At 41.6% G+C, this 57671-nt stretch carries 62 protein-coding genes and 1 riboswitch (1 of these 63 running past the window's edge); of the genes, 44 read left to right on the forward strand and 18 right to left on the reverse strand.

What is annotated here, in order from left to right; translation table 11 throughout:
* Positions 1-290: 290 nt before the first annotated feature.
* The gene (locus tag G3569_RS15820) at positions 291-1649 is read left to right on the forward strand and encodes a DNA recombination protein RmuC (RefSeq protein ID WP_165270974.1); all 1359 of its coding nucleotides are present in this window, start codon (positions 291-293) and stop codon (positions 1647-1649) included.
* Positions 1650-1776: 127 nt separating this feature from the next.
* On the forward strand, positions 1777-2379 hold the full coding sequence (locus G3569_RS15825) for a hypothetical protein (RefSeq protein ID WP_205720244.1): 603 nt from the start codon (positions 1777-1779) through the stop codon (positions 2377-2379).
* Between the two features lie 4 nt (positions 2380-2383).
* On the opposite strand, the gene G3569_RS15830 is transcribed toward G3569_RS15825, so the two are convergent.
* The 5 genes from G3569_RS15830 to G3569_RS18445 all read right to left on the reverse strand — a co-directional run bounded on the left by G3569_RS15830 (position 2384) and on the right by G3569_RS18445 (position 6765).
* On the reverse strand, positions 2384-3295 hold the full coding sequence (locus G3569_RS15830; RefSeq protein WP_165270978.1) for a hypothetical protein: 912 nt from the start codon (positions 3293-3295) through the stop codon (positions 2384-2386).
* Between the two features lie 139 nt (positions 3296-3434).
* On the reverse strand, positions 3435-4313 hold the full coding sequence (locus G3569_RS15835) for a class I SAM-dependent methyltransferase (protein ID WP_165270980.1): 879 nt from the start codon (positions 4311-4313) through the stop codon (positions 3435-3437).
* 69 nt (positions 4314-4382) lie between these two features.
* Positions 4383-5072: an RluA family pseudouridine synthase gene (locus G3569_RS15840; RefSeq protein ID WP_165270982.1), complete on the reverse strand. Its 690-nt coding sequence runs from the start codon at positions 5070-5072 to the stop codon at positions 4383-4385.
* The gene (locus G3569_RS15845; RefSeq protein ID WP_165270984.1) at positions 5072-6544 is read right to left on the reverse strand and encodes a sodium:solute symporter family protein; all 1473 of its coding nucleotides are present in this window, start codon (positions 6542-6544) and stop codon (positions 5072-5074) included. Before G3569_RS15845 ends, G3569_RS15840 begins: the two co-directional genes overlap by 1 nt.
* Entirely contained in the window at positions 6544-6765 is a 222-nt protein-coding gene (locus tag G3569_RS18445) for a hypothetical protein (protein WP_205720245.1), read from the reverse strand. Before G3569_RS18445 ends, G3569_RS15845 begins: the two co-directional genes overlap by 1 nt.
* A 278-nt stretch (positions 6766-7043) precedes the next feature.
* On the opposite strand from G3569_RS18445, the gene uvrC reads away from it, so the two are divergent.
* From uvrC to G3569_RS15880, 7 genes are all read left to right on the forward strand, one after another.
* Positions 7044-8903, forward strand: a complete 1860-nt coding sequence (gene uvrC, locus G3569_RS15850; RefSeq protein ID WP_165270986.1) for an excinuclease ABC subunit UvrC — start codon at positions 7044-7046, stop codon at positions 8901-8903.
* A gap of 380 nt (positions 8904-9283) precedes the next feature.
* Positions 9284-9931, forward strand: coding sequence for an RNA polymerase sigma factor (locus G3569_RS15855; RefSeq protein ID WP_165270988.1), 648 nt, complete (start codon positions 9284-9286; stop codon positions 9929-9931).
* A complete protein-coding gene (locus G3569_RS15860) occupies positions 9915-10565 on the forward strand; it encodes a hypothetical protein (protein ID WP_205720246.1) in 651 nt (216 codons plus the stop codon). The genes G3569_RS15855 and G3569_RS15860 overlap by 17 nt, the downstream gene beginning before the upstream one ends.
* A 157-nt stretch (positions 10566-10722) precedes the next feature.
* On the forward strand, positions 10723-11460 hold the full coding sequence (recO, locus tag G3569_RS15865; protein WP_165270992.1) for a DNA repair protein RecO: 738 nt from the start codon (positions 10723-10725) through the stop codon (positions 11458-11460).
* Positions 11461-11462: 2 nt separating this feature from the next.
* Positions 11463-13004 carry a trypsin-like peptidase domain-containing protein gene (locus G3569_RS15870; RefSeq protein ID WP_165270994.1) on the forward strand — a complete coding sequence of 514 codons (1542 nt, stop codon included), beginning with the start codon at positions 11463-11465 and terminating at the stop codon, positions 13002-13004.
* A 10-nt stretch (positions 13005-13014) separates the two neighbouring features.
* Positions 13015-13566 carry a hypothetical protein gene (locus G3569_RS15875; RefSeq protein WP_165270996.1) on the forward strand — a complete coding sequence of 184 codons (552 nt, stop codon included), beginning with the start codon at positions 13015-13017 and terminating at the stop codon, positions 13564-13566.
* 194 nt (positions 13567-13760) lie between these two features.
* On the forward strand, positions 13761-16937 hold the full coding sequence (locus tag G3569_RS15880; RefSeq protein ID WP_165270998.1) for a TonB-dependent receptor: 3177 nt from the start codon (positions 13761-13763) through the stop codon (positions 16935-16937).
* A gap of 96 nt (positions 16938-17033) precedes the next feature.
* Here the strand turns inward: G3569_RS15880 and icd are convergent, their stop codons facing one another.
* Entirely contained in the window at positions 17034-18281 is a 1248-nt protein-coding gene (icd, locus tag G3569_RS15885) for an NADP-dependent isocitrate dehydrogenase (protein ID WP_165271000.1), read from the reverse strand.
* Between the two features lie 200 nt (positions 18282-18481).
* Between icd and G3569_RS15890 the strand changes: the two genes are divergently transcribed.
* The 3 genes from G3569_RS15890 to G3569_RS15900 all read left to right on the forward strand — a co-directional run bounded on the left by G3569_RS15890 (position 18482) and on the right by G3569_RS15900 (position 21864).
* Positions 18482-18682: a hypothetical protein gene (locus G3569_RS15890; protein WP_240894749.1), complete on the forward strand. Its 201-nt coding sequence runs from the start codon at positions 18482-18484 to the stop codon at positions 18680-18682.
* A gap of 85 nt (positions 18683-18767) precedes the next feature.
* Positions 18768-20633, forward strand: coding sequence for a DNA mismatch repair endonuclease MutL (mutL, locus tag G3569_RS15895; RefSeq protein ID WP_165271002.1), 1866 nt, complete (start codon positions 18768-18770; stop codon positions 20631-20633).
* Between the two features lie 97 nt (positions 20634-20730).
* On the forward strand, positions 20731-21864 hold the full coding sequence (locus G3569_RS15900; protein WP_165271004.1) for a tRNA-queuosine alpha-mannosyltransferase domain-containing protein: 1134 nt from the start codon (positions 20731-20733) through the stop codon (positions 21862-21864).
* Between the two features lie 1178 nt (positions 21865-23042).
* Here G3569_RS15900 and G3569_RS15905 read toward each other — a convergent pair.
* A complete protein-coding gene (locus G3569_RS15905) occupies positions 23043-24269 on the reverse strand; it encodes an ABC transporter permease (RefSeq protein ID WP_165271006.1) in 1227 nt (408 codons plus the stop codon).
* 85 nt (positions 24270-24354) lie between these two features.
* A complete protein-coding gene (gene lysS, locus G3569_RS15910; protein ID WP_165271008.1) occupies positions 24355-25887 on the reverse strand; it encodes a lysine--tRNA ligase in 1533 nt (510 codons plus the stop codon).
* Positions 25888-26053: 166 nt separating this feature from the next.
* Between lysS and G3569_RS15915 the strand changes: the two genes are divergently transcribed.
* From G3569_RS15915 to G3569_RS18450, 10 genes are all read left to right on the forward strand, one after another.
* Positions 26054-26689: a 4'-phosphopantetheinyl transferase family protein gene (locus G3569_RS15915; RefSeq protein WP_165271010.1), complete on the forward strand. Its 636-nt coding sequence runs from the start codon at positions 26054-26056 to the stop codon at positions 26687-26689.
* Positions 26690-26705: 16 nt separating this feature from the next.
* The gene (gene amrB, locus G3569_RS15920) at positions 26706-27467 is read left to right on the forward strand and encodes an AmmeMemoRadiSam system protein B (protein ID WP_165271012.1); all 762 of its coding nucleotides are present in this window, start codon (positions 26706-26708) and stop codon (positions 27465-27467) included.
* A gap of 15 nt (positions 27468-27482) precedes the next feature.
* Positions 27483-28343, forward strand: coding sequence for a Rossmann-like and DUF2520 domain-containing protein (locus G3569_RS15925; protein WP_165271014.1), 861 nt, complete (start codon positions 27483-27485; stop codon positions 28341-28343).
* Positions 28344-28439: 96 nt separating this feature from the next.
* Entirely contained in the window at positions 28440-28757 is a 318-nt protein-coding gene (locus G3569_RS15930) for an MGMT family protein (protein WP_165271016.1), read from the forward strand.
* 10 nt (positions 28758-28767) lie between these two features.
* Entirely contained in the window at positions 28768-29283 is a 516-nt protein-coding gene (locus G3569_RS15935) for a TlpA family protein disulfide reductase (RefSeq protein ID WP_165271018.1), read from the forward strand.
* A 4-nt stretch (positions 29284-29287) separates the two neighbouring features.
* Positions 29288-29905: a redoxin domain-containing protein gene (locus G3569_RS15940; RefSeq protein ID WP_165271020.1), complete on the forward strand. Its 618-nt coding sequence runs from the start codon at positions 29288-29290 to the stop codon at positions 29903-29905.
* Positions 29906-30064: 159 nt separating this feature from the next.
* Positions 30065-30454, forward strand: a complete 390-nt coding sequence (locus tag G3569_RS15945; protein WP_165271022.1) for a 6-pyruvoyl trahydropterin synthase family protein — start codon at positions 30065-30067, stop codon at positions 30452-30454.
* Positions 30447-31103 (forward strand): 7-carboxy-7-deazaguanine synthase QueE, encoded by a 657-nt coding sequence (locus tag G3569_RS15950; protein WP_205720247.1) that lies wholly within the window; start codon positions 30447-30449, stop codon positions 31101-31103. The genes G3569_RS15945 and G3569_RS15950 overlap by 8 nt, the downstream gene beginning before the upstream one ends.
* Positions 31103-31825 (forward strand): SDR family NAD(P)-dependent oxidoreductase, encoded by a 723-nt coding sequence (locus tag G3569_RS15955; RefSeq protein WP_165271024.1) that lies wholly within the window; start codon positions 31103-31105, stop codon positions 31823-31825. The genes G3569_RS15950 and G3569_RS15955 overlap by 1 nt, the downstream gene beginning before the upstream one ends.
* A 301-nt stretch (positions 31826-32126) precedes the next feature.
* A complete protein-coding gene (locus G3569_RS18450; RefSeq protein ID WP_205720248.1) occupies positions 32127-32309 on the forward strand; it encodes a hypothetical protein in 183 nt (60 codons plus the stop codon).
* A gap of 368 nt (positions 32310-32677) precedes the next feature.
* On the opposite strand, the gene G3569_RS15960 is transcribed toward G3569_RS18450, so the two are convergent.
* Complete coding sequence (locus G3569_RS15960) at positions 32678-34096, reverse strand: NAD-dependent malic enzyme (RefSeq protein WP_165271026.1); 1419 nt, start codon at positions 34094-34096, stop codon at positions 32678-32680.
* Between the two features lie 371 nt (positions 34097-34467).
* Here G3569_RS15960 and G3569_RS15965 point away from each other — a divergent pair, with 371 nt between their 5' ends.
* Both G3569_RS15965 and G3569_RS15970 read left to right on the forward strand, forming a co-directional pair.
* Entirely contained in the window at positions 34468-35025 is a 558-nt protein-coding gene (locus G3569_RS15965; RefSeq protein WP_165271028.1) for a DUF2267 domain-containing protein, read from the forward strand.
* Between the two features lie 17 nt (positions 35026-35042).
* Positions 35043-35399, forward strand: coding sequence for a sll1863 family stress response protein (locus tag G3569_RS15970; RefSeq protein WP_165271030.1), 357 nt, complete (start codon positions 35043-35045; stop codon positions 35397-35399).
* A gap of 110 nt (positions 35400-35509) precedes the next feature.
* On the opposite strand, the gene G3569_RS15975 is transcribed toward G3569_RS15970, so the two are convergent.
* Positions 35510-35755, reverse strand: coding sequence for a hypothetical protein (locus G3569_RS15975; RefSeq protein WP_165271032.1), 246 nt, complete (start codon positions 35753-35755; stop codon positions 35510-35512).
* A gap of 423 nt (positions 35756-36178) precedes the next feature.
* On the opposite strand from G3569_RS15975, the gene G3569_RS15980 reads away from it, so the two are divergent.
* The gene (locus G3569_RS15980; RefSeq protein ID WP_165271034.1) at positions 36179-36631 is read left to right on the forward strand and encodes a MamS/MamX family magnetosome protein; all 453 of its coding nucleotides are present in this window, start codon (positions 36179-36181) and stop codon (positions 36629-36631) included.
* A gap of 98 nt (positions 36632-36729) precedes the next feature.
* Here the strand turns inward: G3569_RS15980 and G3569_RS15985 are convergent, their stop codons facing one another.
* A complete protein-coding gene (locus tag G3569_RS15985) occupies positions 36730-37296 on the reverse strand; it encodes a YciE/YciF ferroxidase family protein (protein WP_165271036.1) in 567 nt (188 codons plus the stop codon).
* Positions 37297-37524: 228 nt separating this feature from the next.
* Between G3569_RS15985 and G3569_RS15990 the strand changes: the two genes are divergently transcribed.
* The 17 genes from G3569_RS15990 to G3569_RS16070 all read left to right on the forward strand — a co-directional run bounded on the left by G3569_RS15990 (position 37525) and on the right by G3569_RS16070 (position 50974).
* The gene (locus G3569_RS15990; protein ID WP_165271038.1) at positions 37525-38196 is read left to right on the forward strand and encodes a response regulator; all 672 of its coding nucleotides are present in this window, start codon (positions 37525-37527) and stop codon (positions 38194-38196) included.
* Positions 38197-38498: 302 nt separating this feature from the next.
* The gene (locus G3569_RS15995; RefSeq protein WP_165271040.1) at positions 38499-38942 is read left to right on the forward strand and encodes an Hsp20/alpha crystallin family protein; all 444 of its coding nucleotides are present in this window, start codon (positions 38499-38501) and stop codon (positions 38940-38942) included.
* 77 nt (positions 38943-39019) lie between these two features.
* Positions 39020-39211, forward strand: coding sequence for a YgaP family membrane protein (locus G3569_RS16000; protein ID WP_240894750.1), 192 nt, complete (start codon positions 39020-39022; stop codon positions 39209-39211).
* Positions 39212-39251: 40 nt separating this feature from the next.
* The gene (locus G3569_RS16005; protein ID WP_165271042.1) at positions 39252-40004 is read left to right on the forward strand and encodes an SDR family NAD(P)-dependent oxidoreductase; all 753 of its coding nucleotides are present in this window, start codon (positions 39252-39254) and stop codon (positions 40002-40004) included.
* Positions 40005-40025: 21 nt separating this feature from the next.
* Positions 40026-42434: a phosphoenolpyruvate synthase gene (gene ppsA, locus G3569_RS16010; protein ID WP_165271044.1), complete on the forward strand. Its 2409-nt coding sequence runs from the start codon at positions 40026-40028 to the stop codon at positions 42432-42434.
* Between the two features lie 15 nt (positions 42435-42449).
* The gene (gene atpD, locus G3569_RS16015; protein WP_165271046.1) at positions 42450-43880 is read left to right on the forward strand and encodes a F0F1 ATP synthase subunit beta; all 1431 of its coding nucleotides are present in this window, start codon (positions 42450-42452) and stop codon (positions 43878-43880) included.
* Positions 43877-44287 carry a F0F1 ATP synthase subunit epsilon gene (locus G3569_RS16020; protein ID WP_165271048.1) on the forward strand — a complete coding sequence of 137 codons (411 nt, stop codon included), beginning with the start codon at positions 43877-43879 and terminating at the stop codon, positions 44285-44287. Before atpD ends, G3569_RS16020 begins: the two co-directional genes overlap by 4 nt.
* The gene (locus tag G3569_RS16025) at positions 44284-44577 is read left to right on the forward strand and encodes an AtpZ/AtpI family protein (protein ID WP_205720249.1); all 294 of its coding nucleotides are present in this window, start codon (positions 44284-44286) and stop codon (positions 44575-44577) included. The genes G3569_RS16020 and G3569_RS16025 overlap by 4 nt, the downstream gene beginning before the upstream one ends.
* A 10-nt stretch (positions 44578-44587) precedes the next feature.
* Entirely contained in the window at positions 44588-44872 is a 285-nt protein-coding gene (locus tag G3569_RS16030; protein ID WP_165271050.1) for an ATP synthase subunit I, read from the forward strand.
* A gap of 13 nt (positions 44873-44885) precedes the next feature.
* The gene (locus G3569_RS16035) at positions 44886-45578 is read left to right on the forward strand and encodes a F0F1 ATP synthase subunit A (protein WP_165271052.1); all 693 of its coding nucleotides are present in this window, start codon (positions 44886-44888) and stop codon (positions 45576-45578) included.
* Between the two features lie 27 nt (positions 45579-45605).
* Positions 45606-45878: a F0F1 ATP synthase subunit C gene (locus G3569_RS16040; protein ID WP_165271054.1), complete on the forward strand. Its 273-nt coding sequence runs from the start codon at positions 45606-45608 to the stop codon at positions 45876-45878.
* 3 nt (positions 45879-45881) lie between these two features.
* On the forward strand, positions 45882-46679 hold the full coding sequence (locus G3569_RS16045; RefSeq protein WP_350356573.1) for a F0F1 ATP synthase subunit B family protein: 798 nt from the start codon (positions 45882-45884) through the stop codon (positions 46677-46679).
* Positions 46680-46690: 11 nt separating this feature from the next.
* The gene (locus G3569_RS16050; RefSeq protein WP_165271094.1) at positions 46691-48202 is read left to right on the forward strand and encodes a F0F1 ATP synthase subunit alpha; all 1512 of its coding nucleotides are present in this window, start codon (positions 46691-46693) and stop codon (positions 48200-48202) included.
* 17 nt (positions 48203-48219) lie between these two features.
* The gene (locus G3569_RS16055; protein WP_165271058.1) at positions 48220-49107 is read left to right on the forward strand and encodes a F0F1 ATP synthase subunit gamma; all 888 of its coding nucleotides are present in this window, start codon (positions 48220-48222) and stop codon (positions 49105-49107) included.
* 296 nt (positions 49108-49403) lie between these two features.
* On the forward strand, positions 49404-49712 hold the full coding sequence (locus G3569_RS16060; RefSeq protein WP_165271060.1) for a sll1863 family stress response protein: 309 nt from the start codon (positions 49404-49406) through the stop codon (positions 49710-49712).
* 84 nt (positions 49713-49796) lie between these two features.
* Positions 49797-49997 carry a dodecin family protein gene (locus G3569_RS16065; protein ID WP_165271062.1) on the forward strand — a complete coding sequence of 67 codons (201 nt, stop codon included), beginning with the start codon at positions 49797-49799 and terminating at the stop codon, positions 49995-49997.
* Positions 49998-50188: 191 nt separating this feature from the next.
* A complete protein-coding gene (locus G3569_RS16070; protein ID WP_165271064.1) occupies positions 50189-50974 on the forward strand; it encodes a universal stress protein in 786 nt (261 codons plus the stop codon).
* Between the two features lie 74 nt (positions 50975-51048).
* Here the strand turns inward: G3569_RS16070 and G3569_RS16075 are convergent, their stop codons facing one another.
* The 5 genes from G3569_RS16075 to G3569_RS16095 form a co-directional block, all read right to left on the reverse strand.
* Positions 51049-51282: a hypothetical protein gene (locus G3569_RS16075; protein ID WP_165271066.1), complete on the reverse strand. Its 234-nt coding sequence runs from the start codon at positions 51280-51282 to the stop codon at positions 51049-51051.
* 8 nt (positions 51283-51290) lie between these two features.
* On the reverse strand, positions 51291-51695 hold the full coding sequence (locus G3569_RS18645) for a TraR/DksA family transcriptional regulator (RefSeq protein ID WP_165271068.1): 405 nt from the start codon (positions 51693-51695) through the stop codon (positions 51291-51293).
* A gap of 331 nt (positions 51696-52026) precedes the next feature.
* On the reverse strand, positions 52027-52461 hold the full coding sequence (locus tag G3569_RS16085; RefSeq protein ID WP_165271070.1) for a flavodoxin domain-containing protein: 435 nt from the start codon (positions 52459-52461) through the stop codon (positions 52027-52029).
* Between the two features lie 178 nt (positions 52462-52639).
* A complete protein-coding gene (locus G3569_RS16090; RefSeq protein WP_165271072.1) occupies positions 52640-53257 on the reverse strand; it encodes a Tll0287-like domain-containing protein in 618 nt (205 codons plus the stop codon).
* A 126-nt stretch (positions 53258-53383) separates the two neighbouring features.
* Positions 53384-53680, reverse strand: a complete 297-nt coding sequence (locus G3569_RS16095) for a hypothetical protein (RefSeq protein ID WP_165271074.1) — start codon at positions 53678-53680, stop codon at positions 53384-53386.
* 449 nt (positions 53681-54129) lie between these two features.
* Between G3569_RS16095 and G3569_RS16100 the strand changes: the two genes are divergently transcribed.
* Complete coding sequence (locus G3569_RS16100; RefSeq protein WP_165271076.1) at positions 54130-55881, forward strand: PAS domain-containing sensor histidine kinase; 1752 nt, start codon at positions 54130-54132, stop codon at positions 55879-55881.
* A 20-nt stretch (positions 55882-55901) separates the two neighbouring features.
* Here the strand turns inward: G3569_RS16100 and G3569_RS16105 are convergent, their stop codons facing one another.
* Positions 55902-56279 (reverse strand): hypothetical protein, encoded by a 378-nt coding sequence (locus G3569_RS16105; protein WP_165271078.1) that lies wholly within the window; start codon positions 56277-56279, stop codon positions 55902-55904.
* A 185-nt stretch (positions 56280-56464) separates the two neighbouring features.
* Here G3569_RS16105 and G3569_RS16110 point away from each other — a divergent pair, with 185 nt between their 5' ends.
* A complete protein-coding gene (locus tag G3569_RS16110) occupies positions 56465-56776 on the forward strand; it encodes a hypothetical protein (RefSeq protein WP_165271080.1) in 312 nt (103 codons plus the stop codon).
* Between the two features lie 82 nt (positions 56777-56858).
* Positions 56859-56958: riboswitch (TPP riboswitch) on the reverse strand.
* Positions 56959-57338: 380 nt separating this feature from the next.
* On the opposite strand, the gene G3569_RS16115 is transcribed toward G3569_RS16110, so the two are convergent.
* Positions 57339-57671: the 3' portion of a phosphoribosyltransferase gene (locus G3569_RS16115; RefSeq protein WP_165271082.1), read on the reverse strand. 303 nt of this gene lie beyond the right edge of the window; the window shows 333 of its 636 coding nt (coding positions 304-636); the start codon falls outside the window, past its right edge; it ends in the stop codon at positions 57339-57341.

Below are 57671 nucleotides of genomic sequence, written 5' to 3' on the forward strand. Positions count from 1 at the left end.
AAAAGCTTGAAAAAGTCATAGTATTCAGCATGACAAGGAATCGTTATATGATTCAGTTGTCCCTCTTTTAAGTTATTTCGAGGTCCCTCTCCTATAGAATAGGGCAGTAAAGTAAACCATTCTTAAAGGAGCCTGCCACCACGTTGTCACTCTTCTATTTTATCTTTCCACCACACTGGAAACTGGACTGCAGAACCGTGATATTAGCTCAAGCCGTCACGCATTACGGTTCATGTATCACGAACCACACATCCTGCAACCTGAATCCTGAAACAGACTAACCTAAAAGCATGGAATTGATCTCAATCCTATTTATTATTATTGGCCTCATCTTAGGCTACGTCATCGCCCACTTCAAATATAAGAGCAGTCAGGCGTTAAGCAGGGAAGAGGCAGAGGTTCTGGAGCAGGAGCGCGAGCAGGCTATGCAGACGATCTCACGGCTGGAGGAGCGCAACGAACGATTGGACGCTGAGGTCTCGGAAGCAAAGAATAACTACCAGAAAGAACAGGGCCGAGCCAACGAAGCAGAAATGCAGCTGGCTGAACTCAATGCCGACTACCGCAACCTTAAAGAGCGACTCCGTGAGCAGAAAGAGGAGATGGAGAATCTGCAGGATAAGTTTAAGGATGAGTTTGAGAATCTGGCCAATAAGATCCTGGAGAAGAAGTCCCAGAAATTTACCGAACAGAATAAAGAAAAGCTGGATCAGCTGCTTAAGCCGCTGGGCGAAAAGATGGAGGCCTTTAAGAAAAAGGTGGAAGAGACCCACAAAGAGGATATTGAGGGACGAAGTTCCTTAAAAGAGCATCTCAAACACCTCAAAGAGATGAACAAACAGATGGCCCAAGAGGCGAAAGACCTGACCCGGGCACTGAAAGGGGAATCCAAGACGCAGGGAAGCTGGGGTGAGGTGATCCTGCAGCGGATTCTTGAGAAGTCAGGCCTTACCAAGGGACGTGAATATGAGGTACAGGAACATCATACCACCGATGACGGCCGACGCTTGTATCCGGATGTGGTGGTACATCTGCCCGACGAAAAGCGTCTTGTTATAGATTCCAAAGTATCGCTGACCGCCTACGAACGGTTTAGTTCTGCTGATGATGAAGCTGAGCGGGAGCGGGCCCTGAAGCAGCACGTGAATTCCTTGCGAAGCCACGTAAAGGGGCTCAGTAGTAAGAATTACGAGCAGTTATACGGCGGCAACAGCCCCGATTTTGTGCTGATGTTTGTACCTATTGAATCGGCCTTTGGAATAGCCCTGCAGCACGATGCCAGCCTTTATTACGATGCCTTTGATAAAAATATTGTGATCGTAAGTCCTTCAACGCTGTTAGCTACCCTCGCTACCATTGACAGCGTTTGGAAGCAGGAATACCAAAGCAAGAACGCGCAGGAGATAGCAGAACGCGGCGGTGCACTATATGATAAGTTTGTACTGTTTGTAGAGAGCATGCAGGATATTGGGCAGCGTATTCGTCAGACCCAAGAGAGTTACGACGAGGCGATGGGACGTCTGTCTGAAGGGCGTGGTAATGTAGTTAGACAGGTAGAGATGTTGCGAGAGCTGGGAGCCAAAGCCAGCAAGAATCTGCCCGGCGATCTGGCCGAACGTCAGCAACTGGAAGAGAAGAACAAAGATTAGCCTCCAACTTCCAATTTCCAGCCTCTAACCTCCAACATACAACGTAGCTGACTTATGATGATCGTTTCGAAAATACGAGAAGCATATTAGTTTTTAATTTCATTTATGGTAAAAGCTTTTCATATTTGTGTCTATGAAAAAATATCTTTCTACGGTCGTTTTAACCCTATTATTGCTACATATTTGGCAACCAGTACAAGCACAGGATGATATATCAGTAGAACTGGGAGGTACAGAAGCCAAATCTGTAGCAAAAGCACGCAGTATCGGTTATACAAATACGGTAAGCCCCATTGCCTTAGGTGTTGGAACAGTAGCCATCACTGACAATAATACTTTTGAAACGGTAGGTGCAGGTCTGGCAGTGTATGGTTTAATAATAGGTCCTTCAACGGCAAATTTTCATGTAGAAGACTACAAACGTGGTGCCCTTGGGGCGGTCGTTCGCGGTGTGGGGGCATTTTTAATGGCGGATGCAACCCGTGAAATTTTTGGGGATGATTTTGCTGATGCTCTTACTATAGATGACCGCAAAGTATCTTTAACGGATACTAAAATACTTATTGGAGAGGTCCTGATACTGGGGAGTATGGTATATAATATTGTAAGTGCAAAAGCATCAGTGAGAGAATATAACAGGCGTTCACGATTTTCACTGAAAATCGATTCTGAGCAGATTAATTTTAAAAACAAAACAGCGCCGATGCTTACCGCACAGATAAGGCTATAAAAGCTTATTCATCGGAATTATAGTGCAGTGGTTTAACCAAGGAAGCAAGGGTATTGCCGTCATGATTGGATATCGCGGCATACCAGACATCATTCCACTTCCAGGAAACTACATGTTTGCCATCAAACTCTCGGATATAAAAATCTGTAGGGTTATTGCATTGCTGTATGGCCTCTTTAGTTCGTATGAGGTGCCTGTTTTGCTTCAGCTTGTCTAACTTGAAAGCGAAAATATAAATGTACTGATCTTGGGCAGGGAGATAATACTCAAGCATGGGGGCCTTGAAACCGGAAACAAAGGTATGATACACTACACCTTTAAAACTGGCATTTCGAATAGAGGGGATAATCATGGGCATATCGTAATTGGAAGCGAGCTGTAGTTCCGCTGATCCCAAATCTGTGGTCGCAATAGTTGGTTCTATCCACTGTCCCTTATTACGCACGAAGTGGTCATATGCCGATTGCTCAATGTTATATAGGGGCTTTGTAGAGGTTGCAGTAGGGGCAAGGGTGAAGTATGTCCAGCCAATGATGGCAAATATAGCGATGGCTGCCGCAATTTTCATAAATGTGCTACTGTTGCGTTGCGCTGATTCTTCCGCATATTTTTTAACATTTTTTGGGTGCCCAACCGATCGATCTGTCGGGAGATCATAGATGGGTGCGTCTGTTTCTTTGGCGTTGTAGCTTATACCTTTAACAAACTCTTTGATCGAAGCAGGAGCCTCGGCGCGTGGGCAACGTGACTGTACAACAGTTTTTACTTTCTTCATCGAAAGATATGCATAACGTATCTCTTCGTCTTCGGAGATATAGTCCATAAAGGATTCATGTTCACTATCTGTCGCTTCCCCATCTATTACAGGAGTAATGAGTTGAATCGCTTCTTCTTTACTAAGTTTAGAATTTCCCATAGCACTATCTACTGATGCTGCAGACGGATTGCGGTAATAAAGACCTGTATGTCTCCATTCAAACAACAGCAGGTATTGTTTGAATGTTCCGCGTATTCAAGGATTTAAGAAGGTTTAACTTTTTTAATGTTTGTAATTGTTACGTTGCCAGAACTATATGAAAGCCATTTAGCATAGGGGGATTTGTATCAGTATGGGTATGTAAGGTTTCCTTAATTTGTTGACTATCAAAGTGTTCCAGCACTTTGTAATTGGTTTCTGATAACAAATCTTCAAATTCGTCCATCGATTTATTGAGCTGTAATTCTTCGCCTACGAGTTGTACACTGGACTGAAAGACACGACGCTGGAATGGCGAAAGCTCATTTAGGGCAAAATGTGTGCTTATGAGAATGGGGTTATTTAGAAAATGCTGTTTAAGCTGTTGTAAGGTGTGTTTTACAGTACGGGTGTTCAGATAATCAAAAAAGCCTTCTGCTACTATGATAGTTTTTTTATTGGGATCAAGATTGGGTTGACTTCCCAAAACATCGATTAACTGATTTTCCGGCAGATAGGTTTCGATAATCAGGGGATGTCGGCTGTTGGGATAGAATTGCTGAAAAAACGCTCGTTTTCGTTTCGCCATATAGGGTACATCACATTCAATACAGTACATCCCTTGCTGGCAGTAATGGTAGGCCAGATGGTCAAAACCGGCCCCCAATACAATCAGTTGTTCATAACCATCAGCGATGCATTTCTTCACCATCCGTTGAATATACCATTTACGTGCTATAACATGAAGTAAGTCACCGGGCAGCAAAAGCTCTTCTGACCAAATGTACAGGCGACGAACCCATCCAAATTTGAGCCAAAAGTGGTAGTAGCGTAAAGGAGCAGGTAATGTTTGCACAAGGTGCTCATAAAATGAGACAACAGAATCATCAAATAATGACCGGAAGGTATCAAAACGGCTGAGCCCGTAAAATTTGATCGCTAAAAAGGCCGCTGTTTGACTAAGCTGATCGGCTTTCATTTGAGTGTAATAAAAGATTCGATGATCTCGACTATTCTGCTGCGCTGATAGTAATATGGACCTCCAATGCTATAATTGGATAATTGAAAACTGATTCCAGGGCTTTTCGTTGGGGGGCGCAAGTTCAAAATGCATCTGTTGTTTGAGCGTGGGATGTTCAAAGTTCAATTCTACAGCTCGTAATGCCATATTACGGCCATCGGGTTGATCTATCCCATACTTGTAGTCGCCCCAAATCGGATACCCTTCATGAGCAAGTTGTACTCGAATTTGGTGTGGCCTGCCGGTTTGTAAATGAACGGATAGCAAATTCAGATCATTCGTTTCTTCCAGTTTAGCAAAAGAAAGGATCGCCTCTTTCCCTTTCTTCTGGTTTCCGGCTACCACTTCTACTACGTTTCGATCCCGATCTTTATGCAGATGATGAGTGAGCATACCGTTTTGAGGTGGCGAGCCCGATGTAATGGCCCAATAGGTTTTCTGTATTGTACGATCGCGTATTTGTTGAGATAGGGCATTGGCCGATTGGGGAGTTTTAGCTAATAACATTAGTCCGCCCACCGGACGGTCAAGTCGGTGAACTAACCCCAGGTAGGGATTATTTTGAGTACGACTGAGATACTCTTTACATAGGGTGAGGACATCCGGATCGCCGGTATGATCTTCTTGGGAGAGAACATTGGCAGGTTTTTGAATAAGAAGAAGGTGATCATCCTCAAAAACAATAGGGATTTCGGGCTGCGTGTGCGTCTGCTTCATTATGCGTTAAGGTACCGTTCTATGCGTTCTTGTGATTCGGGTTTTGTATATAAGCTTACTGTTGTGAGGAGACTTACATTTACTATAAGTCCGTAAATTCCTTCGTGTAGGGGAAAGGGACGGAGTTCGGGATAGAGCAGAAAAAGTATGGTGGTGAGAACCCCACCCAAAAGCCCAGCTATTGCCCCGTATCCTGTTGCTCGTTTCCAGTAAAACATGCCAAGCACCAGTGGAAAAATTTGCGCGACTCCACCGTAGGATCCCAGCAGCAGGTTAACAATGGGCACATCCGAAATAACGGCAAAATAGTAAGCTACCAGACTGATGATGATAACAAGGAGTCGGATAAGATTACGTTCCTTTCTATCAGTAAGCCACTTGGCTGGTAAAATGTGAGAAAGGCCATCACGGACGCCGATAGAAGCTGCTGAATGGAGTATGGCATCACCGGAAGACATAGAGGCAGCTAGTGTACCAGCACAAACAAGGCCAATAATGATTATGGGCAGGTCGAGTTGGGTTAGGATATATGGTAGAATACTGTCTGCGGGGGTTACACCGGGATAGGCAAGGATGGCCGTAAAGCCAATGATTAAAATTGGAACCAGGAAAAACTGAAATGTAGGATAAAGTACCGCTGTGAGTTTCATCGTTCGGTCGTTATTGGCGGCAAAGGCGCGCATAAAAAGGTGAGGCCACACCGAAAACCCTATTGCCGATACAACTACGGCTGAGCTGTAACTCCACCAGTTCCAGGGTTCACCGGAGGCATTGAGACCGGGAGCCTGTAGCATAGCCGACATGTCACTTTGGGCAATTTGGGTAAACATCTCGCCTACTCCTCCGAATAGTTTATAAGGCAAATAGAGTCCTAGGAACCAAGCGATTACCATCATAAAGATACCTTGGAAGGTATTGGTCCAGCCTACGCCCATAACACCGCTAAAGTAGACGTACATTAAAACCACGAGATAAGCGATGCCTGCTCCCAGCCATTGTGGAATGGCGCCTTCGCTGATAGTGGTGATAACATAACCGGCGCCTTTCATTTGTAGGGTTAAATAGGGTATAAAGACAATAATACTTATGACAGCCAATAGCGCAGATAGTGAGGTACTGTTAAAACGGTCTTGCAAAATTTCGGCTTGCGTTACAAAACCATACTTTTCACCTAAGCGTCGCACTTTTGGTCCAAAGAAATAGATAGGAATCATACCGGTGGCTCCATAGGAGATAATGTAAAAGGCCGCAGCACCCCGGGAGTAAGCCCAACCGGGTCCACCGAGGAAAGCAAAGGAAGAGAAGATGGAAGCCCCCAACACAAAATAAAGCAGCAGTACATTCATGCTGCGGTCACCGGCCACAAATCCGCTTACGCTATCAGAAACTTTTAATCCCGGAATAATACCCATCGCCAGAGTTACGGCAAGGTAAATTCCACAGATAAGTAAAATAATAACCCAACTTTCCATCAGGATTCAGAAGATTTGGGGTTCTGGTGTGTTGGATCGGTTAAATAATACCAGAGCAGCAGAAAAAAGGCGGATACCAGCATCACTACAACCCAGAAAAAAGAGAGCGGTAATCCCAGGATCATAGGATAAATATCCGAAAAGAGAGCATAGCCCGGCCAAATCAATCCCAGTTGAATGAGAATAAAAATAGTTATAAAAAATTTTTTCCGAAGGCTCATAGAGAATATAATCGATCTTGATTCGTCTACTAATGTAATAATTATAGGTTATGAATCAATCCCTGATATTGGGATTGACTTATTTTAAGGAAGTTTTGCAAAATCTATTGCCAACATCTCCGAGGGATTTATACTCTCGCTAAAAAATATGGGATATCGGTGGTACAACCATCTTGGTATGGGGTTTGCAAAGTCCTCTTTAAATGTTTCCATTCCAGTAACACTATCAGTAAGTTTATGCCTGGAAAAATTGAGATTATAAAAGAGTTCTTTCTACGATGAGCAATGAGCATAGCCCCGATGTGGATGTAAAGGAAAAAGTGGATAATCTGCCGCTTTCTCCCGGCGTATATATGTTTAAGGATAAAAAAGATCGGCTGCTCTATGTGGGTAAGGCCAAACGATTACGCAACCGGGTGCGGTCCTACTTTCAGGATTCCAGTGATCACAACGGGCGTATTCGGGTGATGATACGTAAGATCGAAGACCTGGACGTGATTGTTACGGATTCGGAGGCGGAAGCCCTTATTCTTGAAAACAACCTGATTAAAAAGCACCAGCCGCGGTATAACATTCTCTATCGGGATGACAAAACCTATCCCTATATCTGTGTTACTAATGCCGACCGTCCTCGCGTTTTTCCAACGCGAACAGTAATCAACGACGGTAGCAAGTATTTTGGGCCCTACGACAGTGTGAAACATATGAAGCGGATGCTTGAGACCATTCGTAAGGCATTTAATCTATGTACCTGTGCGGTATCCCGAAAGAATATCGATCGTACCAAGGGGGCACCCAAATGGCACTCCTGTTTTGATGATTACCTGGAGAGTTGTTCCGGGGATTGGGATCTTGAGGAGTATAGAGCTACCATAGAGAAGGTAGAACGAATGCTAAATGGTCGCACGAATGCGCTAATTCGTGATCTCAAAGAGGAGATGTCGATCGCCTCTGATGCATTGGAATATGAAAAGGCAGCTCGCATACGTGATAGTTTGCAAGCGGTACAAAAGTACAGTAAGAAAATGAAGATGGTAGCCGGTAAAAAAGTGGACCGTGATCTGTTTGCTGTTAAGGTTGATGAGGAGATAAATGAGGCCTGCGGGGTGCTCTTTAAAGTGCGGGAAGGGAAGCTGATCAGCAAGTTTCATCGGTTCCTGAAGAATATCAAACACCTCGAGAAAGGGGAGATGTTGCAGTCTTTTGTAGAAGATTACTATACGGGACAGTATGCGGGAGCTATACCTGATGAGGTTTATGTTAGTGATGAACTTAGAAATTCGGAACCACTTGCCCAGTACCTATGGGAGGAGCGAGGTAAAAAGGTGCGTGTTCACCGTCCGCAACGGGGAGAGAAAGCAAAAATGATACGTATGGCACTTTCCAATGCTAAGTTGTTACTGGGAGAACGGAAGCTCGAAAAAGAAAAAGCGGCGCGTAAACATATTCCCCATTCGGTGAAAGAGCTTAAAGAGCAATTGGGTCTCGATCGTTTGCCCCGACGTATTGAGTGCTTTGACAACTCAAACCTGCAGGGCAGCGATCCCGTGGCATCTATGGTCTGTTTTGTAGATGCACGTCCCAGGAAAAGCTCCTATAAGCGTTTTAATATAAAAACAGTTGAGGGCCCCGATGACTTTGCGTCTATGAAAGAGGTATTAAGCAGACGCTATAAGCGTGTGATGGATGAGAAAGAACAGATACCGGACTTAATAGTGGTCGATGGAGGCAAGGGCCAGCTAAGCAGCGCCGTTGCTGCTCTTAAAGAGATCGGTTTCTATGGACAGTGTGAAATTATCGGTTTGGCAAAGCGGCTCGAAGAGGTTTTTGTACCTGGCAGGTCCCAATCCATTATGATCCCCAAGAAATCATCAGCCCTGAAATTATTGCAGAAGGTGAGAGATGAAGCACATCGTTTTGCCGTTGAGTTTCATCGCAATAAACGATCGAAGCGTACAATAAAAACTGAGTTGACTCAAATTAGTGGTATTGGTGATAAAACGGCCAAGCAGTTACTGACAGCGTTTGGGTCGGTGAGTGCTGTTCAGGAGAGTTCGTTGAACGAACTACAAGAAGAAGTTGGCAATAAAACGGGAGAAAAGGTGTATACCTATTTTAATGGGGATGAAGAGGAGTAAAGAGGGAAGCTTTTTCATATTTGAGTTTTGTTATTGGTTAATTGACTGCTTTTAGCCGGGCAGAATGGGGTAAAAGGATCAAAAATGGCAGGTTTCATGGCTTCGGCATGGAAGTTGTAGTATTTAATACCTCTAACATTATCATGTGATAGATACTAACTCTGCTAAGAATTAGAATGAAAACAGCTATTAGCAGTAGGCGATTGGTTTCACCATTTTGGAACAATTATTTGCATAGTGACTATATTAACTGTTTACTAACAGTCAATGAATTACAAAAAAGTTTGTTCTGAATGTAAGATGAGGTCAATAACATGCATCTAATAACTTGTTAGTTGCATCGCTGACTAAAATTTTCTTAATTCAGCCGTGAGGTTATTATGAAACTCAAGCAATCAAAACATATCAGTAAGAAATATCAGCAACTCGAGGATAGAGATCTTGTTCGTTTTTACCGACAAAACGGTGACGAGCAGGCATTCAACGAGTTAATGAATCGGCATCAGACCAAGATCTATTCCTATATCTATAGTATGGTGGGCAGTGCCGGGAAAGCTGATGATATTTTCCAGGAAGTCTTTACAAAGGTCATCACAAAGATGGATGACACCTATAACGAACAGGGGAAATGGATTGCCTGGGTTATGCGGATTGCCCATAACGCAACAATCGATTATTTAAGAAAACAAAAACGGTTTGTGGACGTTAGTTCTAACTACGACAAAGAATCAAACACTGATTTCTATGATCGTTTGCCTGATGAAGATCTTATCAGCGCACAGGAACAGCTCGAGAAAGAAGAGGCTAAAAGTAGTCTTATGAAGCATATAGGTGAGCTTTCCAAGGAACAACGTCAAGTAGTAATGTTGCGACACTATTATGAGATGCCGTTTAAAGAAATTGCTGAACTTACGGATGTTTCCATAAATACCGCATTAGGACGCATGCGGTATGCGTTAATAAATCTTCGAAAACTTTTTGAGAAAGAAAAAGAACAAGAAGAAAATAATTATGCCCAACGAGGATAATGATTGTATTCGGTACCTGATGAAGGAGATGGATCCTTCTGAGGAGCTACTCATGGAACGAGCAATGATGGAAGATGAAGATCTTCTTATCGAAGTTGAAAGCATGAGACAAACGCTCCAGAAGTTGAATAAACTTCCAAAAATGGAACCGCCTTCTGATGTTACCGATGCCATTATGGATAAAGCGGCTGAACAAGCCGAAAAGAATCGTCAATCCCAGAAGACATTTAAACCGGTATTACAATATGCCGTTGCTGCTACACTGGCTTTAACAGTTACGGCCGGTGGTATGTGGTACTTTATCGGTAGCGAGAGTAAAAAGAATGCTCCTGCTGAGACGACAACATCATCAACGGCTTCTTCTGCCAATATCTCTTCTAATCTCAGGGGAGCACAATTATCTACAATAAACAATGATAAATCACAATCCTCGCCATTAGATTCATCCCAACCTGAGGTTGAACCATGGACCGACCGGAATGATATTCTTCGTTTTGAAGATCAGTTTTTGAAGCAAAACGGGCAGTACCAAACACTTATTAAAGATGCTACCCAAAAGTTGCGTTTGATTGAACGACCCACGCAGGGTACCAATCGTGTAAATTCTCTTCAATTAACAGGATCGGGTAATTAATTGCTGGTTTTGTTAGCCGAAAGGCTCTATACTTTGATATCTTAAAGTAGTACAATTTCCTTTATAAAAAGTTAGGTATCAGAGTAAGACTTCGAGTACCCCCCAAACTGTTTGGTAGGTCAACAGTGTAAGAAGATTGAACCAGCGAGTATAACAGATGATTACCCATACCGAAGCGATTATTTTCAGGACGGTAGATTACCAAGAGTCCAGTAAGATTGTTACCATGTTTACCCGAGAGCATGGTAAAATTGCACTTATGGTTCGCGGCGCCAAAAAACCGAAAAGTAAATTTTCGGGGCTTATAGAGGTCGGCAATATTCTTGATGTTGTTTATTACCACAAGTCATCGCGTTCGGTACAAATTCTCTCCGAGGCCAGCTATGCCGTGAAAAATGACCAGTTACGTGTCAATTTTGAGAAGATGGCCACGATGACATCAGCTATTGAGTTGATTAGCCAGCTTCTACATGATGATGAAGTCAATAAGCCACTCTTTGATTTTTCTAAAAAGATGTTGACCTGGCTCAATACGGCTGATATCCATCCACCGGTGATGTTTCCGTACCTACAGATACGGTTGGCGGCGCTTACCGGAATTGGCTTACAGCTTGATGTAAACCAGACGGAGGAAGAAACGAACTATTTTAACCTGGAATCGGGTTTAATAACTACAGAAAGTATTTCTTCGCATTCTTACAAACTAACGCAAACGCAATACGATTATATTCGTATTGCACTTCAGGCAAGGAGTTCAAAATTATTTGAGATGCCGTTTGATACTGGCGAATTGGGGTCACTGATCGATCACTTAGACCGATACTTGAAATATCATGTTGAAGGACTCCGGGACCGTAAATCTGATGCTATCTTTGAACAAATTTTACAGGAGTAGTTATGAAAAGCCGAGACCGTTATTTGTCGGGTATTTTGTTAGTACTTATTGGCGTAATTATAGGTACGCTTATCGCTTTTTACCAGCAACAAAATATGGTAGATGACCACGCAGAGGTAGAGGTTACAGAAGTAAAGCATAATAGCACACCAATTTTTAGCGACGAAGAGCTAACCAAGATTGATGATCGATTTCTCTTTAAACAGATCGCTGAGCGCGTTACTCCGACGGTAGTATATATAGAAACGGTAATACCATTTTCGGGTCGTCGTAATGTCCCCGATGATGAATTTCACGATGAGGAAGATGGGTTTTGGGGAAATATTATCCCTCGCCGTACGCGTACTGTGGGCTCGGGTATCATCATAAGCAGTGATGGATATATTTTAACAAATAATCATGTTATTGATGGGGCAGTAGAGGATGGTATTGAAGTAGTATTAAACGATAAGCGGGCATTTGAAGCACGTATTGTGGGTCAAGATCCTACCACGGATTTAGCAGTTCTTAAAGTTCCGGCAAAGAATCTTCCTGCTATTACTATTGGTAATTCCAATGAAGTAGATGTGGGAGAATGGGTGCTGGCTATTGGAAATCCATTTCGGTTGCGATCAACGGTAACGGCGGGTATTGTAAGTGCGCTAAGTCGGGATGTCCAGATTATCAATGACCAAATGCGGGTGGAAAGTTTTATTCAAACGGACGCCGCTATAAACAAAGGAAATAGTGGTGGGGCATTAGTTAATACGGATGGAGAATTGATTGGGGTCAATACTGCTATTGCCTCTCAAAGCGGCAGTTACCAGGGCTATGGCTTTTCAGTACCTTCGAACTTAGCGGCTAAGGTGGGGCAAGACCTTATTCAATACGGTGAGGTGCGTCGCGCCCTGCTGGGAGTAACGATCGTAAGCGTGAATGCTGAGTTGGCGGAGCAACTGAATATGGCTGAGATTCGCGGAGTACAGATCACGGCAGTATCGCCCAGTGGAGCAGCAGCTAAAGCAGGACTACAAACAGAGGATGTCATTTTAAGTGTTGACGGGGATAAAGTGAACGAGTCTAATCAGCTGCAGCAGAAGATAGCGGTACGAAATCCCGGTGAGTTAGTGAAGCTCAATATTTTGCGAAATGGCAGAGAGCTACAAAAGACTGTTGAATTAGGATTGTTGGAACCTGAAGGCCAACAGTTTGCCAATACTGCCCCTCCCGAAGAAACAGGTGAAAAAGGCGGAGACAGCGATCATTCACTTGATGATGAGAGTCGTTTTGCTGTGCTTGACTTTGGGATTAAGGTGATGGCGATTCGCAAAGAAGGGACGTCTGATACGTTTCATCTGATCATCACCGAAGTAGTAAATGGGTCCGAAGCTGCTGAAAAAGAGCTAAAAGCTGGATTTGAGATAATAAAAGTAGGCGATCAAAAAGTTGAAGATCTGGAATCTTTAAAGGATCTTATAAGTCAATTTTTAAATAAATACAATTCGGTACTGTTAGAGGTCAAAACCCGAGAGGGAGAGGCCAAAGTGGTCGAATTAGAACAGTAAAATTATTTTTATGCATCGTTTTTTGGTTTTAGTGGTGGTTGTTATTTCATGTTTATTCCTTTCATCTTGTTCTGGGACATCAGAAGTGGCTCAGCAGGAAACCTCCTCCCAAGAGGAGGTAAAAGACTCTCCCCCATGGTATAGCACTAAATCAGTGGTTGACAGCGAAGACAAGTTGTTGGGATATGCCTCGGCCCTGAACAGTGATTCCGCTTCTTCAGTATCAAGGGCAGTGTCTCGCGCAAAAGTAGAATTGCAGGCGGCTCTATCTGATAAGCTGGAAGAAATTCGGTCTGATGCAGTTTCGGAATATGGCTCGGGTTATGGTTTAGATTCTGCAAAGTTTTTAATTGCCCTTCGGAAGGCGGATAAAGCTATAAATGACATTGTTACGGTAACCAATACTGAGGCAAGAAATGTAGAGGGTTACGAGAGTTATCGTGGTTTTGCGCAGGTGAAGGTATCGAAGTCTGCGTTAGTTGAACGAATTGGTAAACGACTGGCAGGGTATGACAAAGCATGGAATGCAATGAAAGAATCCAAAGCTTTTGAGAGTTTCTGACAGGGAAATTATACTGATCTGCTTAAAGGGTACTCATAATTTAATGAGTACCCTTTTTCTTTTTTACCTACCCAAGAGTATATAATTGGTCCTCCCTCTATAACTAATATAATTTTCAACATTAGCTTATTAGTGTTATAATAAATCACCTATTAGGTTAAAAATATTAGTTTAAATAAAAAGGTAGGGTTAAAATGTTACGAAAAATACTATTTGTTGCGCCACTTTTTCTATTCTTACTATTGAGTTTGCAAAATAGTTATGCACAGATTACCACTGCCTCTATAGAGGGTATTGTAGTTGACCAAGATGGGGAACCTCTGCCGGGGGCGAATGTAATAGCAGTCCATGAGCCTTCTGGCACTAAGAGGGGGACTTCAACGCGGACCAACGGCCGTTTTACATTAAATAATTTACGAGTGGGCGGACCATATACGGTGAAAGCTAGTTTCGTCGGTTTTGAGCCACAATCCCAGAAAGAAATATTCTTGACGCTAGGTAAAACTCAAACAGTGCGGTTCGAGCTTGCTGAAAATGTGGAAGGGTTGACTGAGGTAGTGGTAACGGCCGGAACAGAAGATATAAATGATAATAGAACCGGTGCCGCTACAACGATAGATAATGCTGAACTGAAAAATCTACCGACCATTACTCGTTCTGCTGAAGATATCTATAGAATATCGCCCTCATCTGATGGCAACTCGTTTGCGGGTCGTAACGATCAGTTTAATAACTTCTCTTTGGATGGCTCTATATTTAACAATCCTTTTGGCCTTGATGCTGCAACGCCCGGAGGACAATCAAATGCACAACCTATATCGCTGGATGCTATTGACCAAATACAGGTTTCAGTAGCTCCTTATGATGTTACTCAATCGGGATTTACTGGAGCATCGGTTAATGCTGTAACCAAAAGTGGTACTAATACTTTTAAAGGTTCGGCATTCAGCTATTATCGTAATGAGAATTTCACAGGTGGTAAGGTAGCTGGAAATGATATTTTTGTCCCTGATCTTACGCAGTTACAATCCGGAGTTAGTATCGGAGGTCCAATTGTAAAGGATAAATTATTCTTTTTTGCTAATTTTGAAATTGAGCGGCGCGATGACCTAGGAACTGATTTTTTAGCTGCTGATAGTCCCGGTGAAATTGGATCCGGTAATACTTCGAGAGTTCTTGAATCGGATCTAAAAGCAGTAAGTGATATTTTGAAAAGCGAATATGGATATGAAACGGGGCCATATGAACGTTATTCCCATGATACAGACAATAATAAGGGGATTTTAAAGCTTGATTGGAATGTTAATCAACAACATTCGGTAACGTTGACATATAATTTTTTAGATGCCTTTCGTGAGCAAAATGCTCACCCATCAGCCTTAGGACGACGGGGACCGGATATTACGACATTGCAGTTCTTTAATTCCGGCTATCGCATTAACAATGACATACAGTCCGGTATCCTGGAAGTGCGGTCGATGTTCGGCAACAAGTATTCCAATAAATTACAGATCGGCTTTACCCATTTTGATGACAGCAGGGAGCCCTTTAGTGAACCTTTTCCGGTTATCAATATTGCCAAAAATGGGTCACGGTATATTGTAGCCGGTCACGAACCGTTTTCTATTCACAACCGATTGGATCAAAAAGTATGGCAGGCAACCAATAATTTCGACATTTTTGCCAATGACCATACCATAACTGTTGGTAGTTCATTTGAGGCTTTTCTGTTTGATAATTCTTTTAACCTGGGAGCCTATTTTAGCGGGCAACCCGGTGGAACCTTTGCGGCTGATTTTTCCAGTGTCCAAGATTTTTTGAATTATGTTAACTCGGGACAGTTTGATTCTGCGGTACAAAATGCGCGAGATGTGTATAAAAATAATAACGCAAATGATAGCTGGGCACTGGCAGAAACCAATATAGGGCAGTGGGCGTTTTATGCTCAGGACAAATGGGCGGTCAGCGAAGATTTTACGTTCACCTACGGGTTGCGGGTAGATCTGCCACTCTATTTTAACACTAAAGAAAAGATTCGCGAAAATATTGAACGCAAAGGAGGAACTATATCCGAAGGCGGTACCTATGCCCCTGGTGTAACTTACTTTGATGAAAATGGGAACGGGGTATCTTTTGATCACACGAAATTACCGGATCAAGATCCACTGTTTTCACCTCGGTTAGGGTTTAATTGGGATGTGTTTAGTGATCAAACCTTACAGCTGCGCGGTGGGTCTGGGTTATTTACGGGACGATTACCTTTTGTGTGGATTGGCAACCAAGTTGCCAATCCTGATTTCTTCTTTTATCAAATTACCTCTCCTGATTTTGATTTTCCCCAAGTATGGCGTTCTAACCTCGGGGCCGAGAAAAAATTTGACGGCGGGTGGTTGGTATCCACAGACTTTATCTTTACGAAAGATATCAATGCTGCTATCGTACGGAATTATGGCTTAAAACCGCCATCAGGAAATTTAAATGGGGTTGATAACAGAGCATATTATCTGTCATCCGATCATGCGACAGGTCCTTTTGGGGGCAATGTTAATGCCTATGTATTTACCAATACTGATAAAGGCCGTAGTTTCAACTGGACGGTAGAGGTAAAGAAGCGTTTTGATAGCGGACTTTTTGCCTCACTGGCTTATAACTATCTGGATTCACGTGATTTGAGTTCGATTGAAGCCGAAATTTCCAGTGATGCGTTTGCTCGTAATCCGGCTCTTGGAAATGTTAACAAACCGGAATTAGCGCCCTCGCTATATGGCAACAAACATCGTTTTGTGGGACGCTTAAACAAAACGTTCAATTATAGTGATGGCATGTGGGCAACAACGGTTTCTCTATTCTTTGAATATGCTAAAGGAGGGCGGTATAGTTATACCTATTCAGGAGATGCCAATGGGGATGGGTCGGGACTTAATGATCTCATCTATATTCCCACACAATCTGAACTGGAACAGTATGATTTTTCTGGGACCCCAACAGAACAAGAAGCACAGCGACAGGCATTTAATGAGTACATTGTGCAAGATGAATACCTCAACGAGAACCGGGGAGAATACGCTGAAAAGTATGCTAATTTGAGTCCATGGTATGGTCGTTGGGATCTGCGCTTAATGCAAGAGCTGGATCTTGGAACGAACTCTTTTGAGTTTACTGTGGATATGTTAAATGTTGGAAACCTGCTTAACTCTGAATGGGGGGTAAAGAAGGCACCGGTTAATACCCAACCGATAGGGGTAAGTGTTGATGCAAATCAAAATCCTACCTATAGTTTTGATACCAGCCTAGATGATACTTATACAAACCAGTTTAACTTGCAATCGAGATGGCAGGTACAATTTGGATTGCGATATAACTTCAACTAAAAAATAACTTCGGTCACAATTAATTCATAAAAAAAGCCCGCAAAGTAATTCTTTGCGGGCTTTTGGTATATAGCTAGAAAAGGGATGTAGGGTATACTACATATTTTCTACAATTTTATCTCCAAACTCAGAACATTTGAGCAGTGTTGCATCGTCCATCAGTCGCTCAAAGTCGTAGGTTACGGTTTTTTGGCTGATAGAAGCTTCCAGTCCTTTTTCGATAAGATCAGCAGCTTCATCCCACCCCAGGTAACGGAGCATAATAACACCGGAAAGAATTAATGAACCGGGATTCACCTTATCCTGGCCGGTATATTTAGGAGCAGTACCGTGTGTTGCTTCAAAAACGGCTAAGCCTGTGTTATAATTAATGTTGGCTCCGGGTGCAATACCAATACCGCCTACACAAGCTGCAAGAGCATCAGAAACGTAGTCACCGTTGAGATTCATAGTGGCGATTACGTCGTACTCATCAGGACGGGTAAGGATCTGCTGCAGAAATGCATCTGCAATAGCATCTTTAACAACGATTCCGTTGGGCAGTTTACACCAGGGACCTTCGCCGATGACTTCGGCATCAAACTCTTCACGGGCTACTTCATATCCCCAGTCTTTGAAGCTACCTTCGGTAAACTTCATAATGTTCCCTTTGTGAACAAGGGTAACGCTGTCTCGGTCGTTTTCAATGGCGTAGTTGATTGCCGAGCGAACAAGACGTTTTGTTCCTTCTTCAGAAATCGGTTTAATTCCCAGAGAGGTGGTATCAGGGAACCGCATATTATCTACTCCCATTTCATCAATCAAGAAATTTTTCAGTTTCTCATTTTCCGGGGTTCCTGTCTGATATTCAATACCGGCATAGATATCTTCGGTATTCTCACGGAAGATAACCATATCGGTTTTTTCAGGATGCTTTACCGGGCTGGGGGTTCCTTTATAATATTTAACCGGCCGTACACAGGCGAACAGGTCTTTATGTTGACGAATGGCAACATTCAGCGAACGGATGCCACCGCCAACAGGAGTTGTTAAAGGTCCTTTGATAGCAACCTTGTAGTCTTCAATAGCATTAAGGGTATCTTCGGGAAGCCATTGGCCTTCACCGTAAAAATCTACAGCCTTTTCTCCGGCATAAATTTCAAACCATTCAATTTTCTTTTTACCGTCGTAGGCCTTTTCAACAGCGCTGTCGAGCACATGGCGCATGGTTGGGGTAATATCGATGCCAATACCATCACCTTCGATAAAAGGAATAATAGGGTTGTCACCAACGTTCAGGCTACCATCAGATTCAGTAGTAATTTTAGTCCCGTTTTCGGGAGGCGTAATCTTGTCGTAACTCATGGATATTTCAGCAATAAGTTCGGATTAAATTTGCATTCTAAGTATAGTAAAAAAATGATGCAGGTGCAGAGTTATACGTAATTTCAAATAAAATTAATTAGCAGTCGTTTTATAGAACGATAAAGGAGCTGAAAATTGGTTATTTTCTCATTATATTGTGCAACAGAAAGAATTCCTATTTTTAGCCAAAGGAATCCGTTATGATTAAGTCAATGTTCGGGCATCGTCCCAAAAACAAAAAGTTTAAATACCAATACCGGTATTACGATCCCAAGAAAGAGCAGAGCCGACGCGAGCGTATTAAAATAAAACGCCCCTATAAAAAGACCCATCAAGGACGTTCTGTTTTGATTTATGCACTGGGATTGGCAATGGTGATCTACATCATGTATCTGCTGTAGTTTTAGGTGTGATTTCATCTTACTTATAGGGTGATAATTTTGTATCATCTGCCTTAATAAAAATCATGCAAAAGAAGCAGGTACCTTGACTCAGGAAACGGATTCTTCAAATTCCATAATACGTCAGCTTCCCCCTGAAATTTCAAATAAGATAGCCGCCGGTGAGGTTATTCAACGACCAAGTTCTGTTGTCAAAGAACTGTTGGATAATTCCATTGATGCGGGTGCGGATCATATTAAAATTGTGATTCAAAATGCGGGGCGCACACTCATCCAGGTGGTGGATAACGGCTCCGGTATAGGAAAAGAGGATATACGCCTCTGTTTTGAGCAGCATGCCACCTCTAAGATCCAGGATATGGATGACCTGTTTCGTGTCCGTACACTCGGTTTTCGTGGCGAGGCGATGGCTTCTATTGCATCGGTGGCCCAGGTGACGCTCAAAACGAAGCGTCACGAAGATGATATGGGTTATAAATATGAAATTTGGGGAGGCGAAGAAAAATCCTTTGAACCTGCTGCTGTCGAAGCCGGAACATCTGTGGCTGTACGCAATTTGTTCTTTAATGTCCGTGCTCGCCGCCAGTTCCTGAAGACAGATGCTACCGAGTTTCGACATATTCTTAAGACGGTACAACAGGCCGCTCTAGCCAATCCCGATATCGGTTTTGAGCTTATTGCCGATACTGATACGATATATGATCTGCCGAAAGAGCAGTCGATGAAAGAGCGTATCAGCGGAATGTTTGGGAAGAGCTACAAAGCAAGTCTTATTAAATTCAGGGAAGAAACAAGCTACCTGACGGTGCATGGCATTCTTGCCGATCCCAAGCTAACGAAGCGCAGCAGGGGAGAACAGTTTATCTTTGTGAATGGACGACCCATTCAGCATCGATGGCTTACTCATACTATCCTAAGTATTTATGATACATGGACCGGCGAAAAGGATTACCCGTTTTATGCTATTTTTCTTGAAGTTGATCCCAAGCAGGTAGATGTGAATGTGCATCCTGCCAAAGAAGAGGTGAAGTTTGAGGATGAACGAAGTATGATAAAGCTCACAAAATCAGTGGTCAAGAAGGCATTGAATGAGCAGTTCCTGGTTCCGGATGTCACCGATCGGGAGCAAAAGGATGATAGTTCCTCTCCAAGAGGGTTTTCTTCGAACTTTAACTTCGGAGGACGAAAGAATACCGGTTCTAAGCAAAAGCAGGATAACCCGGTAAAATTTCCGTCTCGGATTAATTTTGATCGTCCTGAGAAATCATCAAAAAAAAGGGGACAGAACGATTTCTCGAAACAGCTCTACGATTTTGATGATCAGTCGGAAGAGCAGGGGGCAGAATCAGGACAGGATGCCGGGCAGTCTGACAGACCGCAACGAATGCGAGATCGAGGCTTTTGGCAGCTACATGATTGCTATATTCTGACGCAAACGCGCTCCGGTCTCTGTATGATTGATCAACATGCCGCACACAAACGTATAGTCTATGAGAAAGCGTTGAGCGCAACAGAGGCGGCTATACCCAGTACACAGCAGCTTCTTTTTGCACAGACCGTGGAGTTTTCAGCATCTGAGTTTTCCCTGCTTGAAGAATTGCATCCTATCATTCAGCGTATGGGCTTTAATGTACAGCTTATGAGTGGCAATACTGCTATGGTAAGCGGGGTGCCCGCTGATATTGATGTGGGGGATGAGCAGTCGGTATTAAAGTCGATGCTGCACCAGTACAAGGAGTTGGATGGGAAATTTGATTTTGATGAGCGTCGTAAGTTGGCGATTGCATTTGCATCGAAAACGGCTATCCAAAAGGGGAAAAAGCTTACCGACCTGGAGATGGAAAATCTGTTGGATCAACTTTTTGCCTGTGAAGAGCCCTATAAAGATCCACTGAATAAACCTACAATAGAGTACATTCCACTTGAAGATATTGAGGCTCGCTTTCGATAAAAGTGTTGCTTATCATCTGAGCTCAAGTACGTTGGTGGGATCTCAATCTCATCCCGTATTGGATAAAAATTAGCATTAACTGTTTAGTGTGACATCTATGAATATTTTGGCTGTTGAGCCGTTCTACAGCGGATCACATAAAGCTTTTTTAAAGGGCTTAGAGAAGCATTCGCGTCATAATATTATTCCGGTGAGCCTCAGCTATAAGGGTAAAAAGTGGCAGATGCACGGCAACTCGGTGGTATTAGCCGGGATGACTCAAGACATAGCCGAAGATATTGACCTCTTGCTGGTGAGTAGTATGACCAATCTGCCTGCTTTCTTAGCGCTTACAAATCCCCGGTTTGCTGAGATTCCCAAAGTAATGTATATGCACGAAAATCAGTTTACCCAGCCGATGCCGGAAGGGGAAGAGCGCGATCTCACCTACTGCTACCTCAATTATTTGAGTATGCTCTCGGCCGACCAACTTATTTTTTCATCGAACTTTCACCGGGATGATTTTTTAGAAGCCCTGCCCAAATTTTTGGAGCATCACCCGGATGATAAACACTATTATCCTGTTGATAAGATAGCCTCAAAGAGCAGGGTTCTGTATCCGGGCCTGAATTTGAAGCGGTTTGATAAGCAATCGGCTCAGCGTGAATCCAATGAAAATCCAGTGATTGTCTGGAATCAACGCTGGCAATTCGATCGGAATCCTGCGATGTTTTTTAGGGTACTTAACCGGTTGAATGATATCGATCTGACGTTTGACCTTATCTTAGCCGGAGATACCCAGCACGAGAAACCGGAAGAGTTCGAAAAAGCGTGGGAGCGGTATGGGCGCCATATTACTCACTTTGGATACGTAGAAAACGAAGAGAGCTATAGCCGTTTGTTACACAGCGGTGATATTGTAGTTTCAACAGCGACCTATGAATTTTTCTGTGTAGCCATTATGGAGGCGATATACTGTGGTTGCCATCCACTGGTTCCCAATCGGCTTCATTACCCCGAACTTATTCCCGAAAATCTGCATGAACCCTTGTTGCATGCCCCTGTGTTGTATGATACCGAAGATGACCTGTTTCACTATCTAAAAGATCTACTGACAGAGGAGACTAAACCGCTGCCAAATACTTCTTTACAGAATATTAACAAGCATTTGGATTGGTCTAAACGTATCGATGCATATGATGATATGTTTGAGGAGTGTCGGGATATAGAAATCGCTTCCTCTCTGTCCTAAAAAGTAAATCAATCAAGAATTAGAGAGTAAGATCACTTCTGGTAAGCAGAGGCAATAAATGTATAACGGGATGGCATCCCGTTCATATTGTACGTAGTGCTAGCTGTTAACTCTGTTAGATAGAAATGGGGGAATAAATGAACGAGATGGCATCTCGTTCAACAGGGTTGATTAATAGGTAAGTAGTACTTAATTGTCGTTTACGTACAGCTGGTTGTTTCATTCTGTATATTTTTATCGCCCGTAGGCAATAACCTTGAGAGGATAATAGCTTTAAGGGAGCTGTACTCCCGTAGCGTTGATGTTGTCTGCACAGATAGGTAGAAAATAAGTTATAATTACATTTCAATTATGGCTGTTCATCTTCCGCCACTACGTTAAAACTTCGAGGCGCCTACCTGTACAACCTTCGGTTTCCGCTGGCAACCCCATCTTCGTTTCAGCCGCAAGGAGGACTTCTTCTTGCTCTATCAACGACTGACATCGCGAGTGCAGTGAAACGGAACGCGGCGATCTCCCTGATATAGCTACTCGATGCGTTAAAGGATATCCTTTGGATACTACGCACACCTACGCCGAGGTGAACTCTGTCGAAGTTTTTGAGTGAAGGTATGGCTTCGGCGCACTTTGCGATCTAAGAAAAGGAGACTGCCACGGTCTTCCGAAGAATCGCCGGAATCCCTTGCAGTGACACTGCTTTTAACATTTTTAAACCGATATTAGCATTGGGGTAAGAGAGTGCCAAGCAAGCAGATGAGATATCTCACGAATTGCCAGCGGTTCGACATGACCTGTAGGTTATTTGTTCCTCCACTATGCAGTAACCCCACTCTGTTAGATAACTCTTTTAACTAATTACCCACCCCTTACTCCCCTCCCCGGAGGGGAATATTACCTACCTCTTAGACACTAAGCGAGCCTCTTCCATGGATCCCTCGGCTGCGCTTATCCATAAAACGGGGAACCTTGGGATAACGTTGCTTTTATTCTTTAAAAACAGCGCCTGAATTGCTGTTACTTATGCAATATCCTCAAAATAACGTCTCCCTCCATGCTTGCAGGGAGGGAACAAGGGTGGGTCAGCCTGGCACAAGCGGGTTGACACGGCAATCTCTTTGAGACAACCGGCTGATGTATGAGGAGTGCCTCTTTAGAATCTACGCGAACTCATAAGTAGACTATCGCCCGTAAGCAATAACCTTGAGAGGGTCTGTTTTAGCAGCAATTCGGGCCGGCAGCCATGATGCTAAGGCACATAGTACAAAAGTAACTACGCTAACAAGGAAAAAGTCGAGTAAGTGTGGCTCTACCGGAGCGTAGGCCATATAGTAGTTTTCTTCGGATAAGGGAATAATATGATAGGCGGTCTGAAGCCAGGCAAAAGTGACAGAAAGAGCAATTCCGATTGCTAAACCAACAACGGCTACAAAAAATCCCTCTAACAGAAAGATACCCCGTATACTCTTGTTGCTGGCCCCCATTGTTTTAAGGATACCAATATCCCGAGTACGGGTAAGAACCATCATCAGAACGGTGCCAATTAGGTTAAAGGCCGCTACGATTATCATTACGCTTATTACAAAGGGGATAGTTTCTTCCTGTAGGTCAACCCACGCAAAGAGACTGCTGTAGCGTTTATATATTGTTTCTGAAAAGTAAGGATACTCCAGGCTGGCAATAAATTTTTGATTCAAAGATTCAATCTTTGACGGATCTTTTAATCGGATTTCGATAGCCGAGGCGCTGGATTCCTGAAACTGGAACAGCTTTTGGGCATGGGGACGAGCAACAAGTGCTAAAATATTATCGAACTGGCTTATGCCGGTTTGATAGATACCTGTTAGCCGAAACTGCTTAATTTCCGGGGAGTTCAGTGGAGAGGGCAGCCCATCAATAGTATAGGCGGTGAGCACAGAGTTGATATCAGCACCCAGTGTTTTAGCAATTTTGGACCCCAGCACCATACCGGGCAGGCCGGTAGAGTCGGTCCCCAAATTATAGCTGCCTTTTGTTATATAGTTTCGGATATCCGTGAGATCGCCTTCTTTGGAAACCCCTTTAAAAAGCGTTCCCGTTACATCTTCGGATGATTGTAACATACTTTGGCTGGTAATAACGGGTTGAATCTCATCAATTTCGGGATACTGTCTGAGATCCGATATCAGGGTATCAGCCTGTGAAATAGGAGTGCCGTTGAAGGTCGTTATGGTAACATGGGGAGCGAAGCCCAGAACTTTATCGTTAATAACGGATTTGAAGCCATGAACTACAGAAAGAGCGATGAGCAGGCCGGCCGAACCTACGGCAACGCCGGTTATGGCCATAACCTTAATAAAGGATAAGAAGCTGGATCCTTTGCGCTTACCCTTGAAATATCGCTTGGCCAAATACCATTCGAAGTTCATAGTAAAATGTTATTGGTTATTAGTTATTTGTTAATTGGCTTTTGAGGCGATAAAGCCCCAAATAGCCAATAACCAATAACTATAATTACTTCTCCGGTTTCATCTGTGGAAAGAAAAGGACATCGCGGATCGAGTCGGAATCTGTCATAATCATAGCAAGTCGGTCAATACCGATGCCGAGTCCTGCTGTGGGAGGCATACCGTATTCCAGCGCCTGTAGAAAGTCTTCGTCGATGGTCATTGCCTCTTCGTCACCTTCAGCGCGCAGGCGGGCCTGCTCTTCAAAACGTTCACGCTGATCTACAGGATCGTTGAGCTCTGAGAATGCATTTGCAATCTCTTTACCGTTACAGATACATTCGAACCGTTCAACCAGCCCTTCTTTCTCACGGTGTTTCTTGGCCAACGGACTCATCTCAATGGGGTAGTCAGTGATAAATGTGGGCTGAATAAGTTTTGGCTCAACAAATTCACCAAATATTTCATCAATAATTTTGCCCTTGCCATAACTGTCTTCCAACTCAATGTTAAGATCTTTGGCAGCAGCCTTGAGTTCGTCCAGATCTTTGCCATACAGATCCTTGCCGGTTTCGTTCTCAATAGCCTCAAACATAGGAATTCGGGGCCAGGGGCGTTCAAAGTCGATCTCGTTATCGCCTACCTGTACTGTTGTAGAACCGTGAAGCTCTTTAGCTACCGTCTCTACCATACTTTCTACAAAGTTCATCATCCAGTCGTAATCTTTGTATGCTACATAGAGTTCAACCTGGGTAAATTCCGGGTTGTGGAAACGGGAGAGTCCTTCATTACGGAAGTCTTTTGAGAATTCGTAGACACCATCATATCCGCCCACAATAAGACGTTTGAGATATAGCTCATTGGCAATACGCAGGTAGAGCTTCATATCCAGTGCGTTGTGGTGTGTCACAAAAGGTTCTGCGGATGCGCCCCCATAAATAGGCTGCAAAATCGGAGTTTCAACCTCCATATAGCCTTTGTCGTTCATAAAGTTACGCATCGCCTGTACCATCTCGGTACGCTGCTGGAAGACATCACGCACTTCTGGGTTTACAATAAGATCGAGATACCGTTGGCGATAGCGCTGCTCTTTGTCAGAGAAGGCATCATACACTTTCGTTTCGCCATCCTCTTCAACTTCTTTAGGTACCGGAATGGGGCGCAGCGTTTTACTGAGTAGCTGAAATTCTTTAGCGTAGACCGTAGTTTCACCGGTTCCGGTTTTGAAAACATGTCCTTTGATCCCCACGATATCGCCAATATCGGTGAGCTTTTTAAATACTTTGTTGTACTCTTCCTTTCCTACATCATCACGGCGAATATAGACCTGAATTTCTCCTTCAGAATCTTGCAGGTTGAAGAAGGTTGATTTTCCCATGATACGTCGTGTCATGACACGACCTGCAACCGACACTTTTTCAACATCGTCTTCGTCTTGGTCATCCTGTTTTATAAGTTCGGGATGGTCCAGAATGTATTTACTCTTATGGGTTACCTCAAAATCATGAGGATATGGTTCGTAACCTAAATCACGAAGCTCCTCTAATTTTTCTAGACGTATTTCGTGCTGTTCGCTTACTGAAGATTCAGTATTGCTCATGAGAAAATGCTGTGTTTGATTCTATTGTGTTGAACGTTGTTACAAGTCGCTAAAAATAAAGAATTAAGCGTAAAGTTGTGATTTTTTTCTGAACTTCCAGAAATAGTTTCAGATGTGCAGAAATTTAAAGATTTTCAGCCGTTAATTATTGTAATCAATGACCTATATGCGGGATATCTCCCAACAAATAAACGAACAACTTTCTCTTCAGGGACAATTTGTTCTAGAGCGACTTCGTTCTGTTACTAATAGCGCAGTTTCTTTATTAAGCGAAACGGAATTGGAAGAGTTTCACTCGTTTTCGAACAAAACGAGACAGCAAGAATTTATTACTTCACGGGTCCTTTTAAAGAAGATGGCTCGCAAATGGAATGAAGAGGAGTTTTCGGTTCAGAAAGATAAATTAGGACAACCTTATGGAGTGGGGCATTCGCGTCGATACTATATAAGTATAGCACACAGCAAGGATAAGGTATTTTGTGGTATATCGCCTAACCGGGCTGTGGGAGTTGACTTAGAACCGATAGCAAGGGAAGTATCTGCTAGGTTGCGTTCACGAATTTTGCATCCTGAAGAATCAGAAGGGCTGGCCGAGTTGGAAACAATACGGCTGTGGACCATAAAAGAGGCCTTCATAAAACTTCGGGGACAAGGTCTTCGACTAAATATGAACCAAGTGCGGGTACAAAGCGAAGAGGATGCTTATTTTGTAGAAATTAATAATGACAAAAGAGCTAAAATTTGTAGTTTCAGGTCAGAAAATGACTGGTTGGCTATTGCACATTATCAGACTAAAAAATAGATTAGCATAACTTTTTATGAATATTACCTCCTACTCACGGGAACAAATTGCAAAAGGTATTAGCAAGGCAAAAGAGAAACAGGACGGTCCCAACGATCATATCCGCCTTCTTTTTGCTCCCGAACGAATAAATGAAGACAACTTTGATCGAGCTTGCGATATTTACAGTCGCCTTGATATGTCTAATTATGATACAGTGGTAGTCGTCGAGTCATACGATGAAAAGCTGGATAAGAAGTTGCCGATGTGTTCTAATGCTACGTATAGCACTTCACTGGGCGAAGTGCCGGTAAACGATTATATGCGTAACGAATTTTGTGATGAAGATGACGATTTCTTTATCCATGATGAGGCATTCAACGAAGATATCAGTCTGTTCCAACAGCTGATGTTTTTGCAGACTATTTCTGATGACTTCAAAGCTTTAGGTATTCAGATTGCCGACCCTGATCCTTCTATTGTAAAAGAAATTGGGTATGTGTTGGAAGAGGTTTTAGCTTCACGAAGTGCCTTAATCGTCTTTTGTTGTGATCTTGATAACGATCGCAAAGAAGAGTTCAGTCGTGTTGTTGAAATGATTGAAGACAAGAATGAATCTGCCCTGATGAACTATCTTAATAGCGGAGATTCCCACATTGACGGGACAACAGCTTTTATCGCCGGTATCCTGGTAGCCAATAAATGGGAGCTGGATCTTAATTTTTTAGGCGGTGAGTATGATGATTATTCCGGTAGTTTGTTAACGGCCTATGCCGACCGTCAACGAGTGGTATTTTAACCTCACAACATGCATTTGCCTGATACAACTATAATAGGAACAGGCGGGTTGGGGAGTGCCTTTATTAGGGGATTTGCAACAAAGGGCATTCCCATTAAAAGTATTTTTAATCGTACCTTGGCCAAGGTCGAACCACTGGTTCAAGAAGTACAGGTTGAAGAGAAGGGTACGTTCCCCAATACCAAAGAAGAGCTCGGGCAGATTATTTTTTTAACGGTACCCGATCGGTCTATCACTCAAGTAGCCGATAGATTAGCAAGTCTTAGTGATGACTGGAGTGATAAAACGATTGTACATTGTTCCGGCAATGAATCTGCGCATTTGTTGAAGGAGCTACAGGAAAAGGGGGGCACCACGGCCTCATTTCATCCCCTGCAAACCTTTCCACCGGGTTCCACCTCTGATCGTTTTGAGGATATATATTTTAGTATGCAGGGAGATAACTCTGCCTTCCCATTCCTCAAGGAAATTGCAGAACTGTTGGGAGCCCATTTTTTCCAGGTCAATGAAGAGCAGAAATCTCATCTTCACGCCGCAGCTGTTATGGCTTCGAATTATGTACATACTATTCTTGATGCGGCTGTTAATACTGCAGCTCTTGGTGATCTTTCCAGGGGAGAGAGCAAAAAAGCCCTGCTTCCCCTTGTTCAACAGACTGTAACAAATGCTGGAAAATATTCTCTTGAAGAAGCGCTTACCGGCCCCATTCAAAGGGGAGATCTTTCGACGGTTAAAAAGCATCTGCAATTGTTGGAAGAGGATGAGGAGCTACGGAAAATATATAGTCAGTTAGGTCGTAATACTGTTGCATTGGCGCTTCGTTCAGGGGCTATAACAGATGAAACAGCTGATCAGTTTTATAGTATCCTGAAATAGGGAATCGATTCTTTAGTCCTTTTCTTTGTATAAAGATACTCTTCTTACAGTTATACGCAGATGAAGAGCCGATATAGCCTCACATAAGAAAGGGAAATGACAAAGAATAATTATAAACGAGTACATGAGGTGGTCGATCGGATTCCAAGAGGGCGAGTTTGTACGTATGGTGTTATTGCCGAGTACTTAGGGATCACATCCGGGGCTCGCATGGTAGGCTATGCTCTTAATAATACCGGAGAAACGAAGATTCCTGCCCATCGTGTTGTTAACAGAGAAGGTGAGCTAACGGGGCGTTCCCACTTTCCGGATGATACGATGCAAGAACGCCTGAAACAAGAAGGGGTTACCTTTATTGATGAATATCAGGTTGACATTGAGGCTCATTTGTGGGATCCTTCTGAAGAAAGTTAATCAAGCAGGAATGATGAATATAAGACAGCTGCGTTTGAAATATATTGTATGGATATTTTTACTATCTATTGTGACTTCTGAATCATCAGCCCAACAAGCAGATTCAAAATTACAAGATATAACGCCGGATCAGCTGCAGGAGGTTGTGGACTCTTACCAGGGTGAAAAGGCTGTACTCATCAATGTTTGGGCTACCTGGTGTGCACCATGTATTGAGGAGTTCCCTGAAATTGTAAAATTGCAGCGAAATTATTCTGAAGAACTGAAAGTAATATTTATTTCTGCCGATTTTCCGAACAGCAGAGATAAGGCGAAAGAGTTTTTGAAAGAACAGGGAGTAGACTGGATAACTTATTTTAAGACCGGCAAAGATGAAGCATTTATAAATACAGTATCGGAAAAATGGACAGGAGCTTTGCCGTTTTCAAAAGTAATTGATATCAATGGTAATGTAGTGGACAGTTGGGAAAAGAAGGCCAGCTACAAAAAATTTGAACGTCATATTAAAACTGCAATAAACCCGTAGACTAATGAAAAAAATATATTTCGTATTACCATTAATTTGTGCGCTTTTTTTAATTGCATTTCTACCCCTTGAAAAGCCCATGGATGAACTTTCGATAGGGGCCAAAGCACCAATGGCGGACGTTGAGGTTACCGATGTATCCGGCGAAAAGCTGACGTTGAATGATGTAGCAAGGAAAAATGGCTTGTTGGTAAATTTCTCTTGTAATACCTGCCCATGGGTGGAAGCATGGGAAGACCGATACAATCCCATTGCAAAGTTAGCCAAAGAAAATGGAATAGGTATTATTGCCTTAAACCCGAATGCAGGGTATAGAAATAAGGGGGAATCCTTAAAGGATATGAAAGAGCGCGCCAACCAGAGTGATTACCAGTTCTATTATGCGCTGGATAAAGGTGCTAAGATTGCCAAGGTTTTCGGTGCCACACGCACGCCCCACATTTTCTTATTCAACAGCGACATGGAACTGGTGTATCGGGGTGCCATTGATGATAATGCTAAAAATGCCGATAAGGTAGAACAACCTTATCTCAAAAATGCGATTAAAGATTTAGTGATGGGGAACCAGATAAATCCGCAGACTACAAAATCTTTGGGCTGTACCATTAAATGGCCTCGTTAATTAAGGTTTTTCTCTGCTGAGGCTTTATTAGGATGGGTATAGACCAGCTGAGATTCTATGAGTTGCTATATTCCTAATTGTCTCAATATTTGCTTATTTTCAAGGTTTGTCGGCTAACCGGCAAACCTTTTTTTCTGAATTAAATATTTGATCTAAGAAATGCCTACGTGGACCTTACATACAGAATTTAAATTTGATGCTGCTCATTTTATAGAAGGGTACGACGGTAAATGCGGCAATATGCACGGACATACTTATAAGGTCCATGTTTCTGCTAAATCGCATAAACTAAATCCATCCAAATACTTGGATACCGATGATATGGTGTGCGATTTCCGTGAACTCAAATGGGCCGCAAAGAGTCCGAAAAAAGGCGGGCTGGATCATGCTGTATTAAATGAGGAATTAACAGTAAACCCGACAGCTGAACGGATAGCAGAATTTATTTATAAAGAGACTATGCAGCGTATTCCCGATGGTATATCACTAAAGATAACCGTTTGGGAAACAGAAACGTGCTGGGTGGAATATACAGAGGACAATGTTTAACGATATCGATCAGGACAAATTAGAATCTCTTGTAGACCAAGAGGAGATGAAAGCGGTGGAATATCCGTTGGTAGAGGATTTCTATACCATCCAGGGAGAAGGAGCTCATACAGGACGTCCGGCTTATTTTATTCGTACAGCCGGTTGTGATGTCAACTGTTGGTGGTGTGATGTACAAGAAAGTTGGGATGAAGAAGCACATCCCCCCAAGTCAGTTGGGCACATTGTTCAGAATGTCAAAGACAGCGGGGCCGAGTTTGCAGTTATTACCGGGGGTGAACCATTATTGCATGATCTGGATCCACTCACCTTTCAACTAAAGCAAGCCGGACTTCAGGTGCATATCGAGACCAGTGGCTCATCGCCGCTCTCGGGATATCTTGACTGGATTACCCTTTCCCCAAAGAGATTTAAAGAACCCATCGATGATATTTTTCCCTATGTCGATGAATTAAAGGTGGTAGTACTGACCAATAAAGATTTTGAATGGGCTGAAAAAAATGCCGAAAAGTGTCCCGATGATACCCAGCTTCTATTACAGCCTGAGTGGGAAAAAGAAGGGGCCGTTGAACTTATTATCGACTATGTGAAAGAGAATCCGGAATGGGGCATTAGTTTGCAGACGCATAAGTTTATGGGAGTGCGATAATGGCCAACCAGCAACAGCATTCTGTTGTTATTACCGGGGCCAGCCGAGGGATTGGTCGGCGCATTGCACTGGCATTTAACCGAGAAACAGATTTTGGCCTTATTCTTATTGCCCGATCTACTGACGGTTTAGAAGAGACAAAAGAGCTTTGTGAAGCTGAGTCGGATAGTTGTGTTCATATCATAAGCTGTGATGCCAGTGATTTGAAGTCGGTTGATGAAATTACTCTGCCTGAGCATTTTCCCATCCCAAAAGTTTTGGTCAATAATGCCGGCTACTTTTTGTTAAAAAAGCTTGCCGAGACGAGCAGTAAAGAATTTATGCAGCAGATTCAGGCCAATCTATTTACCGCTGTGAATGTGACTAATCGTTTTCTGGATGATCTGAAATCAAAAGAGCGATCGTTGATTGTTAATATATGTTCGGTAGCGGCAACAGAAGGTCGCAAAGACAGTGGTGCCTATTCTGCCTCTAAACACGGGTTGTTGGGATACACACGGTCGCTTAGGCGGGAATTGCTGGATACTAATGTAGGGGTTACAGCTATTAACTTAGGGCAAACAGAATCTTCTTCCTGGGAGGGATCTAGCATAGATCGAGACCGTTTAATTGCCCCCGATGATGTAGCTAACTTAATTGTTAACTTAACGTCCCTTTCTGAACGCACTGTTGTTGAGGAGATGGTGGTAAAGCCACAACATGGACGCGTGCCACCAATGTAGTGGTACTATGATTTGGTGGATGGAAGCAGCTGGTTATGTTCGATAGATGGCAATCTCCTTAGAAAATTTAGAAGTCTGGGTTCAAAATGGATATTGCTTGAATAATATTCTCAATTAAGGCGCCTCTCTACGAGCTGGGAGAGAAACGCTTTGGTTTGCTTCTTATTTGGGATGAGCTCTCATCTGTCGTCGGGCGGCTGGGAACGCCGTCCGGCGAATAATATAAAGCAAGGAAAAGTGAGGGGCCGAGCCGTGAGGTAGGATGGGGCTATTGATTAAACAATGATTACAAGTATCTGTGTTGTCTATTTTTTGTCAGCATCAGCCGATAGGCGGACCAGCAGAGCTGGAAGCCCCCCCCGTAGAACGGGGCACAGCAAAAAAACTGCTGGTACTACTACGCCAAGGCCTCGTAGCACGCAGGGAATCGTATCCCGAGGGCTGTCGGGACCAGACCTTGACTTTTACAATCGGTCGTTCCTAAATGGTTATTCCAAACGACATTAGAATTGTAAGCGGAGGCCAAGGTATGCGGTTGTGTATTTTGTACTGGTAAATTTTTGTGAATTAATTTTAAAAAGAAAAAGGACCATTAAAATACACGCATACTGCCGGCCGGAGCTGGGCTACAATTCTTAGTCTTGATTTTTTACGAGCCTTTTGGATCAAGCCAAAAGGCGGAAAAAGATGATTGCAATACATTTTGCTTGTTACTGTTTTTCAACGACGAAAAAAGTAACCAAATAAGCTATGTGGCAGTATCTAAAAGCATTATAACTCTTAAATTCTTTAAGAAAAAAAGCTTCCGCGGCATAACCACGGAAGCTTTTTCAATTTCTAATTATCTAGATGTTATGGCTTTGGTCGTTCAGCAACGCCACTTTCATAAGCTGCTTCTTCAACAGCAGATGAGACCTTACGAACCACATCTTTACTGAAGACACTTGGTACGATATACTCTTCACCAAGTCCATTTTCATCAATACAGTTGGCAATGGCATGAGCAGCTGCGAGCTTCATCTCTTCGTTAATATCCGTTGCTCGTGCATCCAAGGCACCACGGAAGAGTCCCGGGAATGCCAACACATTGTTAATTTGATTAGGATAATCGCTTCTGCCTGTGGCAATAATACGGGCGATATCACTGATTTTCTCCGGCATAATCTCTGGAACGGGATTAGCAAGAGCAAAGATAATTGGGTTATCAGCCATTTTCTCAATAGCTTCTTTTGGAACGGTTCCAGGTCCGCTTACCCCAATGAGAAGGTCAGCATCCGAAGTGGCATCCATAAGTGGGCCTTGCAGGTTATCGGGATTGGTGTTATTGGCAAGCCACTTTTTGCTGGAATCAAGGTTTTCTATTTCGCTTCGATTAATAATACCCTGTCGATCGCAGCATAGAATCTCACTGGCTCCGGCTTCTAATAAGATCTTGGTAATAGCAACTCCTGCAGCACCGGCTCCAACGATGACGATACGCAGATCAGACAGTTCTTTTTCCACAACTTTGAGAGCATTGATCGTAGCTGCCAGGGCAACAACAGCTGTTCCGTGTTGGTCATCGTGGAAGACCGGAATATCAAGCGCTTCTTTAAGTTTATCTTCAATCTCAAAACAGCGGGGGGCACTAATATCTTCGAGGTTTATTCCACCAAACCCGGGTGACATATGCTTGACCGTAGAGACAATTTCATCAACATCCTGGGTGTCAAGGCAGATCGGATAACCATCTACATCTGCAAACTCTTTAAAAAGCATCGCTTTTCCTTCCATCACCGGCATTGCAGCTTCCGGACCAATATCACCTAAACCCAGTACGGCCGACCCATCACTTACAACAGCCACTGAATTCTCTTTAATGGTAAGAGTATGTGCTTTCTCCTTTTCTTCTGCTATGGCTTGGCAAACACGTCCAACACCAGGGGTGTAGGCCATAGAAAGGGCATCGCGGGTATCTACGGGCACTTTATTTTCAATACGAATTTTGCCACCGAGATGTAGCAAGAAAACGCGATCTGATACATTGCGAACCTTTATGCCATCCAGCTTTTTAATAGCGTCTACAATATCCTGGGCATGTTCTTCGTCGCGGGCACTTACAGTGAGGTCACGCACTTTGTAATTGCCTTCCACCTTTACCACATCCACGGCACCGGGATCGCCTTTGTGATCTGCAATTATATTTAGTACTTCGGCCAGCATACCGGGCTTATTTTCAATGTACAAACGCATGGTAAAGCTGTAGCTGACACTGGGCTGTATTTCACTCATCTGATCTCGGTCTTGTTTGATTTAATTAATTTGGTTCTTCTGTTGCAAATAAATGTCTGCAAATATATCAATAATATTTTGGAATCTTAACAATAGTATTGGCAGTAATGTAATTTATCCTGGATAGTTATAGTTCCATAATACAGTTGTTGTAGTTTTGGGATATCAGGTTCTAAATGAATGACATGAAGTGGGACCAATGATGTTTCAACTTTTGTATGGATCTAACAACAGAAGGAGTGAATTTTATTGCTGTTGTATGTAGTGGATATGCCCTCAGGGTAAAACAACTTTACCTCTGCTTATTCTATCCCCAAATACGGTTTCTTGTTCATACAAGATGATTTACCCATAATATAATCTGATTACTCATGGCGGATCCAAATAATGAGCTTCATTGGTTTAATAAACTAACGGAGGAAGAGTCGTGTCAAAAAAGTTCTGATAAGAAACGACAATCGAAATCAAAAGGAAAAGAGAATATGGCGATAGGAAAGGTGAATTTTGACAAGTATGGACGTAATGCTCGACAATGGGTTATTGAGCTCACCAAGTTACTGGATCTTGAAACTGAAAGAGAGCGGGCATGGATTCTTTTGCGCGTTGTATTACATGCTATTAGAGATCGGTTGTCACCGACAGAAGTATTTCATTTATCGGCCCAGTTTCCAATGTTGATACGCGGAGCATTCTTTGAAGGGTATCATTATACTGGTGAGCCAAAAAAGTTTCATGTTGATGAATTAAAAAGCCGGATAGAAGAAGTATTACCTGAAGTGTTGGCCGGTAAGGAAGAGGAGGTTTTCAAGGCCGTTTTGATAGTTTTGTATAATCACATAAGCACCGGTGAGCTTGATGATATCTATGAAAATATGCCCAAAGACATTAAACAATTATGGGATGAGAATTTAAACATACAAACTGTATAACTTTTAAAGCATTAGTTATGGAAAAAGGTAAAGAACTGGCAAAAACAAATGTAACTGCAACCGACGAAAAGAAATCAGTGGAAAAACGCGAAGAATATATTGATAACTTTACTGCCAAGCTGAAGGAATGGAACCGGGAATTGGAAAGGTTCGAAATAAATAACGAAAGAAAACTAACTCAGTTAAGGCAAAAAATGGATAAGAGTATTTCCCAGCTGAAAGCAGAAAGAGATAAACTGAATAACAAGTTAGACCGGGTTGAAATAGTTGGAAGAGAAAATTTCAAGAATCTTCAGAAAGATCTTGATACCCTATGGGAGGATCTGAAAGAAGGTTTTTCAGCAGTTAAAAAGGAGCTAAAACGACATGATTAGCTCACCTCACGATGAGTAGCTATTCGTTAGATCCATAACCGCAAGGTAGCTGTTTAGAATTATTATAATTTTCCTTCAGTACTTATAGTCGTGCATACCTGTTTTCTCATTTAATGAAGAGCCAGTAGTTTCACTTCGACACAATAATAAGGGCCGTCATCTTCAAAAATGATCTTGCCGCCGGTTACTTCAAATACCTCTCCTTGTTTAAGAGGTGCATTTATGTAAGAGATAGGGGTATTAGGGACTTCGGAGCCCCCACCTTCACTTTCCCACCGTGCAATACTTTCCCATTCTTCTTTAAGATAATCAGCATCTTCTATTTTTATTTTGAGCGATCGTGTTGCCTTTTTCATAGCAAAGTTGGTTTAATTTGTGTTGGAATGTTTTAATGGTAACCATTGGAGAGTAAAAGTTGGGTAGGTAAGAGGGAATCTCTTTTTGTAGGGGAAAAGAATACGCATTGATTTCGTACGGAGAATGTAGCAGCATCTTAATGATGCTATTTAATTCAAAAGGAGGCTATTAGCAGTTGCTAATACGTATCTCAATCTGTGATGTGGGAGAAAGCCGTTCAACATGTATTAGAAATACTTACATCATTGTGGGGAGAACAGATCTCAACAATAGATAGGAAGGATTGACTTTTTATAAGAAAGCCAACTATAAATTAATATTATGAGTGCGCAACCCCATATTCTTATTTTGGGATGTAACTTCGCTGGGTTAAGAACAGCATTTGTTGGAGATCGCACAATAATATAACTGTCAAAAATGCTATGAATACACGCGAGATAGTCCGTAATTTACAATTACTTGGTGGGAGTATTGCATTATTTACTATAGCAGGTACAGGGTATATCATGGGAAGAGCCCTCAGGCATCATAAAACGAATAATGCTAATTCTGATGATAGTTCAACTGAAAAGTGGACAGGAACAATACAAAATGTTGAATGTCTGAAAGAAAAAGAGGAGTTAACACAGACTGTTGCAATTAAGCTAAAAACCAAAGGTGAAGAGATTTTAGTGTTTTTGGGGCCGGCATGGTATATCAACCATCAGAAGAAGCAATTGAATAAAGGTGATAAAATTACTGTCTTGGGAACAGCGATAGAAGTGGAAGGGGATTCACTTATTATTGCTACCCGGGTTATTCATAATAATACCCGGCTCATGCTTCGCGACGAACAGGGCATGCCATACTGGGATAACTGGCGGCAGGTAGGATAACTCATTAAAAAGCGATATATCAACACCAACAGGAGTTTTAATTTTGATGTATCGTAGTCATTAAAAACTCCTGCGGTTGGTGCTGATAAAAGATATTATTATTTGAGATGCTTTTTCCGTTCCTTTTTGCCCTCTACTTTTTCAACTAGCGAAGTCCATTTAGCATCGGGATTGATATAATTTTCTGCGAGATCTGTTAATCCCAAATCTGCTTCTTTTTCTTCTCGAAGTGTTTCTAGAAGTATTTCTCCGATATCATGACGTTCATGAGCTTTGGCATAAGCAATGGCAGTACCATAGCCCGCAATTTCGTAGTGATTGATATGTTGGATCGCAGTAATAATTGCCGCATCACAAACTTCCGGGTTTTGACAGCGATCAATTAGGTTTTGGGTATCTGAGATGATTCCTTGTATACCTTCGCAGCTTTCGCCGGTTTGTACCTCATCCAAGATATCAAAGATTTTATCAAGACGATCTAATTGGATTTTAGTTTCTCGACGATGCATATTTATAGTTTCATCAAGTTCGAATGATGTTACTTTTTTTTCTACATCAAGTAGAAAATTTAGCTGTTGTCGTTCTCCATCATACAAGTCACGTACCTGCTCTAGCATCAAATCGTAGAGGTCAAAAATTTCACGTTCTTTTTTTAGCGTTTTCATAACTCAAAAATTTAGTTAAAGTTTTCTGTTGGTTTATAGGTACTACTCGTGTGACAGAATGGTAAGGAGAGAAAATAGTTATAATTGTGTGGGATATACCCTTACACTCTTGTGGGGAAGTATTGTACTGCATATCATTTCAAAATTATGTATGCTAAGCCTAGGTAATATTATCGAACAATATGTAATGGTTCTGCAGACTAACGTAAAGGATCAGGTGTAACTATTATGTCAGAGAATCTTAAAAAAAAGATTATAGTTGTTGATGATCATCCAATGATGCGTAAAGGATTATCACAAACACTTAATGCTGAACATGGGTACGATGTGGTAGCACAGTTTGAAAGGGCTGAAGAGGTACTGCAAGAGTATCAAGATATTGAACCGGATATGGCAGTTATTGATATTTCACTGCCTGGGATGAGTGGGCTTGAGTTGGTGAAACATCTAAATTCATTGGATGCCGGATTAAAGATGTTAGTGGTTTCACGGCATGAAGAAACACTGTACGCCAAACGAGTACTTCGAGCGGGGGCCAAGGGATACGTTATGAAACAGGAGGCCGGTGACGTATTACTTAAAGCCACAAGGAAAATTTTTAATGGCGGTATTTATGTAAGTGATGACGTAAACGAGAAGTTACTGTTAGATATGGCCTGTGGCCGTGAAGATATTTCTAAATCACCGATTGACTTATTGAGCGATCGTGAGATAGAAGTTTTTGAGATGACCGGCAAAGGTAATAAAACCCGGGAGATAGCCGAGAAGTTACACCTGTCAGTAAAAACAGTAGAATCATATCGTGCACGTATTAAGACAAAGCTCAATTTGGAAAATGCCACTGAACTGATGATGCATGCGGTTAAATGGGTTGAAAATGAACAGGAATATTCACAATAAGGTGAGCCCTTATTACGGCCTGGTTATATTGTGAGCTCATTTATCAAGAGTGTAGAAATACTATATTACTTCTGACTAAAAACATTCTATTCAGCTACTGCTGAATAGGCGGTGATTCCTGATCTGATTATTAGTCACTGTGTGTAGGGGAATACCTTCATTTATATATGCATATTCACCTACAATTTGACTTGCGGATAGTACTGCATTTAAAGCTATTAATAATGCCTTTCTTTTTAATGAAGAGCGAGGTGGAAATCCATCTCCCTTAAAATAGCTAATAAACATAAAGAGATAGTAAAATGAAATCAGTAAAACGTTATTCAGATCTATCTGTACTTGAGTCTATGAGAAGAGAGATGGATCATTTTTTTGATGATCTTGCTCCTTTTTCATGGAAGAGAGGTAATGGAGGAAAAGAGATTTGGGCACCCAATTCCGATATGAGTGAAACCGAAAACGAATATCTAGTTAAAATTGATCTTCCTGGTCTTTCAAAAGATGATATTGAAGTCAACTATAAAGATCATCGCTTAACAATAGCGGGCGAACGTAAATTGGAAAAAGAGGAAGATGAGAAAAATATGATTCGTAAAGAGCGATATTTCGGCACCTTTGTACGTGCGTATACGCTCCCGGAAGCAATTAAAGAAGATCGTATTAAAGCTACATTTAAAGATGGCGTTCTCACCATAGAAGTTCCCAAAACAGAAGTTAAAAAGCCTACAAAAATTCAGATTGACTAAACAATAAATCCCCACAAGGATGTAGAGCCAGCCGTGAAAGGTTGGTTCTACCTCTCTGTAATTAAAAAAACAGAACTATGGATTTGAAAGAAAATGTAGGAACGCTGGATAAAATTATTCGAATACCATTAGGAATAATTATGATCGTCGCTGGCATTTATTTAAGCAGCTTTTGGGGGCTTTTAGGGATTATACCTCTAATTTCAGGAGTAAGCGGATTTTGCCCCCTCTATTCTGTATTTGATATCTCGACTGCCAAAGTAAGATAGGATCTATACGCAATGAATGTAGTAATTAAAATTTAACATAATGAATGATAAAAAGGCACTTGTTACCGGAGCCGCAATGGGTATTGGAAAAGCAACTGCAGAACTGTTAGCCCAAAAAGGTGCCCAGGTTCTGATAGCGGATATTGAAGAAGACGCATTACAAAAAACGGCCAAAGAAATCGAGGATATGGGCGGTAAGGTTATTACTGCAATAGCTGATATCTCAAAAGAGAAAGATGTACGTACTATGGTCCGGAAAGCAGTAGATGAGTTCGGCCAGCTCGATATTGCGTGCAATAATGCCGGCATTGAAGGGGAGATGGCTTTAACGGCTAACTACAGCCTGGATGAGTGGGATCGCGTACAGAATATTAACTTGCGAGGCCAATTTCTGTGTATGAAAGAAGAGATTGCTGCTATGTTGGAGAGTGGGGGTGGATCAATTGTCAATGTTTCGTCTATTTTGGGCAAGGTGGGGTATCAACAAGCTCCGGCCTATACCGCTGCTAAACATGGTTTGCTTGGATTAACAAAAACAGCAGCAATAGAATATGCCCAAGAGGGAATCCGCATAAATGCGGTATGCCCGGCCTTTATTGATACTCCGATGCTTGAAAGAGCGGGTATTACAACGGATGAGGAGGTAAAAGAACAAACTATTGGGTTACACCCGGTTGGCCGGCTTGGACATGCTAAAGAAGTGGCTGAAGCCATTGTATGGTTAGCGTCAGAGCAGGCCTCTTTTGTAGAAGGTCATGCCCTAATGGTGGATGGCGGATATACTGCCAAATAACTGGTACTTAATTATTCTCTTATGAAAAAGCCCTATAGTACATTTATTAAGTGGTTTGGCGATATTGATATGCAAGATATGGCTGATGTTGGCGGTAAAAATGCCTCATTGGGAGAGATGTCTCAATATCTGCAATCCACAGAAGTAAATATCCCTGGTGGTTTTGCCTCAACGGCTGAAGCATATCGTACCTTTGTAAGTGAGAACGATTTAGACCAAACCATTCGTGAGGAGTTAAAACAGTACAAAAATGGGACACAAGATCTGCACGAAACGGGCTTACATATCCGGGACGCTTTTAAAAAGGGGATGATTCCAATTCCTATTGCCAAAGAAATTAGTACCGCATATGACAGATTATGTACCCAAAGCGGCGTTAAAAATGCATCGGTAGCAGTGCGAAGTAGCGCTACAGCAGAAGATCTGCCTACGGCGAGTTTTGCCGGTCTGCAGGAAACATTTTTAAATGTTCAGGGCAAGGAACAGCTGATGGATATGTGTAAAAAGTGTTTTGCCTCGTTATTTACTGATCGTGCTATTTCATATCGAGATGAGAAAGGATTTGATCATTTGGAGGTGGCTCTTTCGATAGGTGTTCAACGAATGATAAGAGCAGATAAGGCAGGGTCGGGCGTTCTGTTTACATTGGATACTGAAACAGGCTTTCCGGATACTATTGTTATTAATGCAGGTTGGGGACTGGGAGAAAATATAGTGCAGGGCACCATAAATCCAGACCAATATATTGTGTTTAAACCATTATTGGGTCAAGCAGGTTGTACCCCCATCCTGGAAAAGATACTGGGCAGCAAGAACCAAAAAATGGTGTTCGTTGCCAAGAATGGCAATCGCGTTAAAAATGTGCAAACAACGACCGAAGAACAGCATTCTTTTGTGTTGTCTGATGAAGAGATTATTGCCCTTTCAGAAGGTGCCGTTAGAATTGAAGATCACTATAAAAAGCCGATGGACATTGAGTGGGTGAAAGAGGATGAGACCGATAACCTGTTTATTGTACAAGCAAGACCAGAAACGGTGCACTCTGCAGCTCAAAAAGGGTTATTTAAATCCTATAAACTCAAAGAAAAAAATGCTAATCCCATCCTCAAGGGGGTTAGCATCGGGAGTGCTATCGTTCACGGGAAAGTGCGTCATGTAGAACATATTAGTGATCTCGAGACGTTAGAGGAAGACGATATTATGGTTGCCCAAATGACCGAACCCGACTGGGTGCCTGCTATGAAAAATATAAGGGGGATTATTACGGATTCCGGGGGACGTACATGCCACGCAGCAATAATTAGTCGTGAAATGGGTATACCAGCTATAGTTGGCACTGAAGTGGCTACGAATGTTTTAGATGAAGGAAAAGAGATTACCCTTTCAACTGCTCGCGGACAGGAAGGAGCTGTTTATGATCATTATTTAGATTATGAAGTAGATGAAGTTGATCTAAAGGAACTACCGGATATCGATACGGATATCATGATCAATCTGGCTACTCCGGATACTGCGTTTAATTGGTGGCAGTTACCCATTCAAGGGATAGGACTTGCTCGCATGGAGTTTATCATCAGCAACCATATTAAAGTCCATCCGATGGCGCTCCTTAATTTTGACAAAGTAATTAAAGAGTCTGATCGGAAAAAAATCCGGAAGATCACTAAAGACTATAAAAATAAAGGGGATTTCTTTGTTAATAAGTTATCGGATGGGATTGCCAAAATTGCAGCTTCTCAATATCCCAAGCCGGTTATTGTACGCACCAGTGATTTTAAAACAAATGAATATGCCGGACTAATAGGGGGCAAGGACTTAGAACCTCAAGAGGACAATCCAATGTTGGGCTGGCGGGGTGCTTCACGCTATTATTCCGATGAATACAAAGATGCATTTGCTTTGGAATGTAAAGCCATAAAGCAGGTGAGAGAAGAGATTGGGCTCGAAAATGTTATCGTAATGATTCCCTTCTGCCGGCGAACCAGCGAAGCCAGACGGGTACTTGAAGAGATGCAGAAAAACGGGCTTGAACGAGGTAAATACGGCCTGAAAGTGTATATGATGTGCGAAATTCCCTCTAATATTATTTTAGCCGAACAGTTTGCCCGCTACTTTGATGGTTTTTCCATTGGCTCTAACGATTTGACCCAGCTTATACTGGGGGTGGATCGCGATTCAACAAAGCTTAATTACCTTTTTGATGAAAATGATGAGGCGGTCAAAATATCTATTCAGCAACTCATTCAAAAAGCCCATAAGATGAATTCTACCGTAGGGTTTTGCGGTCAGGCCCCCAGTGATAATCCTGATTACGCAGAATTTTTAGTCCGCAGTGGTATCGATTCCATATCGGTAAATCCGGATAGCGTAGTAGAAGTCATTAAACATATATATCAAGCGGAAGTAAATAATTATAGTAAACCTGTTTAGCATAAAAGCAAATGTATGTCAGATCCTACTACCATATCAAAAGAACGTTCAGGTTATGCTATTCATGATAATGGAAGAGAAATAAATACGGGTACTATCATTTCGGTTCGTGGCAGTATTGTGGATGCCCGGTTCCCCCATCGCTTGCCAGAGATTCATTCTAGTCTAACGGTGAAGTGTAATCAAAGAGTTATTTTGGAAGTAGCGATGCATCTTGATGAGCATACTGTTCGTTGTTTAGCCCTTACCACAACCAGGGGGCTCAAACGCGGGCTTACTGTTAATGATAGTGATGCCCCCGTAACAGTACCTGTGGGTAAAGCATTGCTGGGTAGAATGTTTAATATGTTTGGCGAACCTATTGACGACAAAGGAACTGTAGTATCGGATCATTTTAAGCCGATATATCAACCATCCGTTTCTTTAGATCTTTATCATCCACGTCAGGAGATTCAACACACCGGAATAAAAGCTATTGACCTGCTTGCCCCCATAGAGCGAGGAGGAAAAGCCGGGTTGTTTGGCGGTGCGGGAGTGGGCAAAACCGTTTTAATTATGGAATTGATTCGAAATATGGTGACCCAGCACGAAGGAGTCAGTCTATTTTGTGGTATTGGCGAACGTAATAGGGAAGCGGTGGAGTTGTATAAAGAGATCAACAAAGCCGGGGTATTGGATAATACCGTAATGGTATTTGGGCAGATGAATGAACCGCCGGGAGCGCGTTTTCGGGTAGCCCAGACTGCATTGACTATGGCTGAATATTTTAGAGATGAGCAACGGCGCGACGTACTTTTACTAATTGATAACATCTTTCGTTTTGTGCAGGCGGGAGCTGAAGTTTCAGGACTCATGGGTAAAATTAATTCACGTCTGGGGTACCAATCGACACTGGGCAGTGAGCTGGCAGACATCGAAGAACGCATATGCAGTACACAAAATGGAGCTATTACCTCTATACAGGCGGTGTATGTACCCGCTGATGATTTTACTGATCCGGCGGTCACTCATACTTTTGCCCACCTCTCTTCATTTATTGTGCTTTCCAGGGAACGGGCCAGCCAGGGGCTATATCCGGCTATAGATCTGCTAAATTCCGGGTCGAAGATGCTGGCTCCCCATATAACAGGCAAAGAGCATTACCAAATTGCGCAGAAAGTAAAGCAAATTCTATCGCAGTACGAGGAGCTTAAGGATATTATCTCGATGCTGGGTATGGAAGAGCTATCCACTGAAGATCAAAACACGGTACAGCGCGCCCGCCGGCTGGAACGGTTTTTAACGCAGCCATTCGGGGTTACACAACAGTTTACTGGAAAGAAAGGAAAAGCAGTGGAAGTCCAAGATGCAATAAATGGTTGTAGCCGAATTATAAAAGGAGAATTTGATGATATATCTGAACAAAAATTATACATGATCGGTAACATTGAGGAGGCAATACAATGAAGAACCAGCAGATGCATCTTAAAATAATGGTTCCGGAACGTATTATTACCGAAGTGGATGCTGATAAAATAATTGCCGAGGCCTATAATGGCTTTTTCTGTCTAAAACCAAAGCATATAGATTTTACTGCGGCTCTAAAACGAGGCATTCTGTATTACTACAGTAATAATGATGAACAGATCATTGCTATTGACAAGGGTATTTTAGTTAAATGTGGGGCAAACGTATCTGTATCAGTACTCAATGCAATTAGAGGGGAAAATTTGAATGAAATTGAACAGCAAGTACAGGTTGAATTTAGCAAAGCTCAAGATCTTGAAGAGGCTTCAGTACAGGCTTTAAAAAACCTGGAAGCAGAGTTAGTACAGCATTTCGTAGACCTTCAAAAGAAAGAATCAATACTTTGAGTACAGAAAACGAAAATAACAAAAAAGCATTTAAAGAAAGCGTCAAAAAAAAGTCGCAGCGGAAGCTTAATGTTCGGAAACAAGATGAAAGAGGCTTGCTTTATGGGTTCGGGATGTTTGGACTGGTCGGATGGTCGGTTGCTATACCAACGTTAGTGCTGTTGGCTTTGGGGATATGGATTGACAGTACTTTTAAAGGACCCTATTCGTGGACGTTAATGCTGTTGGTTTTAGGAATCATGATAGGTTGTATCAACGCCTGGTATTGGGTAAAAAAAGAAAGTGAATAGGAAAAATGATATGAACTGGATCTTTATTTTCATAGCAATTGTAAGCGGGGCTATTGTCAGCGTCTTCTATTTTGGAGGACTATGGTTAACACTGCGTAAAATTGCCGAATATAAGTTTTCTTACCTGCTGATACTGGTAAGTTTTGTTATAAGAATTACATTACTACTGCTGGTTTTTTATCTCCTGTTGCAATACCACTGGGCATATTTAGGATTAGCACTCATGTCATTTCTGATTGTTCGTCAGGTACTGTTATTGAAACTGGGAAACCCCAAAGGTGCACTTTATAATTAATTGGATACCAGCTATGGAGCTCAATATTGATGATATCATCTTTTGGCAATATGAGTTTTTTAAAGTTAATGCCACCTTGATTAATTCATGGATCGTCATGCTATTGCTTATATCTGTCTCATGGCTGATTACCAGAAAACTCACGGCCGGTATAGATATAAAACGCGGACAGGCGTTTATTGAATCTTTTGTGGTGTATGTGGTTGACCAGATTCGGGAAGAAACGCATGAAGAGCCTGATAAATACTTACCGTTTATTGGGGCATTATTTTTGTTTATCGCATTCTCCAATATTATTGGCATTATACCGGGTTTTAACGCCCCTACAGCATCATTGTCTACGGCCACAGCATTGGCCATTTGTGTGTTTATTGCTGTGCCCATTTTTGGGATCTCCAACCGCGGTTTTTCCACGTATATAAAGCATTATATACAGCCGAGCCCACTTATGTTGCCATTTAATATTATTGGCGAACTTTCTCGTACGCTTGCTCTTGCTATCCGTTTGTTCGGTAATATCATGAGTGGCAGCCTTATTGTAGCAATAATTTTGAGCTTAAGTCCGCTCTTTTTTCCAGCAATTATGCAGGCTTTTGGCCTGTTGATTGGCATTATACAGGCATATGTCTTTGCTATTCTGGCATTGGTTTATATCGCATCAGCTACAAGAGTTCGGGAGGTAAAACAAAATAACGAGGTAAAATAACCGAAATAATAATATAAATATATCGATATGGACAGTATTAGCATTATTGGGATGATATCAATTATCACAGCGGGGATTACTATTGCTGTGGGATCCATTGCCCCGGCATTGGGAGAAGGGAAGGCACTGTCTCAAGCATTGACGGCAATAGCTCAGCAGCCAGATGAGACCCCCAGTATTACCCGGACGCTATTTGTAGGATTGGCTATGATAGAATCAACAGCAATCTACTGTTTTGTTGTGGCCTTAATTTTAATCTTTGCTAATCCCTTTTGGGATTATGTGATTAGTGGAGGATAAGACGTGGTTATCGATTGGTTCACAGTGGTTGCTCAAATAGTCAATTTTTTGATTTTGCTGGCCCTCTTAAAGCGGTTTCTGTTTGGGCCTATTCAGGATATTATGACCAAGAGAGAAGAGCAGGTTGCCTCTCGGTTGAATGAGGCACGTAAAAAATTAGCGGAAGCAGAAGCAAAAAAGAAGAATTATCAGCATAAACTTGATGAGCTGGAGAGATCGAAAAAAGAGATGCTCCAAGACGCCAAAGAGCAGGCAGCCCAAACCCAAAAACAGCTAGAGCACGAGGCGCGCGAAGAGATTGAAAAGATGCAGCATAACTGGAAAGAAGCTCTTGCATCAGAGAAGGAAGCATTTTTTAAAGAGTTACACCGACAGGCTACGTTTAATATTATTAATATTCTTAAAAAACTTGTTCAAGAGCTGTCTAATAGCACGCTTGAAAAGGAAACGGTTAATGTTTTTATAGAAAAGCTCCAATCGTTGGGTAAAGAAGAACAACAGAAGATCACAACAGCAGTTTCAGGTGGTGAAGCCCAAACGGTTTCAGTAATCAGTTCTTTTGAACTAAATAACGAAATGCAGCAGCAAATAACCGGTAGCATCAAGAGACTGTTTTTAGATGATTTTAAATGCATATTTGAAGTTTCATCCAGTATAGGATTTGGCATTGAGTTGAGTACTGATGGGTGGAAAATAGGATGGGATGCCAATATTTACCTGGAAGATCTTAAAAGAAATATTGAACAGCTTTTTACTTCTGATGTTGAAACAATACAACAGCAAACCACACAAAATGAGTAGTATTCATAATGATGAACCCGGATTCTACATTATCGGTTATTGATCAAGTATTTGAGTCAATAACTAAATCTCAAGAAAGTCGCCTTGATCTTATAATCCGGGAGAAAGGAAATATACGTTCTGTGGGCGAAGGCATTGCCACAGTCGGTGGATTGCCGAATGTAGTAACCGATGAACTGCTAAAGTTTGAAGACGGATCACTTGGTTTGGTCTATAATCTTGATGAGCATGAGATTGGGGTTATACTACTTGATGAAGAACAACATATTGATGCTGGGGATGAAGCATTCAGAACCGAACGTGTTTTGGGAGTACCGGTTGGAGAGGCGCTTTTAGGGCGGGTAGTAGATGCGTTGGGACGCCCCATAGATGGAAAGGCGGCTTTTCGGGCTGCTACGTACTTGGCTGTAGAGCGAGAGTCTCCGCCCATTATGAATCGGCAATCAGTGGATACCCCACTGCAAACCGGCATTCTTACCATCGATGCCCTGCTGCCCATAGGTCGGGGGCAGCGCGAGCTGATTTTGGGAGATCGCCAAACAGGAAAGACTGCTATTGCAATAGATAGTATTATCAACCAGAGGGATACTGACGTTATTTCAATTTACTGTGCCATTGGAAAGCAGCGTGCTGAAGTAAACCGGGTAGTTTCCGACTTGCAAAAAAATGATGCCTTTGAAAATACTATTGTGTTATCGGCAAGCAGTAGCGTTCCGGTGGGCTTACAGTATATTGCACCCTATGCGGCAACCACTATGGGAGAATATTTTATGGAGCAGGGACGAGATGCATTGATTATTTATGACGATTTAACTTGGCATGCTCGTGCTTACCGTGAACTGGCGCTATTGCTTCGTCGTCCGCCTGGACGAGAAGCTTTTCCCGGGGATATTTTCCACATTCATGCCCGTCTGCTGGAACGATCAACACACCTTAAAGAGTCTGGTGGCAGTATGACGGCTCTGCCCATTATTGAAACCCAGGGACAGGATATAGCAGCATTTATCCCTACCAATCTTATTTCAATAACAGACGGACAGATATTTCTATCGCCCGATTTATTCCAGAAAGATGTGTTGCCTGCCATAGATATTGGTAAGTCAGTATCAAGAGTAGGGGGTGCTGCGCAACTGCCCGCATATCGTATAGCGTCAGAAGAATTGCGGTTGGCTTATTCACAATTCGAGGAGCTGGAAGCCTTTTCTCGGTTTAGCTCCCGACTGGATGAAGATACTCTACATCGTATAGAGCGGGGAAGACGTATCCGGGAGGTGTTAAGCCAAGATCAATTTGATACTATCGATGTGGTTCAACAGATAGCTCTGCTAATCGCTGTAACCAATGGTTTATTTGATGAGTTGGACCTATCCCAAATTAAGCCTGCCTGTAGGATGATGCGTAATAATATTGAATCTGAATTAGGCAATATGAGCACTAAAATTAAAGAAGGAGAAAAACTGGAAAAGAATGAAGAGGAAAGGGTAGTAAATATTTTACGAAAATTAGTGGATAAGAAGTTCTAAACCAATAAATCCCGACTATGCAAACTGTTGAACATTATAAACGGAAAATTAGCAATGCAGAGGATTTACACGCAATTGTTCATACCATGAAAGTGTTGTCTTCGGTAAGTATCCATCAGTTTGAAGAGGCAGCAGAATCACTGGGAGAGTATTATCGAACGGTGAAGATGGGACTCCAAATTGTACTGGGGACCTCACAGGAGCAGCACTTCCCATATTTATATGCTCATAAAGTGGCGCAGGAATGTATCATCATTTTAGGTTCAAGCCAAGGGCTGTGTGGGACGTTTGATGAGCAGGCTAAAGATTTTTTAGAAGCCCAGGTTTTAGAACAATCATTTTCAGCTCCCCGGTTGCTGGTAATGGGAGGGCGCTTGGCTTCTAAGTTATCAGTTAAGTATTCCGTGGAAGATGTAATTGAGTTACCCGCATCGGTATCAGGGCTTAACAACCGGGCGGTACAGTTGTTAAAAGCTATTGAGCATTTACGAGAGACAAAACATATCTCACGAGTTGTAATTATTCATCATAAACCCGTAAAGAAAGGCTTATATAAACCTCGTATTCAATTTTTATTACCGCTTGATCGGCACTGGTTAGATCGTCTGGCAGCCAAAAAATGGCCAACCAATAATTTGCCAAAGTTTACAATAGATGCAGAACAGCTTTTCACTCATTTTATTCGTCAATATCTGCTTGTTTCATTATATCGGGCCATGGCTGAGTCGCTGGCTGCAGAACACACAAGTCGATTAAATGCGATGTCAATAGCTGAAGATAAAATTGAAGAACGACTTTCCAAGCTACATAACAAGTATGCCCAGGAGAGGCAAAAGGGAATAACCGAAGAACTGCTCGATATATTATCGGGCTATCTTGCTGTTAAAGATAGAGAGGGAAAATAATGGGAGCATTCTTGTTGCATTAGAAAAATACATAGCTGCCTACTTTTTTGTAATTAAATGAGGTGATTGTTATATGCTGATTTAGATATCGCTCTCTCTTCGCTTTTTAAGAAAAATAGATCACCATAGTCAATTTATTTGTAGGAAAATGCCCTTCAATTATAAAATGGATTAGCCCATGTTTTTTTGGCGTGGGATTCGTCACATTTAAATGTGGTGAGTAGTTCAAAGAGCTCTATAGGATGACTCATTACCTTGCCAACTAACTATAATTTGATGCTAAAATATTGAAGACTATGAAAGTAACTGCCAAAGACCAAAGAGAAGAGTTTATTGACCGGTTTACCGAAAAATTAAAAGAGTGGAATGAGGAGCTAGAAAAACTGGAAAACAGGCTGGATGAAGAATATGAAGAGCTTAAAAGCGATTATAAAGGAAGAATTGTAGAACTTAAGCAGTATAGGAATGAGATGGAAACAAAGCTCGACAAACTTGAGGAGGTAGGTGAAGAGGCTTTTGAGTCTATCAAAGGTGATATAAATAAGCTATGGGAAGATTCAATAGATGTCTTGCAGTCTTTAAAAGAAAACCTCAAGAAGAGTTAATAGCCCGGCAGAAAACCAATAGTATCAAGGCTGATCGGAATTAAAATCATTTAACTATCTATAATAAATAAACGGGAGAACATTATGTCATTAGCCAAAGTAATTGAAGTAATGGGAGAAGGCAGTACTATGGAAGAAGCAGTCGAAAATATAGTAAAAGAAGCTTCTAAAACGGTACATAATATTAAAAGCATATATATGGAAAATATTCAGGCCATTGTCGAAGATAACCGAGTAGACCACTACAGGATTGATGCAAAAGTAACTTTTTTATTGGAAGAGTAGAGAATAAAATAGCATCCTTTTTTTGATTCAAAAAATTATACAGCCGGTAAATTTGAGCTTAGGCTTGATTTACCGGCTGTAAACATATTGGTATAGGCACAGACATATGCAGAGTCAGCAGTAAGTAGTTGATTACTGTATATTCGAGAGCTTAAGATAACTCGTGATTCAAGTTTGAAAAAATATCCAAAATGAATATTAAAAACATTCTTGTTCCGACCGATTTTTCAAATTGTTCTGAAGCTGCCACTTCTTTTGCCATCGATTTTGCGATAGCGCAAAATGCCCGTCTCTATCTAATGCATTCAATGAAAAGTTCGTACTCAATGACATCAGAAAGACTTTTGGAGAAGATGATGGAGGATGACCGCTTTAAGGAAGTTAAAGCCCAACCGGTAGCAGAAATCGGGGATCCCGGTTCAGCAATACTTAGAGAATCTAAAGAAGTTGAAGCCGATCTTCTGATAATGGGTAATAAAGGTAGTTCGGGGGGTAGAAATTTTTTGGGAAGTACAACTACTGAGGTTATCACTAAATCCGAAATTCCCGTCCTTACTATTCCGGAAGAGAGCTCATATTCTGGTTTTGACGATATTCTATTTATGACTGATTTCAAGGAGGGAGATTTATCAGCTCTAAAAGAAATGTTGGATTGGGTAGAACTTTTTAGGGCCCATATACATGTCGTTCATATTTCTACTGATGATAACTTTGAGGAAAAGATAAAATATCGTGGGTTCAAAGAGGCAGCAAATGAATATGCTGACTATGAAAAATTAACTTTTGAACGGGTTGTTAATCCTTCTTTTTATGACGGTTTTCTTGAACTTATGGAAAAAAGAAATCCTGATCTCATAACGGCAACGAGATATAAAAAAACTTTCTTCCAAAAGTTACTGCAAAAAAATCATACCCGTATGCTTGGTTACGAAGCTGATACTCCTTTTTTGTCGTTAAACGGGGAGAAATATTTATGACTGGGATGATCAAATGTTTGATTCTGAAACAGGGATACTTTTTAGTTAACAAACATATTTGATGTGCATGGTATTTATTGGTCGAATAACAGATCAATTTGATTTATCACCTTTTCGACTGCCTGTTGTTTTGAATCAGCATTGCCAGAAATTTTCATTCCTTTACTGTTAATAGCCGTTACTTTAACTCCATTCCAATTTTTGCTGATGTTGTCAATTGAAAACCCCCGATACGTTTCGTTAGACAGTAACGTTGGACGTTTTCCAAGTACCGTATTTGTTTTAGGTTCATGATCTTGATTATTCATAGCGGTTGTTAGTTATTCTGAATAAGTCCTTCTTCTTTCGCTTCCATACTGTATCTGGTGTGAGGTACAGCTTCGAGACGCTCTAAAGGAATCTGTTTCCCAGTCGCCTGACAAATTCCGTACGTTTTATTTTCAATTCTTTCGAGTGCATCGTTTATGTGCATGATATATTCTCGCAGGCGCTCTATTTGCAAATAATTCATCTCCGATTCTTGTTCCTCGGATCCGACGTCACCCATATGATGAGCGCGTGAAGAGTAATCGGCATCGTCGGCCTCATCTAAATTGGATTGAATGTCGCGAATAGTATCCAATTCTTTCTGTGTTTCAGATCTCTTATCCAGTAACAACTCTTTAAAATATTGTAACTTTTTATCCGAGAGGGAGGTTTTTCTTTTTTGTGAATTTTTCATGATAGGATAATATTTATGATTAAACCTTGATCTATATTATTTTTATTTGGTGATACAAAATCTATGGGACAGGCACTGAGATTGGTGTAATGGTTAAACTTACACTAGCTGTAAGCCTGTTTTGTAACTTTTTCATTCTTTCTTGCGAGAATTATCCCAATAACTTTTTATAATATCTGTTTTCAGGAATCCCCAATTCATTAATTACGGGGTTGGCTGTTTTACTTTAGATTGTTTGGTCACTGCTTGTTCCAGTCGCTTGATAATTTGTTCTACTTGGTCCCAGTCGGTGTACTCATGATCTTCAGAGGTGTCGGTACTGCCCCCGCTTTTATACGCTATTAATCCGCATAATAAATTTCTTAAAGAAATTGTATTTAGAGTAGCGTAATGCTCCTGCCACTTGTTCTATAAAAGTGGGATTCCACCCAGTCTTATCCAGAAATTCTCGGGTAATCTTCTTCAACTCTTCCAATGATTCCGGCTCGTCACTTGCAGCAGACAAGCTTACAGAAATGAATACCCCGGGCTTTTTATTGAGTTCTTTATGATTTTCATCCACATATTTTTCAACAGCCACTTGATATTTTTCTGCATGCAGGGAGTCTCCCACAGCAACAGCATCAAATTCTTTTGGTTGGGAAGGGTGCTCAAGGGCATTGGCAAGTGAAACCTCGTGATCTGCTTTTTTTGCCTTATCTCGCAAGAATTCACAAATCTTTTTCGTTTGACCTTCAGTAGTGGCGTAAACTATCAATAATTTCATAACGTCATTATTGGTTTGAAGTGATGAATAGAAATCTAAGGGAGTTATATTTTGTAAAGCAGAGGAAAAAGGAGGGGTTTTGACTAGGAAAATCTTCTACAATCTAATCTCTTTAGCGGCATAGGATTCACTAGTATACATGAGGTTTACCTTATTAGTGAATAGGCTGGGTAGTTGATTATAGTGTTTTGGCCAGAGAGTCAACATAGGATTGGGAAAATTGAACACTCCATATTCCACGCAGCTCACCCATTTCAAATCCTGTTGCCTGGTCATTGGGATACAGCTCTTGAATAGTTTTAAGGTCAGCTTTACTGATATCCTGCCCCGGCCTACCGTGACAGTTCAAACAAAGCTGACCGGGAATACGAATAGGGGCATGATAGTTGATTTTATCACCATGCGCTATTGTGACGGGTTCTAAAGATTCTTCTTTCTTAATTTGTACCAAATACTTCTGGATTGTTGCCACCTCTAATGAGTCAGCTTGGTTTTTAGGGTTTCGCGGTTGGTGAGAAGCCCGGCGTAGTTCAACATTATAGTGAGCAGAGAGGGAGTCGGTAAGCGGCATAGCCCGAATACTGCAGAACTGCAGGGCATTTTTCACGCCGCCCTCAGCTATAGCTTGTTGTAAATTACTGCTTAACGTACTAAAAGCGGCTTGTGTAATTTTTTGTCCTTCTTTTATTACTGTGGTAGTATCGAAAGCCGTTGCTTCATTTGTGCTTCTCTTATCTTCTGCCTGGTTACTACAAGCAATAATTGGGATAAGACAAACAATAATAAGAAATCGCATAACGCCTAATATTAATTAAAAAGGAAGTATATATTATTGTTGAGTCACCGGCGATTGGATATCGCTTTTCCCGTTTTTAAATGAGAAGGTAGTCATTCGCGATTGCTTGTCAGAGAGATAAATATGCTAATTTTCCAGGGCCCTCATGATAGTGTCCCAAAGTTGTTCTTCCCTCATATTAATAGATTGTTCAACAGTTTCTAAAGTGGTGTCACTCATTTGGTAAAATTGATCTAAACTTTCTTTGATAAGAATTCGAACTTGTCGTATATCAGCAAGCTGGTCTCTATGGTTGCGCCTAACTTTTTCAAACTGTTGGTTGACTTCTTTCTCCAGTTCAAGGAGTCTTTTATCCCATTCTATAAGTCGTTTTTTAAGTTCTCGTACAGGTTTATGGTTATCTTTAAGCGATAAATTTTCCATAATATGAGTCTCCGCTAAAATTAAAGCACTTATTTTTCTCTCATGTTTCTACTTTTAAAAACGGTTTCTGCCTGCTAATGCAATACAAGCAGTATCCCCATAATTATGAAAGGATATTCCCCACAAAGCTTTTTTTGAATATTAACGTGTTGATGGCATATTCATAAATAGTTATCCGAATTTTTTTAAGCATTTTAATTATGCTAATTGCTGCAAGGGGCTACACCATCTGGGCGGAATATTTTTTAGTAGGGAGCTTTGCAAAACCCGGCATGTCATCCTGAACCTGTGCTACGAAGCCTTGGCGTAGTAGTAATCAGTTCATTCAGGGTCTCAGTTTTAAGACTAATAATTGTATATGAGATGCTGATCCGCCAGCCGACGGACAGCATGACAAGATATGACTAGCTTTGTAAAGCCCCTTAGTATTAATTTGATTTATATCGAATATGTTAAAATCCATAAAGAGCTTTGAGTCCACTCATTTACTATTTACTGGTATCGCTGCATTATGTTTTTTTGTTTTTGTCGTTGATATACAATTTCCGCTGGGTATAGCCGGTGGGGTGCCATATGCTCTGTTGGTGATGGCTACCTATTGGAATAAGACAAAGCAGCCTACTCTTATTACAGGTATTGTAAGTACGCTGTTAATTATAATCGGCTTTTTCGGATCAGAATCTTCTGAATACATTATTATGGCCGGTGCTAATAGGGGGATGGCAATTGTTGTCGTTTGGGGGGCAGTTTGGTTTGTAAATAAGTACAGGGAGTCAATAGCAAAAATTCAAAAAGATGAGAAGCGCATATCCGCTTTATTTGAAGCGGCTACTGAGGGAATGTTAATTTCTGATATGAAGGGCAACATTGTGATGCTCAATGAAAAAATTGAGGAGCTTTTTGGATATTCACGGGAAGAATTAATTGGTGAAGAGATTGAAAAATTAGTCCCCGGGCGATTTGAAGAAAAACACCCTGAGCATCGGCATCAATATTACGAAAATCCTGAACCACGACCGATGGGACAGGGGCGTGATTTATATGGACTCAAAAAAAATGGAGAAGAATTTCCGGTGGAGATTAGCCTGAATCATTTCGAAACAGCGGAAGGTAAGTTCATTATCAGTTATATCATTGATATAACACAGCGGAAGAAGGCAGAGCAGCAAATGAGAGAAAATGAGCGCCGATACAGTATGTTGTTCCAGGCATTGACTGATGAGATCCTCGTTTTTCAGTTAGATGAACAGATGCAGCCCCTTCCATTCACAGAGGTTAATAATGTTGCGTGTGAAATATTGGGATATGAGCGCGAAGAGCTGTTACAAAAGACCATTTATGATATCGTAAATGCAACTGAAAAAGAAGTTGATGATCGCATTCAACATATTTTAGAACATCGAGAAGTTCTTTGGGAAACCGAGCATGTGACCAGCAGTGGCAAGGCTATTCCTTTAGAGATTAGAGCCAAGGCTTTTATCTACAGTGGAACTAACACTATTATTGTTGTTGGGCGTGATGTACGTGAACTTCGTAAATTGGAAAAAGAGATCTTAAACATAAGTGAACAGGAACGTCGCCGCATAGGACAGGATATGCATGACGGCCTCGGACAGATGCTTACAGGTATTGGGTTGATAGCGCAGAACTTAGCAAAGAAGCTGGAATCAAATGAATTACCGGGAGCAGAAACAGCCCAGGAAATATCTGACATGATTAGAAAAGCGGATGACCAGGCTCATTCACTGGCGCGTGGCTTGGTACCGGTAGATGTCGAGGCTAATGGGTTGGGAGTAGCCATCCAGGAGCTGGTTGAGCGTATCCAGAAACTATATGATGTCAAGATAAACTATAACAGTAATAATACCGGGAGTTCGCCATTTGTTCAGGATAATGATACAGCTATACATCTGTATCGTATAACACAAGAGGCGTTAAATAATGCGGTAAAGCATGCAGGGGCGTCAACAATTACAGTAGGTTTGCAATCATCAGAATCTTATTTGCAGATACGTATTCAAGATGATGGGGAAGGATTCGATGAGATCACAGATATGACAAAAGGAATGGGAATGCGATTGATGAATTTCCGGGCTCAGATGATAGGGGGTAACCTAGAGGTTAACAGTAAAGAAGGTGAGGGAACCAAGATAATTTGTGAAATTTTGAATGAGTCTTCATCAACAGCCCCTGAAAACTAAACGGTAACGTTATTACTGTATTACAGCTCCCACACTTGTGAAGGAGAAATATTAAAGTGGCTATACAACTTATTTATCTCTTCAGTTCTTCCATATTCAATGGCGATAACAATGGTAACATCCCATTTGCTATTTGAGGCTTCAACCATCTTTTGGAGTGCCGTATTTGAAATGGTTTCGTTTAAATCGTATTCATTAATAAATTCAAAATAATAATCTGTACCATCTTTTTCGGCCACAAGGTTTGGATTATAATCATCAACAATATATTTGGAAGAGGGAGGATTCGGATATTCGGGATGCTTTTTTACCCAGATATTGGCAAAGTTTAGTTTATGAAGTAACGGTATAAGCTTGTTTACTAGTTGCTTCTGCTTATTATCTGCCAGTTGTCCCATATTCTCTCTCTATTTTTAAAATATGAATCTAAAAAGTCTAGATATTCTTCAAGGTAATGCTTAACTATCAGTAATTAAAAGATATTGTCAAAATATCACTTCATCAGTATCAGGTATTTCCTTACGTAGTTTTTGGGACGGCTTTTTATATTTAGCTCTCTATACACTTAACTAAAAGGAGAGTTATGATTGAATTAGGTGCAACAGCTATTTTTTGGTTCATTGCAATGGGGTTAGGGGTTGGTTCACTCTTTGGTGCTATTATAGGCAGAGAAGGAGTATCAGTACAGGCAAATATAGTATGGGCTGTGTTTGCTTCTGTTGTTTGCGGTTCGATTGGTATTGTCTTTGGTATGGGGGATGGACTGTTATTTGCCTTTGTAGGTACCTTGGGAATGCTATTTTTGGCAAATGTTTTTCATCTTCATCACGAAGAAGATATTTACGGGGATATTGATAGAGATCTGCATATCAAAAAAGAAAAAACTGATCCTTGATACTATTGGTAGTGATATATTGATAAATAAAATGCCCCATTTAAAAAATGGGGGCACTGTATTCTTTCTCTCTCTCCTAGTTTTTTAAAGCCAACGATTTCCTTTCGCCGGTATAGTCCGGATCAAGTTCAAGGGGTGTAATCTCAGTCCCGATAAATATCAGGACACCCTCAACCGCTGGCTTAGAATCAACCACCTGTCGGTGATTAATAAAAAAACCTGAGTACACTCTTTTACCTTTTTGAGAAGGCTCAAAAGAAGCCAAAGGAATAATTTTTTGGCTTGTTTATTTCTGCACCGTAGCACAGCTATAGACTGTACTCATTAAGTAATAATCACTACGTCAAAGATTCTGTTTATAAGATAGTTGCTGGTTGGCTTTTTGTATGCAGTTAAAACCGATGGATATGATGTGGGGGTTTTCCTCTTCTAAAAGTAGGTATATTTAGATCTATTATAGTTCTAACTATTGAGACGTATATTTTTCTATTAATTCTGATTGATCAATAATATGTCCATTCACTAATTTGAGTTTGGCCTATAGTTTCAAATCGCGGATGTTTTATGGTTTTGCCGCTTGCGGACTTGAAAAATAATTATCTTGCAGCTGTAGTATTTTAACCAACAGTTGATGATTTATCTCCAGGTCATACTTGTCTGATAAGTATCGATGAGCTTGTTTTTCATCGGCCTCCAGCATGTTACCATCTTCTAAGAAGTGTAGTATATCTTCCGATACGGCCCATTGATAGATCAACCATTTCCATTCGGGTAACTTCTTAGCAGTATAGTCGGCCTCAAAAATGGTTTCCGATTTTTCGTGCAATACGGCCGTTTTTAGCAGTGAGGGCTCAAATGGTTCAATATGTGTAACCGCTGTACGTAAGGTTTTACC

It is taken from the genome of Fodinibius halophilus, from assembly GCF_011059105.1.
Taxonomy (GTDB): Bacteria; Bacteroidota; Rhodothermia; order Balneolales; family Balneolaceae; genus Fodinibius; species Fodinibius halophilus.

Coding starts and splice junctions, on each gene's coding strand:
- G3569_RS15820 (WP_165270974.1), top strand. CDS start 291: ATGGAATTGATCTCAATCCTATTTATTATTATTGGCCTCATCTTAGGC.
- G3569_RS15830 (WP_165270978.1), bottom strand. CDS start 3,295: ATGGGAAATTCTAAACTTAGTAAAGAAGAAGCGATTCAACTCATTACT.
- G3569_RS15835 (WP_165270980.1), bottom strand. CDS start 4,313: ATGAAAGCCGATCAGCTTAGTCAAACAGCGGCCTTTTTAGCGATCAAA.
- G3569_RS15840 (WP_165270982.1), bottom strand. CDS start 5,072: ATGAAGCAGACGCACACGCAGCCCGAAATCCCTATTGTTTTTGAGGAT.
- G3569_RS15845 (WP_165270984.1), bottom strand. CDS start 6,544: ATGGAAAGTTGGGTTATTATTTTACTTATCTGTGGAATTTACCTTGCC.
- G3569_RS18445 (WP_205720245.1), bottom strand. CDS start 6,765: ATGAGCCTTCGGAAAAAATTTTTTATAACTATTTTTATTCTCATTCAA.
- uvrC (WP_165270986.1), top strand. CDS start 7,044: ATGAGCAATGAGCATAGCCCCGATGTGGATGTAAAGGAAAAAGTGGAT.
- G3569_RS15855 (WP_165270988.1), top strand. CDS start 9,284: ATGAAACTCAAGCAATCAAAACATATCAGTAAGAAATATCAGCAACTC.
- G3569_RS15860 (WP_205720246.1), top strand. CDS start 9,915: ATGCCCAACGAGGATAATGATTGTATTCGGTACCTGATGAAGGAGATG.
- recO (WP_165270992.1), top strand. CDS start 10,723: ATGATTACCCATACCGAAGCGATTATTTTCAGGACGGTAGATTACCAA.
- G3569_RS15870 (WP_165270994.1), top strand. CDS start 11,463: ATGAAAAGCCGAGACCGTTATTTGTCGGGTATTTTGTTAGTACTTATT.
- G3569_RS15875 (WP_165270996.1), top strand. CDS start 13,015: ATGCATCGTTTTTTGGTTTTAGTGGTGGTTGTTATTTCATGTTTATTC.
- G3569_RS15880 (WP_165270998.1), top strand. CDS start 13,761: ATGTTACGAAAAATACTATTTGTTGCGCCACTTTTTCTATTCTTACTA.
- icd (WP_165271000.1), bottom strand. CDS start 18,281: ATGAGTTACGACAAGATTACGCCTCCCGAAAACGGGACTAAAATTACT.
- G3569_RS15890 (WP_240894749.1), top strand. CDS start 18,482: ATGATTAAGTCAATGTTCGGGCATCGTCCCAAAAACAAAAAGTTTAAA.
- G3569_RS15900 (WP_165271004.1), top strand. CDS start 20,731: ATGAATATTTTGGCTGTTGAGCCGTTCTACAGCGGATCACATAAAGCT.
- G3569_RS15905 (WP_165271006.1), bottom strand. CDS start 24,269: ATGAACTTCGAATGGTATTTGGCCAAGCGATATTTCAAGGGTAAGCGC.
- lysS (WP_165271008.1), bottom strand. CDS start 25,887: ATGAGCAATACTGAATCTTCAGTAAGCGAACAGCACGAAATACGTCTA.
- G3569_RS15915 (WP_165271010.1), top strand. CDS start 26,054: ATGCGGGATATCTCCCAACAAATAAACGAACAACTTTCTCTTCAGGGA.
- amrB (WP_165271012.1), top strand. CDS start 26,706: ATGAATATTACCTCCTACTCACGGGAACAAATTGCAAAAGGTATTAGC.
- G3569_RS15930 (WP_165271016.1), top strand. CDS start 28,440: ATGACAAAGAATAATTATAAACGAGTACATGAGGTGGTCGATCGGATT.
- G3569_RS15935 (WP_165271018.1), top strand. CDS start 28,768: ATGATGAATATAAGACAGCTGCGTTTGAAATATATTGTATGGATATTT.
- G3569_RS15940 (WP_165271020.1), top strand. CDS start 29,288: ATGAAAAAAATATATTTCGTATTACCATTAATTTGTGCGCTTTTTTTA.
- G3569_RS15945 (WP_165271022.1), top strand. CDS start 30,065: ATGCCTACGTGGACCTTACATACAGAATTTAAATTTGATGCTGCTCAT.
- G3569_RS15950 (WP_205720247.1), top strand. CDS start 30,447: ATGTTTAACGATATCGATCAGGACAAATTAGAATCTCTTGTAGACCAA.
- G3569_RS15955 (WP_165271024.1), top strand. CDS start 31,103: ATGGCCAACCAGCAACAGCATTCTGTTGTTATTACCGGGGCCAGCCGA.
- G3569_RS15960 (WP_165271026.1), bottom strand. CDS start 34,096: ATGAGTGAAATACAGCCCAGTGTCAGCTACAGCTTTACCATGCGTTTG.
- G3569_RS15965 (WP_165271028.1), top strand. CDS start 34,468: ATGGCGGATCCAAATAATGAGCTTCATTGGTTTAATAAACTAACGGAG.
- G3569_RS15970 (WP_165271030.1), top strand. CDS start 35,043: ATGGAAAAAGGTAAAGAACTGGCAAAAACAAATGTAACTGCAACCGAC.
- G3569_RS15975 (WP_165271032.1), bottom strand. CDS start 35,755: ATGAAAAAGGCAACACGATCGCTCAAAATAAAAATAGAAGATGCTGAT.
- G3569_RS15980 (WP_165271034.1), top strand. CDS start 36,179: ATGAATACACGCGAGATAGTCCGTAATTTACAATTACTTGGTGGGAGT.
- G3569_RS15985 (WP_165271036.1), bottom strand. CDS start 37,296: ATGAAAACGCTAAAAAAAGAACGTGAAATTTTTGACCTCTACGATTTG.
- G3569_RS15990 (WP_165271038.1), top strand. CDS start 37,525: ATGTCAGAGAATCTTAAAAAAAAGATTATAGTTGTTGATGATCATCCA.
- G3569_RS15995 (WP_165271040.1), top strand. CDS start 38,499: ATGAAATCAGTAAAACGTTATTCAGATCTATCTGTACTTGAGTCTATG.
- G3569_RS16000 (WP_240894750.1), top strand. CDS start 39,020: ATGGATTTGAAAGAAAATGTAGGAACGCTGGATAAAATTATTCGAATA.
- G3569_RS16005 (WP_165271042.1), top strand. CDS start 39,252: ATGAATGATAAAAAGGCACTTGTTACCGGAGCCGCAATGGGTATTGGA.
- ppsA (WP_165271044.1), top strand. CDS start 40,026: ATGAAAAAGCCCTATAGTACATTTATTAAGTGGTTTGGCGATATTGAT.
- atpD (WP_165271046.1), top strand. CDS start 42,450: ATGTCAGATCCTACTACCATATCAAAAGAACGTTCAGGTTATGCTATT.
- G3569_RS16020 (WP_165271048.1), top strand. CDS start 43,877: ATGAAGAACCAGCAGATGCATCTTAAAATAATGGTTCCGGAACGTATT.
- G3569_RS16030 (WP_165271050.1), top strand. CDS start 44,588: ATGAACTGGATCTTTATTTTCATAGCAATTGTAAGCGGGGCTATTGTC.
- G3569_RS16035 (WP_165271052.1), top strand. CDS start 44,886: ATGGAGCTCAATATTGATGATATCATCTTTTGGCAATATGAGTTTTTT.
- G3569_RS16040 (WP_165271054.1), top strand. CDS start 45,606: ATGGACAGTATTAGCATTATTGGGATGATATCAATTATCACAGCGGGG.
- G3569_RS16050 (WP_165271094.1), top strand. CDS start 46,691: ATGAACCCGGATTCTACATTATCGGTTATTGATCAAGTATTTGAGTCA.
- G3569_RS16055 (WP_165271058.1), top strand. CDS start 48,220: ATGCAAACTGTTGAACATTATAAACGGAAAATTAGCAATGCAGAGGAT.
- G3569_RS16060 (WP_165271060.1), top strand. CDS start 49,404: ATGAAAGTAACTGCCAAAGACCAAAGAGAAGAGTTTATTGACCGGTTT.
- G3569_RS16065 (WP_165271062.1), top strand. CDS start 49,797: ATGTCATTAGCCAAAGTAATTGAAGTAATGGGAGAAGGCAGTACTATG.
- G3569_RS16070 (WP_165271064.1), top strand. CDS start 50,189: ATGAATATTAAAAACATTCTTGTTCCGACCGATTTTTCAAATTGTTCT.
- G3569_RS16075 (WP_165271066.1), bottom strand. CDS start 51,282: ATGAATAATCAAGATCATGAACCTAAAACAAATACGGTACTTGGAAAA.
- G3569_RS18645 (WP_165271068.1), bottom strand. CDS start 51,695: ATGAAAAATTCACAAAAAAGAAAAACCTCCCTCTCGGATAAAAAGTTA.
- G3569_RS16085 (WP_165271070.1), bottom strand. CDS start 52,461: ATGAAATTATTGATAGTTTACGCCACTACTGAAGGTCAAACGAAAAAG.
- G3569_RS16090 (WP_165271072.1), bottom strand. CDS start 53,257: ATGCGATTTCTTATTATTGTTTGTCTTATCCCAATTATTGCTTGTAGT.
- G3569_RS16095 (WP_165271074.1), bottom strand. CDS start 53,680: ATGGAAAATTTATCGCTTAAAGATAACCATAAACCTGTACGAGAACTT.
- G3569_RS16100 (WP_165271076.1), top strand. CDS start 54,130: ATGTTAAAATCCATAAAGAGCTTTGAGTCCACTCATTTACTATTTACT.
- G3569_RS16105 (WP_165271078.1), bottom strand. CDS start 56,279: ATGGGACAACTGGCAGATAATAAGCAGAAGCAACTAGTAAACAAGCTT.
- G3569_RS16110 (WP_165271080.1), top strand. CDS start 56,465: ATGATTGAATTAGGTGCAACAGCTATTTTTTGGTTCATTGCAATGGGG.